This is a genomic window from Streptomyces sp. ICBB 8177 (assembly GCF_003144095.1).
Lineage (GTDB): Bacteria > Actinomycetota > Actinomycetes > Streptomycetales > Streptomycetaceae > Streptantibioticus_D.
In genome coordinates, this window is record NZ_NSKH01000003.1 from 249,429 (window position 1) to 305,022 (window position 55,594).

At 73.4% G+C, this 55,594-nt stretch carries 55 protein-coding genes and 1 tRNA gene (2 of these 56 only partly in view); 33 read left to right on the forward strand and 23 right to left on the reverse strand.

Annotation, left to right across the window (positions count from 1 at the left end):
• Positions 1-224, forward strand: the 3' portion of a protein-coding gene (locus CK485_RS04015) for a fumarylacetoacetate hydrolase family protein (RefSeq protein ID WP_109446975.1). 634 nt of this gene lie to the left of the window's left edge; 224 of the gene's 858 nt are visible here — the last part of the coding sequence; the start codon falls outside the window, past its left edge; it ends in the stop codon at positions 222-224.
• A 103-nt stretch (positions 225-327) separates the two neighbouring features.
• On the opposite strand, the gene CK485_RS04020 is transcribed toward CK485_RS04015, so the two are convergent.
• On the reverse strand, positions 328-507 hold the full coding sequence (locus CK485_RS04020; protein WP_109447565.1) for a hypothetical protein: 180 nt from the start codon (positions 505-507) through the stop codon (positions 328-330).
• A gap of 268 nt (positions 508-775) precedes the next feature.
• Positions 776-1,861: a Gfo/Idh/MocA family oxidoreductase gene (locus CK485_RS04025; protein ID WP_109447567.1), complete on the reverse strand. Its 1,086-nt coding sequence runs from the start codon at positions 1,859-1,861 to the stop codon at positions 776-778.
• Positions 1,862-1,917: 56 nt separating this feature from the next.
• On the opposite strand from CK485_RS04025, the gene CK485_RS04030 reads away from it, so the two are divergent.
• The 7 genes from CK485_RS04030 to CK485_RS04060 all read left to right on the forward strand — a co-directional run bounded on the left by CK485_RS04030 (position 1,918) and on the right by CK485_RS04060 (position 8,576).
• A complete protein-coding gene (locus tag CK485_RS04030; protein ID WP_109446977.1) occupies positions 1,918-3,027 on the forward strand; it encodes an ROK family protein in 1,110 nt (369 codons plus the stop codon).
• A gap of 266 nt (positions 3,028-3,293) precedes the next feature.
• The gene (locus CK485_RS04035; RefSeq protein WP_109446979.1) at positions 3,294-4,052 is read left to right on the forward strand and encodes a hypothetical protein; all 759 of its coding nucleotides are present in this window, start codon (positions 3,294-3,296) and stop codon (positions 4,050-4,052) included.
• A 218-nt stretch (positions 4,053-4,270) separates the two neighbouring features.
• On the forward strand, positions 4,271-5,044 hold the full coding sequence (locus tag CK485_RS04040) for a GntR family transcriptional regulator (protein ID WP_199239223.1): 774 nt from the start codon (positions 4,271-4,273) through the stop codon (positions 5,042-5,044).
• Between the two features lie 80 nt (positions 5,045-5,124).
• The gene (locus CK485_RS04045; RefSeq protein WP_241968114.1) at positions 5,125-5,583 is read left to right on the forward strand and encodes a PPOX class F420-dependent oxidoreductase; all 459 of its coding nucleotides are present in this window, start codon (positions 5,125-5,127) and stop codon (positions 5,581-5,583) included.
• A gap of 125 nt (positions 5,584-5,708) precedes the next feature.
• Positions 5,709-6,920 carry a TIGR03364 family FAD-dependent oxidoreductase gene (locus CK485_RS04050; RefSeq protein ID WP_109446983.1) on the forward strand — a complete coding sequence of 404 codons (1,212 nt, stop codon included), beginning with the start codon at positions 5,709-5,711 and terminating at the stop codon, positions 6,918-6,920.
• A gap of 12 nt (positions 6,921-6,932) precedes the next feature.
• Positions 6,933-7,646, forward strand: a complete 714-nt coding sequence (locus tag CK485_RS04055; protein ID WP_109446985.1) for a phosphonatase-like hydrolase — start codon at positions 6,933-6,935, stop codon at positions 7,644-7,646.
• Between the two features lie 129 nt (positions 7,647-7,775).
• Positions 7,776-8,576: an HAD-IIA family hydrolase gene (locus CK485_RS04060; RefSeq protein WP_109446987.1), complete on the forward strand. Its 801-nt coding sequence runs from the start codon at positions 7,776-7,778 to the stop codon at positions 8,574-8,576.
• Positions 8,577-8,610: 34 nt separating this feature from the next.
• On the opposite strand, the gene CK485_RS04065 is transcribed toward CK485_RS04060, so the two are convergent.
• Positions 8,611-9,774 (reverse strand): PP2C family protein-serine/threonine phosphatase, encoded by a 1,164-nt coding sequence (locus CK485_RS04065; RefSeq protein ID WP_109446989.1) that lies wholly within the window; start codon positions 9,772-9,774, stop codon positions 8,611-8,613.
• Between the two features lie 156 nt (positions 9,775-9,930).
• On the opposite strand from CK485_RS04065, the gene CK485_RS04070 reads away from it, so the two are divergent.
• The 3 genes from CK485_RS04070 to CK485_RS04080 all read left to right on the forward strand — a co-directional run bounded on the left by CK485_RS04070 (position 9,931) and on the right by CK485_RS04080 (position 14,415).
• Positions 9,931-11,382, forward strand: a complete 1,452-nt coding sequence (locus tag CK485_RS04070; RefSeq protein ID WP_109446991.1) for a penicillin-binding protein 2 — start codon at positions 9,931-9,933, stop codon at positions 11,380-11,382.
• A gap of 204 nt (positions 11,383-11,586) precedes the next feature.
• Complete coding sequence (locus tag CK485_RS04075; RefSeq protein ID WP_109446993.1) at positions 11,587-13,086, forward strand: M1 family metallopeptidase; 1,500 nt, start codon at positions 11,587-11,589, stop codon at positions 13,084-13,086.
• A 195-nt stretch (positions 13,087-13,281) separates the two neighbouring features.
• Complete coding sequence (locus CK485_RS04080) at positions 13,282-14,415, forward strand: PLP-dependent cysteine synthase family protein (protein WP_241968115.1); 1,134 nt, start codon at positions 13,282-13,284, stop codon at positions 14,413-14,415.
• Between the two features lie 16 nt (positions 14,416-14,431).
• On the opposite strand, the gene CK485_RS04085 is transcribed toward CK485_RS04080, so the two are convergent.
• Genes CK485_RS04085 through CK485_RS04095 form a run of 3 tightly spaced genes read right to left on the reverse strand, consistent with a single transcriptional unit; the run spans position 14,432 to position 16,331 of the window.
• Positions 14,432-15,196, reverse strand: coding sequence for a sulfite exporter TauE/SafE family protein (locus CK485_RS04085; RefSeq protein ID WP_109446995.1), 765 nt, complete (start codon positions 15,194-15,196; stop codon positions 14,432-14,434).
• Positions 15,193-15,555 carry a rhodanese-like domain-containing protein gene (locus CK485_RS04090; RefSeq protein ID WP_109446997.1) on the reverse strand — a complete coding sequence of 121 codons (363 nt, stop codon included), beginning with the start codon at positions 15,553-15,555 and terminating at the stop codon, positions 15,193-15,195. Before CK485_RS04090 ends, CK485_RS04085 begins: the two co-directional genes overlap by 4 nt.
• Complete coding sequence (locus tag CK485_RS04095) at positions 15,552-16,331, reverse strand: GntR family transcriptional regulator (RefSeq protein WP_241968116.1); 780 nt, start codon at positions 16,329-16,331, stop codon at positions 15,552-15,554. The genes CK485_RS04090 and CK485_RS04095 overlap by 4 nt, the downstream gene beginning before the upstream one ends.
• 176 nt (positions 16,332-16,507) lie before the next feature.
• Here CK485_RS04095 and CK485_RS04100 point away from each other — a divergent pair, with 176 nt between their 5' ends.
• The 5 genes from CK485_RS04100 (at position 16,508) to CK485_RS04120 (ending at position 21,862) form a co-directional block, all read left to right on the forward strand.
• Entirely contained in the window at positions 16,508-17,839 is a 1,332-nt protein-coding gene (locus CK485_RS04100; RefSeq protein ID WP_109447001.1) for an MBL fold metallo-hydrolase, read from the forward strand.
• A 56-nt stretch (positions 17,840-17,895) separates the two neighbouring features.
• On the forward strand, positions 17,896-19,098 hold the full coding sequence (locus CK485_RS04105) for an FAD/NAD(P)-binding oxidoreductase (protein ID WP_109447003.1): 1,203 nt from the start codon (positions 17,896-17,898) through the stop codon (positions 19,096-19,098).
• A gap of 113 nt (positions 19,099-19,211) precedes the next feature.
• Positions 19,212-20,387 (forward strand): low temperature requirement protein A, encoded by a 1,176-nt coding sequence (locus CK485_RS04110; protein WP_109447005.1) that lies wholly within the window; start codon positions 19,212-19,214, stop codon positions 20,385-20,387.
• Positions 20,388-20,472: 85 nt separating this feature from the next.
• On the forward strand, positions 20,473-21,069 hold the full coding sequence (locus tag CK485_RS04115; protein ID WP_109447007.1) for a GNAT family N-acetyltransferase: 597 nt from the start codon (positions 20,473-20,475) through the stop codon (positions 21,067-21,069).
• 10 nt (positions 21,070-21,079) lie between these two features.
• Positions 21,080-21,862 (forward strand): class I SAM-dependent methyltransferase, encoded by a 783-nt coding sequence (locus tag CK485_RS04120; protein WP_109447009.1) that lies wholly within the window; start codon positions 21,080-21,082, stop codon positions 21,860-21,862.
• A 481-nt stretch (positions 21,863-22,343) separates the two neighbouring features.
• On the opposite strand, the gene tgmA is transcribed toward CK485_RS04120, so the two are convergent.
• Positions 22,344-22,583 carry a putative ATP-grasp-modified RiPP gene (gene tgmA, locus CK485_RS04130; RefSeq protein WP_146214481.1) on the reverse strand — a complete coding sequence of 80 codons (240 nt, stop codon included), beginning with the start codon at positions 22,581-22,583 and terminating at the stop codon, positions 22,344-22,346.
• Between the two features lie 601 nt (positions 22,584-23,184).
• On the opposite strand from tgmA, the gene CK485_RS04135 reads away from it, so the two are divergent.
• Positions 23,185-23,868: a DUF5753 domain-containing protein gene (locus CK485_RS04135; protein WP_241968117.1), complete on the forward strand. Its 684-nt coding sequence runs from the start codon at positions 23,185-23,187 to the stop codon at positions 23,866-23,868.
• Positions 23,865-24,074, forward strand: a complete 210-nt coding sequence (locus CK485_RS04140) for a DUF397 domain-containing protein (RefSeq protein ID WP_109447015.1) — start codon at positions 23,865-23,867, stop codon at positions 24,072-24,074. The genes CK485_RS04135 and CK485_RS04140 overlap by 4 nt, the downstream gene beginning before the upstream one ends.
• 202 nt (positions 24,075-24,276) lie before the next feature.
• Here the strand turns inward: CK485_RS04140 and CK485_RS04145 are convergent, their stop codons facing one another.
• The 5 genes from CK485_RS04145 to CK485_RS04165 form a co-directional block, all read right to left on the reverse strand.
• Positions 24,277-25,146, reverse strand: a complete 870-nt coding sequence (locus CK485_RS04145; protein ID WP_109447017.1) for an ABC transporter permease — start codon at positions 25,144-25,146, stop codon at positions 24,277-24,279.
• The gene (locus CK485_RS04150; protein WP_109447573.1) at positions 25,106-25,942 is read right to left on the reverse strand and encodes an ATP-binding cassette domain-containing protein; all 837 of its coding nucleotides are present in this window, start codon (positions 25,940-25,942) and stop codon (positions 25,106-25,108) included. The genes CK485_RS04145 and CK485_RS04150 overlap by 41 nt, the downstream gene beginning before the upstream one ends.
• A 50-nt stretch (positions 25,943-25,992) precedes the next feature.
• Positions 25,993-26,451, reverse strand: a complete 459-nt coding sequence (locus CK485_RS04155) for a MarR family transcriptional regulator (protein WP_109447019.1) — start codon at positions 26,449-26,451, stop codon at positions 25,993-25,995.
• A 129-nt stretch (positions 26,452-26,580) separates the two neighbouring features.
• Complete coding sequence (locus CK485_RS04160) at positions 26,581-27,213, reverse strand: lytic polysaccharide monooxygenase auxiliary activity family 9 protein (protein WP_109447021.1); 633 nt, start codon at positions 27,211-27,213, stop codon at positions 26,581-26,583.
• Between the two features lie 213 nt (positions 27,214-27,426).
• Positions 27,427-29,082 carry an RICIN domain-containing protein gene (locus CK485_RS04165; protein WP_109447023.1) on the reverse strand — a complete coding sequence of 552 codons (1,656 nt, stop codon included), beginning with the start codon at positions 29,080-29,082 and terminating at the stop codon, positions 27,427-27,429.
• 457 nt (positions 29,083-29,539) lie between these two features.
• Here CK485_RS04165 and CK485_RS04170 point away from each other — a divergent pair, with 457 nt between their 5' ends.
• Together CK485_RS04170 and CK485_RS04175 are read left to right on the forward strand one after the other, a co-directional pair.
• Positions 29,540-30,043, forward strand: coding sequence for an FBP domain-containing protein (locus CK485_RS04170; RefSeq protein ID WP_109447025.1), 504 nt, complete (start codon positions 29,540-29,542; stop codon positions 30,041-30,043).
• A gap of 11 nt (positions 30,044-30,054) precedes the next feature.
• On the forward strand, positions 30,055-30,705 hold the full coding sequence (locus CK485_RS04175; RefSeq protein WP_109447027.1) for a class I SAM-dependent methyltransferase: 651 nt from the start codon (positions 30,055-30,057) through the stop codon (positions 30,703-30,705).
• Positions 30,706-30,715: 10 nt separating this feature from the next.
• Here the strand turns inward: CK485_RS04175 and CK485_RS04180 are convergent, their stop codons facing one another.
• The 4 genes from CK485_RS04180 to CK485_RS04195 form a co-directional block, all read right to left on the reverse strand.
• A complete protein-coding gene (locus CK485_RS04180; protein WP_109447029.1) occupies positions 30,716-31,435 on the reverse strand; it encodes a rhomboid family intramembrane serine protease in 720 nt (239 codons plus the stop codon).
• Between the two features lie 69 nt (positions 31,436-31,504).
• Positions 31,505-32,287: an arylamine N-acetyltransferase gene (locus CK485_RS04185; RefSeq protein ID WP_109447031.1), complete on the reverse strand. Its 783-nt coding sequence runs from the start codon at positions 32,285-32,287 to the stop codon at positions 31,505-31,507.
• Positions 32,288-32,478: 191 nt separating this feature from the next.
• Positions 32,479-32,551, reverse strand: a tRNA-Lys gene (locus CK485_RS04190).
• A gap of 17 nt (positions 32,552-32,568) precedes the next feature.
• The gene (locus CK485_RS04195; RefSeq protein WP_241968118.1) at positions 32,569-33,039 is read right to left on the reverse strand and encodes a hypothetical protein; all 471 of its coding nucleotides are present in this window, start codon (positions 33,037-33,039) and stop codon (positions 32,569-32,571) included.
• Positions 33,040-33,307: 268 nt separating this feature from the next.
• Here CK485_RS04195 and CK485_RS04200 point away from each other — a divergent pair, with 268 nt between their 5' ends.
• The 4 genes from CK485_RS04200 (at position 33,308) to CK485_RS04215 (ending at position 38,671) form a co-directional block, all read left to right on the forward strand.
• Positions 33,308-35,077: a fatty acyl-AMP ligase gene (locus CK485_RS04200; protein ID WP_109447033.1), complete on the forward strand. Its 1,770-nt coding sequence runs from the start codon at positions 33,308-33,310 to the stop codon at positions 35,075-35,077.
• Complete coding sequence (locus CK485_RS04205) at positions 35,074-36,999, forward strand: acyl-CoA dehydrogenase family protein (RefSeq protein WP_109447035.1); 1,926 nt, start codon at positions 35,074-35,076, stop codon at positions 36,997-36,999. The genes CK485_RS04200 and CK485_RS04205 overlap by 4 nt, the downstream gene beginning before the upstream one ends.
• Positions 36,996-37,877, forward strand: a complete 882-nt coding sequence (locus CK485_RS04210) for a 4'-phosphopantetheinyl transferase superfamily protein (protein ID WP_241968119.1) — start codon at positions 36,996-36,998, stop codon at positions 37,875-37,877. The genes CK485_RS04205 and CK485_RS04210 overlap by 4 nt, the downstream gene beginning before the upstream one ends.
• A gap of 188 nt (positions 37,878-38,065) precedes the next feature.
• Positions 38,066-38,671, forward strand: coding sequence for a response regulator transcription factor (locus CK485_RS04215; protein WP_109447037.1), 606 nt, complete (start codon positions 38,066-38,068; stop codon positions 38,669-38,671).
• Positions 38,672-38,712: 41 nt separating this feature from the next.
• On the opposite strand, the gene CK485_RS04220 is transcribed toward CK485_RS04215, so the two are convergent.
• From CK485_RS04220 to CK485_RS28665, 4 genes are all read right to left on the reverse strand, one after another.
• On the reverse strand, positions 38,713-39,837 hold the full coding sequence (locus CK485_RS04220; protein WP_146214482.1) for a histidine kinase: 1,125 nt from the start codon (positions 39,835-39,837) through the stop codon (positions 38,713-38,715).
• 159 nt (positions 39,838-39,996) lie between these two features.
• Positions 39,997-40,674: a hypothetical protein gene (locus CK485_RS04225; protein ID WP_109447041.1), complete on the reverse strand. Its 678-nt coding sequence runs from the start codon at positions 40,672-40,674 to the stop codon at positions 39,997-39,999.
• A gap of 50 nt (positions 40,675-40,724) precedes the next feature.
• Entirely contained in the window at positions 40,725-43,016 is a 2,292-nt protein-coding gene (locus CK485_RS04230; RefSeq protein WP_109447043.1) for a TOMM precursor leader peptide-binding protein, read from the reverse strand.
• 3 nt (positions 43,017-43,019) lie between these two features.
• The gene (locus tag CK485_RS28665; protein WP_158288152.1) at positions 43,020-43,178 is read right to left on the reverse strand and encodes a hypothetical protein; all 159 of its coding nucleotides are present in this window, start codon (positions 43,176-43,178) and stop codon (positions 43,020-43,022) included.
• 297 nt (positions 43,179-43,475) lie between these two features.
• On the opposite strand from CK485_RS28665, the gene CK485_RS04235 reads away from it, so the two are divergent.
• The 7 genes from CK485_RS04235 to CK485_RS04265 all read left to right on the forward strand — a co-directional run bounded on the left by CK485_RS04235 (position 43,476) and on the right by CK485_RS04265 (position 50,320).
• Positions 43,476-44,294 (forward strand): AfsR/SARP family transcriptional regulator, encoded by an 819-nt coding sequence (locus tag CK485_RS04235; RefSeq protein ID WP_109447045.1) that lies wholly within the window; start codon positions 43,476-43,478, stop codon positions 44,292-44,294.
• Between the two features lie 211 nt (positions 44,295-44,505).
• Positions 44,506-45,279 (forward strand): cyclase family protein, encoded by a 774-nt coding sequence (locus CK485_RS04240; RefSeq protein ID WP_109447047.1) that lies wholly within the window; start codon positions 44,506-44,508, stop codon positions 45,277-45,279.
• Complete coding sequence (locus CK485_RS04245; protein WP_158288153.1) at positions 45,276-46,100, forward strand: thioesterase domain-containing protein; 825 nt, start codon at positions 45,276-45,278, stop codon at positions 46,098-46,100. The genes CK485_RS04240 and CK485_RS04245 overlap by 4 nt, the downstream gene beginning before the upstream one ends.
• A gap of 58 nt (positions 46,101-46,158) precedes the next feature.
• Positions 46,159-47,427 (forward strand): beta-ketoacyl-[acyl-carrier-protein] synthase family protein, encoded by a 1,269-nt coding sequence (locus tag CK485_RS04250; protein WP_109447051.1) that lies wholly within the window; start codon positions 46,159-46,161, stop codon positions 47,425-47,427.
• On the forward strand, positions 47,427-48,680 hold the full coding sequence (locus CK485_RS04255; protein ID WP_109447053.1) for a ketosynthase chain-length factor: 1,254 nt from the start codon (positions 47,427-47,429) through the stop codon (positions 48,678-48,680). Before CK485_RS04250 ends, CK485_RS04255 begins: the two co-directional genes overlap by 1 nt.
• Before the next feature lie 69 nt (positions 48,681-48,749).
• Positions 48,750-49,007 carry an acyl carrier protein gene (locus CK485_RS04260; RefSeq protein WP_109447055.1) on the forward strand — a complete coding sequence of 86 codons (258 nt, stop codon included), beginning with the start codon at positions 48,750-48,752 and terminating at the stop codon, positions 49,005-49,007.
• Positions 49,008-49,147: 140 nt separating this feature from the next.
• Positions 49,148-50,320, forward strand: a complete 1,173-nt coding sequence (locus CK485_RS04265) for a nucleotide disphospho-sugar-binding domain-containing protein (RefSeq protein WP_158288154.1) — start codon at positions 49,148-49,150, stop codon at positions 50,318-50,320.
• A gap of 82 nt (positions 50,321-50,402) precedes the next feature.
• Here CK485_RS04265 and CK485_RS04270 read toward each other — a convergent pair whose 3' ends face one another.
• Positions 50,403-52,268, reverse strand: coding sequence for an AMP-binding protein (locus CK485_RS04270; RefSeq protein ID WP_109447059.1), 1,866 nt, complete (start codon positions 52,266-52,268; stop codon positions 50,403-50,405).
• A 357-nt stretch (positions 52,269-52,625) separates the two neighbouring features.
• Between CK485_RS04270 and CK485_RS04275 the strand changes: the two genes are divergently transcribed.
• A complete protein-coding gene (locus CK485_RS04275) occupies positions 52,626-52,832 on the forward strand; it encodes an MbtH family protein (RefSeq protein ID WP_109447061.1) in 207 nt (68 codons plus the stop codon).
• Positions 52,833-52,916: 84 nt separating this feature from the next.
• Here the strand turns inward: CK485_RS04275 and CK485_RS04280 are convergent, their stop codons facing one another.
• Both CK485_RS04280 and CK485_RS04285 read right to left on the reverse strand, forming a co-directional pair.
• Complete coding sequence (locus tag CK485_RS04280) at positions 52,917-54,158, reverse strand: nucleotide disphospho-sugar-binding domain-containing protein (RefSeq protein WP_109447063.1); 1,242 nt, start codon at positions 54,156-54,158, stop codon at positions 52,917-52,919.
• A gap of 249 nt (positions 54,159-54,407) precedes the next feature.
• Positions 54,408-54,851 carry a nuclear transport factor 2 family protein gene (locus CK485_RS04285; protein ID WP_109447065.1) on the reverse strand — a complete coding sequence of 148 codons (444 nt, stop codon included), beginning with the start codon at positions 54,849-54,851 and terminating at the stop codon, positions 54,408-54,410.
• A 241-nt stretch (positions 54,852-55,092) separates the two neighbouring features.
• Between CK485_RS04285 and CK485_RS04290 the strand changes: the two genes are divergently transcribed.
• Positions 55,093-55,594 carry the 5' portion of an SDR family NAD(P)-dependent oxidoreductase gene (locus CK485_RS04290; protein WP_109447067.1) on the forward strand. Its footprint extends 287 nt past the window's final position, so 502 of the gene's 789 nt are visible here — the first part of the coding sequence; the start codon lies at positions 55,093-55,095; the stop codon falls past the right edge of the window.

Here is a 55,594-nt window from a genome sequence, read left to right on the forward strand (position 1 = left end):
GGCAGGACGGTTCGACCGCCGACCAGATCTTCCCGGTGGCCCATGTCGTGCGTTACGTCAGCCAGTTCATGGTGCTGCGCCCCGGCGACGTGATCCTCACCGGCACCCCGGCGGGCGTCGCGATGGGGCAGCCGGAACCCAAACCGTACCTGCGGGCCGGGGACGTGGTGGAGCTGGAGATCGAGGGCCTGGGCCGGCAGCGCCAGGTGCTCGCCGACGCCTGATCGTGAGCCGGCGGCCTCGTGCGGCGAGGTCGCCGGACGCGGGACGGCCCCGCCGCACGTTGTTCGCGCGGGGCGGGGCCGTCATCGAGGGAGCAAGGTGGAGTCACGCTGCCGTGACGTAGTCCGCCTCTCGCCACGCGGCAAGCCATGCGCGCTGCCAGCGGGCCAGTTCAAGGCGCTGTTCCGGGGTCAGTCGACCACGCGTCGTCAGCGCACGGATGGCGGCCTGCGCCTGCGCTTGGCGCATGGCAGGCGTCGCCTGGGGCTGATTGATGGGGGCCATGTGAAGAAGCATAGGAGAAGGCACTGACAACCGCGCGGGAGAAAGTTCGCGGCCGCCCGCGCCATTTCCCCTGCTGACCTGGGCAATCATGTGCATTGCCGGGATTGCCCGAGTGTCGTACGCCATAGTTTGCGTCCGGGATGTGGGCGGGTTTGGCCTGAACTTGTGCGCTGTGCCACACCTGTTCCGGTGCCGTGTCGCGTTCGGCGCGCGCCTGCGGGCCCCGGGGTGACGGGCGTGCGGTGTGACGCATGACACCGCGTCAAGGTCACTGCTCCAGTGTGACGGTTCGGCGCTCCGCGGCCGAGCGGCGGGCCGCCTCCAGGACGCGCATGGTCGCCGCCGCCTGACGTGCGGTGACCGGTGGCGGGGTCCCGTCGCGCAGCGCCGCCGCGACGGCCGCGTAGTACGCGGGGTAGTCGCCGGGCAGCGTCCGTACGGTGCGCGTCTCGTCGCCCGCGCCCAGCGTGCCCCACGCCGCCTCCGGCTCCTCGCCCCACGGCGTGCCGTCGCCGGGCCGGGCGCCGGAGCGCAACGCGGCTTCCTGCGGGTCGAGTCCGTACTTCACGTAGCCCGCCTTCGCGCCCAGCACGCGCAGTCGTGGGCCCGGCAGCGGGGTGGTCGCGCTCATCCACAGGTGGGAGCGGACGCCGCTGACGTGCTCGACGGCGACGAACGCGTCGTCGTCCGCCTCGGCGCCCGGGCGGCGTACGTCGGTCTCGGCGTAGACGGCGCGAGCCGGGCCGAACAGGGTGAGCGCCTGGTCGGCCAGGTGGCTGCCGAGGTCGTACAGCAGCCCGCCGAACTCCGCCGGGTCGCCCGACTCCCGCCAGCCGCCCTTGGGCTTCGGCCGCCAGCGTTCGAAACGCGACTCGAAGCGGCGCACCTCGCCCAGTTCGCCCGCGTCCAGCAGGGAACGCAACGTCAGGAAGTCGTTGTCCCAGCGTCGGTTGTGGAAGACCGACAGCAACAGGCCGCGGCGTTCGGCCAGTTCGGCGAGCGCGTCGGCGTCGGCGGCCGTTCCGGCGACCGGCTTGTCGACCACCACCGCGAGCCCGGCCTCCAACGCGGCCGTGGCGAGGGGTGCGTGGGTGCGGTTGGGTGAGGCGATGACCAGGAGGTCGAGGTCGCGGGCGCGTTCCCACAGCGCGTCGGCGTCGGGGACGGCGCGGGCGCCGGGGTGTTCGGCCTCGGCACGCGCCTGCCGTTCGGGGTCGCCGGTGACGACCGCGCTGAGCGTCAGGCCCTCGGTGGCGGCGATGAGCGGGGCGTGGAAGGCCGAACCGGCCAGGCCGTAGCCGATGAGGCCGACCCTGAGGGGGCGGGCGGGGGTGCTGTCGGGACGGGCGTTCATGCCGCCCACTAAAACAACGCTGTTGCGAAAGTGCAAGCATCCGCCAGAATGGCCTGGTGAACAGCGGAAACCCCGGCGCCAACCTGCCCGCCCTGCGCGACCACAACGCGGCGCTCGTCCTGGATCTGCTGCGCACCGCGACCGTCGCGGGCGCAGGCCGCCGGGAAGGCGAGGGAGTCAGCCGCCAGGAGCTGGCCGCCCGCACCGGGCTGACCCCGCAGGCGGTGAGCAAGATCGTCGCCAGACTGACCGGGCAGGGCCTGGTGGCGGAGGCGGGCCGGAGCGCGTCCACCGGGGGCAAGCCCCGCACGCTGCTGCGGCTGGTCCGGCAGGCCCGGTACGCGGTCGGGCTGCACCTGGACCGGGACGAGCTGACCGTGGTGCTGGCGGACCTCGCGGGGGAGGCGGTGGCGGAACGCGTCACGCCGTTCGACCTGGGCGCCGGGCCCGGTGCGGTGCTGGAGGCGGTGGCGGCGCGGGTGCGCGAGGTGACCTGCGACGTGCCGGGCGCGGAACGGGCGCTGCTCGGCGCGGGCGTGGCCGCCCCCGGCCCGCTCGACCACGCCGCCGGGGTGCTCGGCCGCGTCACCGGCTTCCCCGGGTGGGACGGGTTCGCGCTGGCCGACGCGCTGGCCGGGCGGCTCGGGCTGCCGGTCGCGGTGGACAAGGACACCAACGCGGCGGCGCTGCGGGTGCCCGCCGCCGGGGCCGGGCCCCAGTCCTTCGCGTACCTCCACGTGGGCAGCGGCCTCGGCGCCGGACTGGTGCTGGACGGCGCGCTCTACCGGGGGCCGCGCACCGGTGCGGGGGAGTTCGGCCACCAGACGCTGGAACTCGACGGGCCGCGCTGCGCCTGCGGGCGGCGGGGCTGCCTGGAGGCGCTGTGCCTGGCCGCGCTGGCGGACGGCGACACCGCGCGGGCGGCGCGGCTGCTGGCGGTCGGCGCGGCCAACCTGGTGGCGCTCCTCGACATCGACCGGGTGGTGCTGGGCGGCCGGGCGGTGACGCCCGCGTTCCGCGACGAGGTGGCGGCGGCGCTGGCGCGCGAAACCGCACCGGGTGCGGTGCGGGTGGCTCGGGAGTGCGCCGGGGCGCGCACGATCGCGGAGGGGGCGGCCTGGCTCGTGTTGGCGCCGGTGTTCGGGCGGCGGCGCTTCGGCTTCTAGGGGCGCGGTGCGCCGGCGTTCGTCGGCGTGGGGCGCGGGCGTTCGGACGTCGGGCGCGGGCGTTCGGCGGCGCGGGTGGCTGAGGTTCGGCCGTTGGGATGGGGCCGAGGTGCGAGAGCGGGGTGGCTGCGCGAAGGAGCGGTCGGCTTATGTGATCGTCCGATATGTCCGCGCGGGTGGGTCCCCCTCCGTGCGACGAGCCCGCCGCCGTAGGAGGTCCGCCCGCCTTCCGTCCGCCGCCGTCGTCGTAGAGCCGAAGGTGTCCCATGCGTCCCAAGCGTTCGCGCCGCGTCCTCGCCCTCGGGGCCGTCGCCGCCCTGCCGTTCCTCACCGCCGTCGGACCCGCCGCCGTCGCCGTCGCCGCCGCGCCCCGGCCCGGGCACGCGGCGGCGCCTCCCGCGGACGGGGCACCGCTGTGCGGAGACTCCGCCGCCACCGGCTTCCCGATCGCCTCGCGGCTGTACGGCGGGCCCGACGCGTACACGGCGGGCGACGACGCGTCCACGTTCTCGCTGGAACTGCGCAACACCACGGACGCGGCCTGCCGGGACGTGCACCCGCTGGTCCTCCTGGTGGACCAGTACCGCACGCTGACGCCGGACGGGTTCCGGCTGGAGTACGCGCGGGCGGGGACGTGGAGCGCGGTGCCGTTCGAGACCACCGACCACGCGGAGAACATCGGCATCCCCGGTGGCGAGAACGGCCCCGGCTACACGCTGCCCGCCGGGGCCTCGGTCACCGTGCCGCTGCGGCTGCGCTTCCTCGGCGACGCGCCCGCCGACCGGGTCGTGGTCTCCGCGACCGCCATGCAGCGCAGGGGGGCGGACGGCGCCTGGGTCGGCGAGTCCAACCACTACACCCTCGACGTGCTGCGGCCCGCGCCCGAGCTGGCGGCCACCGGCGGCCGGGACCGGCGTCCCCCGGCAACGGCGCTGTGGGCGGCGGGCGGGCTGGCCGCCGCGCTGGTCGTGATCGGCGCGGGCCTGATGGTGGCGTCCCGCAGGAACCCGCTGCGGCGCTGGTAGCCCACCGGCGCCTAGGCCGTCCGCGCACCGGCCCGCCTGCCCGGTCGGGGAACCGCAGCCGCCTGGCCTGCGCCCGGGCCGTCCGCGCCCCGGCCCGCCCGCCGCGTCCGCGTCCGGCCGGTCCACGCCTGGCTTCTTAGGCGCGCTTCGTCCGCGCCTGATCCGTCCGGGCCGGGCGTGGTCGTGGGCGCGGGCCGGGCTCTGCGAGGATCGCTTCCGTGGACCAGCGTCGTGAACCCCGTGACAGCGCCCCCGGCACCCCGGTCAGAGCAGGTGTCCCCGAGCACGGGCGGGTGCCCAAGTACTACGCCGTGAAGGGCCGGTTGGAGGCCCTCCTCGACGAACTGGGCGAAGGCGGCGCGCTGCCCACCGAACGGGACCTCGCCGCGCGCTTCGGGGTGGCCCGCGAGACGCTGCGCCAGGCGCTGCGGGACCTGCTGATCGAGGGCCGGGTACGCCGCAGAGGGCGCAGCACGGTCGTCGCCGGGCCCAAGCTGGAGCAGCCGCTGTCCCTGGTCTCGTACACCGAGGGCGTGCGGCGCCAGGGCCGCACGCCGGGGCGCAGCCTGATCGGCCTGGACCGGATCGCGGCGGGAGAGGAACTCGGCGAGCAGTTGGGCATCGGCCCGAACGGGCTGGTCTGGCACCTGGAGCGCGTGCTGCTCGCCGACGACGAACGGGTCGGCCTTGAGAGCACGTACGTCCCGGTCGACCGTTTCCCGCACCTGGAGCGGGACTTCGACCCCGACTCGTCGTTCTACGCGTTCCTGCGCGAGGTGGCCCGGGTCCGCTTCGCCGCCGCCGAAGAACGCATCGAGACGGTCCTGGCCACCCCGCGCGAGGCACTCCTGGTCGGCACCCCGCCCGCGCTGCCGATGCTGCTGCTGCACCGCCTCTCCCGCGACGAGACCGGCACCCCGATCGAACGCGTCCGCTCCCTCTACCGGGGCGACCGCTTCAGCTTCACCACCCAGCTGTCCCCGCAGGGCTGACGCCGAGGGCTCCGACCCCGAGTCGGGAACACGCCTGACCGCCAAGGGAGTTGGGTGAGGGTGCGCGGGGGGCCCGTGCCATGGCGAAGGAAGGCGGATTCGTGCGGGAGATGAGCGACCGGGAGTGGAAGGACTTCGTGGGGGAGGGGACGCGGACGGGGAAGCTCGCGGTGACCCGGGCCTCGGGGGAGCCGCACGTGACGCCCGTGTGGTTCCTGCTCGACGAGACGGCGGACGGGCCCGAGGTCGTCTTCACGGTGTGGGGCGACTCGCTCAAGGCGCGTGCGCTGCGCCGTACTTCACGCTTCAGCCTGTGCGTGGACGACCAGGCGCCGCCCTACTCCAACGTGCAACTCAACGGCACCGTACGGCTCGACGACTCCCCGGAGGAACTGCTGGCGTGGGCGACCCGGCTCGGCCGCCGCTACATGGGGGAGGCCGAGGCGCAGGCGCACGGGCGCCGCAACGCCGTACCCGGTGAGTTCCTGGTCCGCGCCCGCGTCGAGCGGGTGATCGCCCGCGCCGGCATCGCGGAGTAGCGGCCGCCCGCCCAGCGGCGTCGGACGGCCGCGCGGGCCCCGTCGCGCGGGCCAGGTCGGGGGTCACGCGGGCCGTACGGAAAGCCCCCTCCCCGGCGGTCCGCGCGGCGGGTATCATAGCCGCCATGTCACGAGAAAATAACGGGTCTAGTCCAAACGGAGACGCGGGTGACCGCCCGCCCACCCCGGCCGCAACGACCGCCCCGCGCGGCGGCCGCGCCAAGGTCGTGATCGTCGGCGCCGGAGCGCTCGGCACCCTGCACGCCTGGCACGCCGTCGCCCGCGGGCACGAGGTCGTCCACATCGAGCGCGAGGCCGACGCGCGCGGCGCGTCCGTGCGCAACTTCGGTCTGGTCTGGGTCGGCGGCCGGGCCGGCGGCGCCGAGCTGGAGACCGCGCTGCGCGCCCGCGCGCTGTGGCAGGAGATCGGCGAGCGGGTGCCGGGCACCGGGTTCCGGGCCAACGGATCGCTCACCCCGGTCACCACAGAGGCCGAGCGCGCCGTGGCACACGAGACGCTGGCCCGGCCCGACGCCGCCGCACGCGGCCTGAAGTGGCTGGAGCCCGGCGAGGTGCGGCAGCTCAACCCGGCGCTGCGCGGCGCCATGCTGGGGGCGCTGTGGTGCGAACGGGACGCGGCGGTCGAGCCCCGGCTCACCCAGCGCGCCCTGCGCGACCACCTCACCGCGTCCGGCCGCTACACCTTCCTGGGCGGTCGCGAGGTGCGCCGCGTCGGCCCCGGCCGGGTCACCGACGACCGCGGCGAGACGCACGAGGGCGACGCGGTCGTGCTGTGCACCGGCGCCTGGCTGTCCGGCCTGGTGCGCGAGCTGGCGCCCGAACTGCCGGTGCGCCGCGTGCGGTTGCAGATGGCGCAGACCGAACCGCTGGGCGAGCCGCTGACCACCACGGTCGCCGACGCCGACAGCTTCCGCTACTACCCCGCCTACGCGGGCGACGCGCTGGAGGCGCTGCGGGCCGGGCAGCCGCAGATCCCGGTCGCCGAGGCGCACCGCATGCAACTGCTGATGGTCCAGCGGCTCGACGGGAGCCTGACCATCGGCGACACCCACGAGTACGACGAGCCGTTCGGCTTCGACACGGTCGAGGAGCCGTACGAGCACCTCTCGTCGGTGGTCGAAGGGCTGCTCGGACGGCCGCTGCCGCGCATCCGCCGCCGCTGGGCCGGGGTGTACGCGCAGTGCGTGGACGGCACCCGGGTGGTGCACCGCCAGCAGGTGGCCGACGGGGTGTGGCTGGTGACCGGGCCCGGCGGGCGCGGCATGACCTGCTCGCCCGCGATAGCCGAGGACACCGCCGACCAACTCGGCTGGTAGGAAAGGAAAATGATGACCAGTCAGGAAATTCGGGAAAGCCGGGACCACGCGCCGGCCATCGGCCTCGTCGTGCTGGACATGGCCGGCACCACCGTGCGCGACGACGGGCTGGTCGAGCAGGCCTTCTCCGCCGCCGCCGAGGCGCTCGGCGTGGAGCCCGGCGGCGAGGAGCACGCCAGGATGCTGGAGCACGTGCGGGCCACCATGGGCGAGTCGAAGATCACCGTCTTCCGCGCCCTGTTCGGCGCCGAGGACCGGGCGCGCAAGGCCAACGCGGTCTTCGAGGAGTCGTACGCCTCCCTGGTGGACGGCGGCCGGATCTCCCCGGTGCCGGGCGCCCGCGAGGCGATCGAGGGCTGGCGCGCCGAGGGCCGGAAGGTGGCGCTGACCACCGGGTTCGCCCGGGTCACCCAGGACGCGATCCTCGACGCCCTCGGCTGGCGGGAGCTGGCCGACCTCACCCTGTGCCCGGCCGACGCGGGCCGCGGCCGCCCCTACCCCGACATGGTCCTCACCGCCCTCCTGCGCACCGGCACCGACGACGTGCGCGCGGTCGCGGTGGCCGGCGACACGGCGTACGACATGCTCAGCGGCGTCCGCTCCGGCGCCGCGATCGTGGCGGGCGTGCTCACCGGGGCGCACGGCCGCGCCGCGCTCACCGGCGCGGGCGCCACCCACGTCCTCGACTCCGTCGCCGCGCTGCCCGCGATCGTCGGCCGGGCGTGAGCCGCGCTGCCACGGCGGCCACCCCGCCCCGGGCGGCGCCCGTCCCACCTCGCGGAACGGGTGCCGCCCCGGCCGGGCACCGCCGTTAGGCTGGAGGCCCGAAGTCGTGTTCGGTAAGGAGTTCCGTCCGTGGCAGAGCGCAAGCCGATCGAGTCCTGGCTCACCGACATGGACGGGGTGCTGATCCACGAGGGCATCCCGATCCCGGGCGCGCAGGAGTTCATCAAGCGGCTGCGCGACAGCGGCAAGCCGTTTCTCGTGCTCACCAACAACTCCATCTACACCCCGCGCGACCTGCACGCCCGGCTCGGGCGGATGGGCCTGGACGTGCCGCAGGAGAACATCTGGACCTCGGCGCTGGCCACCGCGCAGTTCCTCGACGACCAGCGCCCCGGCGGCACCGCGTACGTCATCGGCGAGGCGGGCCTGACCACCGCGCTGCACGACATCGGCTACGTGCTGACCGACGCCGAGCCGGACTACGTGGTGCTCGGCGAGACCCGCACCTACAGCTTCGAGGCGCTCACCAAGGCCATCCGGCTGATCAACGGGGGCGCCCGGTTCATCGCCACCAACCCCGACGAGACCGGCCCCTCGGCGGAGGGCGCGCTGCCCGCCACCGGCTCGGTCGCCGCGCTGATCACCAAGGCGACCGGCAAGGACCCGTACTTCGTCGGCAAGCCCAACCCGCTGATGATGCGCGCAGGACTCAACGCGATCGGCGCGCACTCCGAGTCCTCCGCCATGATCGGCGACCGCATGGACACCGACGTGCTGGCGGGCCTGGAGGCCGGCATGGAGACGTTCCTGGTCCTCACCGGCGTGACCGCGCCGGACGCGGTGGACCGGCACCCGTTCCGTCCGTCCCGGATCGTCGACTCGATCGCCGACCTGGTCGACCTGGTGGACAAGCCGGACATCGCGGTCTGAGGCGGCCCCGCCCCGGCGGTGGCGCCGAGGCCGGTCAGACGCCGGGGCGGGCGAGCAGCAGCAGGACCGAGTCGTCGCCCAGGGTGCCGCCGGTGTGCGCCAGCAGGTCCGCGTAGAGGCGCTCGACCGCGGCCTCCAGGTCGTCCGCCGCGTTCACCAGCAGCGGGCCCGCGCGCTCGGCGAGCGGATAGAAGCCGCCGTCCTTCGCCGCCCGTGCCTCGATCACGCCGTCGGTGCACAGCACCAGCACCTCGTCCGCGCCCAGCGGCACCCGCCATGGCGTCGGCGCTCCCGGCACGAACGACGTCAGGCCGAGCGGCACCCACGGGTCCGGCGGATCGAGCGACCGCACGGTGCCGTCAGCCGAGACGCGCAGCGGCGGAACGTGCCCGTAGTGCAGCAGCACGACGTCGCTGTCGAGCGCGGCGTCGGCGACCGCCTCAACCTCGACGGCCGCCCCCGCCTCCCGTCCCGCCGGGAACTCCAGGAACAGCGCCGTGGTGAACTCGCCGTCCGTCACGTGCCGCCGCACGCTCGCGTCGACCCGCTCGGCGACCTTCGCCAGGCCGCCCTCGTCGTAGGCCGCCTCGCGGAACGCGCCCATCACCACGGCCGAGGTCTGCACCGCCTCCAGGCCCTTGCCGCGCACGTCGCCGACGAGCGCCCGCACCCCGTGCGGGGTGTCCAGGACCGCGTACAGGTCGCCGCCGATCTGCGCGGCGTCGGCGGCCGAGGCGTAGCGCACCGCCAGCCGCACCCCGCCGACCCGCGGTCCCGGCGGGCGCAGCAGCGCGCGCTGCGCCGCCTCGGCCACCGAGACCACGGCGCGGAACTGCGCGGTGCGCTCCTCGCGCCACCACGCCCCGTAGGCGCTGAAGAGCACCACGATCAGATAGCTGATGGTGATCCCGCCCAGGATGCGCCGGTCGTGGTTGCTCCACGAGCCGTCGTACGGGATCAGCGCGGCCTGCGCCACCGCCCCGATCAGGCCGACCAGCAGGGTGCGCCGCCAGGTGGTGGTGGCCACGGCCAGCGCGGGGACCATCACCATCATCGGCGCGAGGAAGTGGTTCCGGCCCACCAGCAGGTCCGCGGCGACCACCGCGAAGACCGCCGTCAGCGGGATCGCCATCCCCTGGTGCGTGGAGACGGCGTGGCCCAGCGCGTCGAGCGCCCGCCGGAATCCTGAGGTCCTCACAATCAGAACATAACGGGTCGGCGCCCCGCGGCGACCCTGAGGTGCGCCCAGGGGGTGCCCGGGAGCTTGGCGGAGAAGCTGGGAGACACGCCGGTGAACCTGTGAGATCTCCGCGTCCTGGAACCGCACGTTCACTCGAACGCGTTGTTGACAGGGATGAACAAGACGATCAGACGCACATCGGTCTTCTGCCTTCTGCTGGTCCTCGCCGTCGTGGCGCGGGTCAGCTGGGTGCAGGTGGCCGACGGACCGAAACTCGCCTCCGACTCGTACAACCGGCGCACCATGATCGCCCAGTGGGCCAATCCGCTGGGTGACATCGTCGTGGCGGGCAAGCCCGTCACCGGTTCCGCGGCGACCTCGGGCAGCGACTTCAAGTACAAGCGCACCTACACCGACGGCCCGATGTACGCCGCCGTCACCGGTCGCAGCTCGCAGGTCTTCGGCGCCACCCAGCTCGAAGGCATCTACCAGAACGTCCTGAACGGGACCGACGACCGCACCAAGGGCATCCTGGACACGCTCACCGGTTCCAGCGGCAAGCCCGGCGACGTGCTCACCACGATCGACCCGGCGGTGCAGAAGGCCGCGTACGACGGCCTGGGCTCCAAGAACGGCGCCGCCGTCGCCATCGACCCCTCCACCGGCCAGATCCTCGCCATGGTCAGCACGCCCAGCTACGACCCGGGCAAGATCGCCGGCGGCTCGCAGGCCGACGCGACCGCCTGGCAGCAGCTGAACGCCGACAAGAACCAGCCGATGCTCAACCGCGCGCTGCGCCAGACCTATCCGCCCGGCTCCACCTTCAAGCTGGTGGTCGCCTCCGCCGCGCTCCAGGACGGCCTGTACTCCTCGGTCGACCAGCCCACCGACAGCCCCAACCCCTACACCCTGCCCGGCACGACCGACACGCTCACCAACGAGGAGGCGTCGGCGCCGTGCAAGGACGCCTCCATCCGCGTCGCGCTGGAGTACTCCTGCAACACCGTCTTCGCCAAGATGGCCGTGGACCTCGGACAGGCCAAGGTCAAGGCGATGGCCGACGCCTACGGTTTCGACGACAGCCACCTGGAGATCCCGGTGAGCGCGGCGACCAGCGTCTACCCGACGGACATGCCGAAGTCCTCCACCGCGCAGACCGGTATCGGTCAGTTCGACGTGCGGGCCACACCGCTGCAGATGGCGATGGTCGTCTCCGCGATCGCCAACGGCGGCAAGCTCATGGCGCCGCACATGGTCTCCAAGGTCACCGACGGCGACGGCAACGCCCTCCAGTCCTTCGGGCCGAGCGTGAAGTCCACCCCGATCAGCTCGCACACCGCCGACGAGCTGCGCTCCGCGATGGTCAGCGTCATCCAGCAGGGCACCGGCACCAACGCCCGCATCCCCGGCGTCGAGGTCGGCGGCAAGACCGGCACCGCGCAGCACGGCGTCGACAACAGCGGCAATCCGTACGCGTGGTTCGTGTCGTACGCGAAGAACAGCGCGGGCAAGGAGGTCGCGGTGGCCGTCATGGTGGACGACCCGAACGCGGAACGCGCCGAGATCAGCGGCAACGGCTTCGCCGGACCGATCGCCAAGTCGATGATGGAGGCGGCACTGAAGTAGCGCACAGGGAGCGTACGGGGAAGGGGAGTCCGGCGGTGTCGGGATCGCGCCGGAACGACGTGGCCCGCTCGCGCCGGGACGGCGTGGCGCGATCGCATCGGCCAACGTGAAGCTCTTGCGACAGCGGGGGCGGAAGCGCTGACAGCGATCACAGGGTCTGCAAAGGTTCAGGCGATCCTTCTCCCCGACCAGTTGGAGGACCCCGTGCGCTTCAGAACGATCGCGTCCGCCGCCGGCGCGCTGACGCTGCTGCTGGCGATCCCGGCCGCCGCGGCCACCCCGACCCCCGGTGCCCCCGGCATCGGCGACCCGTACTACCCGACGTACGGCAACGGCGGATACGACGTCGGCCACTACGACCTGCGGCTGAAGTACCAGCCGACGACCGACGCGTTGCAGGGCACCGCCACCATCCTGGCGAGGACCACCCAGGACCTGTCCCGCTTCGACCTCGACTTCGCGCTCGGCGTGGACGGCGTGCTGGTGGACGGCCACCCGGCGAAGTTCACCGAGTCCCCGGCCGCCCACAAGCTCCAGGTCACCCCGGACGCACCGCTGGCCAAGGGCAGCGACGTCACCGTGGTCGTCCGCTACCACGGCGTGCCCTCCAAGGTCGTGGTGGACGGCTTCACCTCCTGGCAGCGCACCCCCGACGGCGCCGTGGCCGCCAACGAGCCGGAGTCGGCGTGGTGGTGGTTCCCCAGCAACGACCACCCGCTGGACAAGGCCACCTACGACATCTCCGTCGAGGTCCCCACCGGCGACCAGGTGATCAGCAACGGCCTGCCCACCGGCCGGACCACGGACGTCGAGGGCTGGACCCGCTACAACTGGCGGCAGGACAAGCCGCAGGCGACCTACCTCGCCACCATGGCGATCGGGAAGTTCGACGTCACCAAGGGCACGACGGCCGACGGCATCCCGGTCATCAACGCCTACAGCACCGCGCTCGGCGACTCCGCGGGCGCCGCCAGGGCCAGCGTCGAGCGCACCGGTGAGGTGATCGACTGGGAGAGCAGGTACTTCGGGCCCTACCCGTTCGCCTCGGTCGGCGGCTACGTGCCGGACGCCACCTCGGACTTCGCGCTGGAGACCGAGACCCGGCCGTTCTACAGCCCGACGATGTTCTCCTCCGGCGCGGACGTCTCCGTGGTCGTGCACGAACTGGCCCACCAGTGGTTCGGCGACTCCGTCTCGCTCGAACGCTGGCAGGACATCTGGCTGAACGAGGGCTTCGCGACGTACGCGCAGTGGCTGTGGTCGCAGTACCAGGGCGAGGGCACCGCGCAGCAGCTCGCCGACTACGTCTACGCCTCGCACCCGGCCGGCGACGCGTTCTGGAAGATCGAGCCCGGCAACCCGGGCGCCGCCAACCAGTTCGCCGACCCCGTCTACGACCGGGGCGCCGCCGCCCTCCAGACGCTGCGCGACACCGTGGGCGACAAGGCGTTCTTCACGATCCTCAAGGACTGGACCGCGCAGCACGCCTACGGCAACGCCGACTTCGCGCAGTTCCAGGCGCTGGCCGAGAAGGTCTCGGGCAAGAAGCTCGGCCCGCTGTTCACCACCTGGCTGTTCACCCCTGCCCGCCCGGCGACCGGCCCGGTGGCACAGGGCACGAAGGCCCCCGCCGCCGCGCGCGGTGCCGTGCCGCAGCCGAAGTCGTGGCGCGAGATCCACACCGCGTACGCACTGGCGCGCTGACCGGCGGAAGGCCGCCGCACCGCGCGGAAGCGGTCCGCCCGGTCACGCGACCGGGCGGACCCTTCCTGACCGGGAACGCGTGATCAACAGCCGAGATCAACAGCGTGATCAACAATGGACCGGCGATCAATAAGCGGGGATGTGCGCTCACCCCAAGTGACCGTTTGAGGACACCCCGGCGCTATACAGGCGGGCATGACGAACACCATGCCCGCGCAGCGGGACCCCCTGGAGCCGCTGGAACTGGACGTCGACCGGCACGACCCCGCGTACCGCCGCTGGCTGCGCGAGGCGGTCGGCAAGGTGCAGGCCGACGCCAACCGCTCCGCCGACACCCACCTGCTGGCGGTGCCGCTGCCCGAGGCGTGGGGGATCGACCTGTACCTCAAGGACGAGTCCACCCACCCGACCGGATCGCTCAAGCACCGGCTGGCCAGGTCCCTGTTCCTGTACGCGCTGTGCAACGGCTGGATCCGGCCGGGGCGTCCGGTGATCGAGGCGTCCAGTGGTTCCACGGCCGTCTCCGAGGCGTACTTCGCCAAGCTCATCGGGGTGCCGTTCGTCGCGGTGATGGCGCGCACCACCAGCCGGGCCAAGATCGCGCTGATCGAGTTCCACGGCGGGCGGTGCCACCTGGTCGACAACCCCTGCGAGGTCTACGAGGCCGCCACGGCGCTGGCCGCCGAGACCGGCGGGCACTACATGGACCAGTTCACCTACGCCGAGCGCGCCACCGACTGGCGAGGCAACAACAACATCGCCGAGTCCGTCTTCCGCCAGATGGCCGCGGAACGCCACCCCGAACCCACGTGGATCGTCGCCACCGCGGGCACCGGTGGCACCTCGGCGACCATCGCCCGCTACGTGCACTACACCCAGCGCGCGACCGGGGTGTGCGTCGCCGACCCGGAGAACTCCGCGTTCTTCGACGGCTGGCGCACCGGCGATCCGGGCGTCACCACCGCATGCGGCTCGCGCATCGAGGGCATCGGGCGGCAGCGCGTGGAGCCCAGCTTCGTGCCCGGCGCGGTCGACCGCATGATGCGCGTGCCAGACGCGGCGTCCATCGCCACCATCCGCGTGCTGGAACGGCTGCTGGGCCGCCGCACCGGCGCGTCCACCGGGACCGGCACGTGGGCCGCGTTCCGGATCATCGCCGAGATGCTGGCACGCGGCCAACAGGGGTCCGTGGTCACGCTGTTGTGCGACCCGGGCGAGCGCTACCTCGACACCTACTACTCCGACGAGTGGCTGGCCGAACGCGGCATCGACATCACGCCGTACGCCGCCCGGCTGGAGCGGTTCTGGGCGACGGGCTCGCTGGACTGAGCGGGCTCGGTGGCGGTCACGCCGCGCCCGCCGCGCAGCGCACCACGAGATAGCCCGCCACCGCCACGGTCAGCGTGGCGAAGGCGCGGCCCAGCACGGGGGCCGGGACGCGGGCGCACACCGCGCGGCCCGCGAGCGACCCGGCGACGGCTGCCGCGGTCAGCGGGACGACTACGTGCCACGGGAAGCGCTCGGCCCCGGCCCTGGCGGCCAGCGCGACGCCCGAGTTGATCGCGATGACCAGCAGCGAGGTGCCGACCGCCACCGGCATCTCGTAGCCCAGCGCGGCCACCAGCGCGGGCACGATGACGAACCCGCCGCCCACCCCGAGGAAGCCGGTGAGGAAGCCCACGACGGAACCGGAGACCAGGACGCGCGCTACCGGGTGGGCGGGCGCGCGCACCGGGGCCGCGGCCGTCCGGCCGCCACGGTGGCGGCGCAGCATGCCGGCCGCCGAGACGACCATCAGCGCGGCGAAGCACAGCAGCAACGCGGTCGGGTCCACGCTGCGGTCGAGCGCGGTGCCCGCGCAGCTCGCGGCGGTACCGGCGGCCCCGAAGGCCAGGCCGGCCCGCCACCGCACGTGGCCCGCGCGGGCGTGGCCGGCGGCGCCGGTCAGCGCGGTCACGCCGACCACGACGAGGCCCGCGGTGGTGGCCTCGCGGGGCGGCTGACCGAGCGCGTAGACCAGCACCGGCACGGTGAGGATCGACCCGCCTCCGCCGAGCGCGCCCAGGCTGAGACCGATCAGGGCGCCCAGGACGACGCCCAGGGCCGTCACGCCACGATCCCCGGGCGCCCGTCAGGCCGCCGCACGGGCAGCCCGGCGTCCGCCCAGGCGCTCATCCCGCCGCGCAGGTTGCGCACCGGCGTGCCGGACGCCCTGAGCCGCTCGGCCACCAGCGCGGACCTGCGGCCCGACCGGCACACCGCGATCAACAGTTGATCAGGCGTCAACTCCGGTGCCCGGCACGGCTCGGAGAGCGGTGAGAGCACGGCACCGGGGGCGTGCCCGGCCCGCCACTCGTCCTCCTCCCGCACGTCCAGCAGCACCGCGCGGCCGGCGCGTATCAGCGCCTCCGCCTCCTGGGCGCCGATGTCGTCGCCGTCATCGTCCCCGCCGTGCGCCGTCCGCGTCATCGGGCCAACTCCCTTCCCGCGCCCGCCAGGTCCAGCCGGTAGCCCTCCCGGGCGGAGAACTCGGCACGCGCGGTGAAGCGGTCGCCGCGCACCAGCGTGTGCCGCCACTCCACCGGGCGGTCCCCGGCCATTCCCAGGCGGTCGACCGCGAACGCGGCCACGTCCGCGCCGATGCCCAGCAGCCGCCGTTCCGCGGCCGTGGGCACCACCGCCCGCAGCACCTCGCGCCCGCCGGTCAGCCGCACGCCGGTGCGCAGCGCCAGCTCGTCGTAGAGCGAGGTGTGCGTGAAGTCCGCGTGCAGCAGCGGCGCCGCGAGCCCGGCGGGCAGCCACACGCGGTCCACCGCGAGCGGTTCGTCGTCCGCGAGCCGCAGCCGCTCCAAATGCAGCAGCGGCGCCGACTCCTCGAGTCCCAGGCGGGCGGCGAACACCCCGTCCGCCCGCACGTCCAGCACCCGCACCACGCTGCGCTGCGTCCGCCCGGCCGCCTCGACGGAGGCGAACAGGCTGTAGAGCGCGCCGAGCGGCTGCTCTATCTCGGCGGGCACCGCGAGCCGCGGCGGCCTGCCGCGTTCGGCCACGACCAGCCCCTCGGCGCGCAGGCTGCGCAGCGCCTCGCGCACGGTGTGGCGGCTCACGCCGTACTGCTCGACGAGCGCCAGCTCGCCGGGGAAGGGCGCGCCGTCGGCACCGAACTCGCCGTCCGTCAGCCGCCCGCGCAGGTCGTCGCGGACCTGCGCCCACAGCGGCAGCGGACTGGACCGGTCGGGCCGCACGGCGCCGCGCGGCCCGCGTGCCGGTGGATTCCCGTTCCCCGCAGGGGAGTTTGCTCTGCTCGATCGCACGGGAGTTAATGTACGTACATTCGTGCATTGACGGAAGCGCGACGGCCAAAGCGCCTTGAGTACAGGCGCGTTGGGCGGCGGGCGCATCGACGAAAGGGACGTGTGCGGTGCTTGAGGTCGAGGTGATCCCCACACGGGAGCTGGGCAACCGCAGCTATGTCGTGCACGACGGCCGCACGGCGGTCGTGGTCGACCCGCAGCGGGACCTGGACCGGGTGGAGCAGGTGCTGGAGAAGGCCGCGGTCGGCTGCGGACTCGTGGTGGAGACGCACGTGCACAACGACTACGTGACCGGCGGCTGGGAACTGGCCCGGCGGCACGGCGTGCCGTACGCGCTCTCGGCCGAGGAGACCGTCTCGTTCACCTGCCGCCCGGTGCGGGACGGCGAGCGGCTGGCGGTCAACTCGCTCACCGTCGAGGTCGTCGCCACCCCCGGCCACACCGACGGGCACCTGGCCTACGTCGTCACCGACGGCGAGGCACCGCCCGCCGTCTTCACCGGTGGCTCGCTGCTGTACGGCACCGTCGGGCGCACCGACCTGGTGGACCCGGAACGCACCGAGGAGCTGGCCCGGGCGCAGTACCGCTCCGCGCGGCGGCTCGCCGCACGGCTGCCGGACGACGCGGCGGTCTATCCCACGCACGGCTTCGGCAGCTTCTGCTCGGTCGGCCCGAGTGCCCGGGACGCCGGTCCGGTCACCCTCGCCGACGAGCGCCGCCGCAACGACGCGCTGACCGAGCCGGACGAGGACGCCTTCGCCGCCCGCCTGGTCGCCGGGCTGACCGCGTATCCCGCCTTCTACGCCCAGCCGTTGAACCGCAAGGGGCCGGGCCCGGCCGACCTCGCCCCGCCCGAGCCGGTGGACGCCGCCGAGTTGCGGCGCAGGATCGCCGACGGCCAGTGGGTGCTGGATCTGCGCGACCGCACCGCGTACGCGGCCGGGCACCTCGCCGGGAGCGTCGGCATCGAGCTGGGCGACCAGTTCTCCACGTACGTCAGCTGGCTGCTGCCGTGGGGCGAACCGCTGACCCTCGTCGGCGAGAGCGGCGATCAAGTCGCTGCCGCACAGCGGCAGTTGGCGCGCATCGGGGTGGACCGGCCGGCCGGCGCCGCGATCGGTGACGTCCCCGGGGAACGCGCCTATCCGCGTGCCACGTTCGCGGAGGCGGCCGCCCGTCCCGACGGCGACCTGCTGGTCGACGTGCGCCGCGACGACGAGCGCGCGAGCGGCCACATCCCGGGCTCGCACCACCTGCCCGTTCACCAACTGCTGCCCAGGATTGAGGAGTTGCCGCGTGACCGGCGGCTGTGGCTGCACTGCGCGGGCGGCTTCCGCGCGAGCGTCGCGGCGAGCCTGCTGGAGCGCGCCGGCCACGACGTGGTGCTGGTCGACGACGACTACGCGAAGGCGGTGGAGGCGGGGATCGCCACGGGGTGAGTCCGTGCCCGAGATCCGCTGCCCCCACGACCGCTCACCACTCAGGAGGCCTTCCCATGCCCCGTCAGCACGCCCGCGTCCTCGTCGTCGGCGGCGGCACCGCCGGGATCACCGTCGCGGCCCGGCTGCGCCGCGCGGGCACCACCGGCGTCACGCTGCTCGAACCCTCCGCCACGCACTACTACCAGCCCCTGTGGACCCTGGTCGGCGGAGGCCGGGCCCCGATGGCCGCCAGCGCCAGGCCCGAGGCGTCCGTGCTGCCGAAGGGCGTGCGCTGGGTGCGCGACCGCGCGGTCGGCGTGGACCCCGTCGCACACACCGTCGCCACCGCCGACAGCGGTGAGATCGGCTACGACCGCCTCGTGGTGTGCCCCGGCATCCGGCTGGACTGGGACGCGGTGCCCGGCATGGAGCACGCGGTGCGCTCCACCCCGTACGCCTCCACCAACTACGAACCCCGACTGGCCCCGAAAACCTGGCAGTTGATACGCGGCATGCGCGCGGGCACCGCCGTCTTCACGATGCCGTCGGGCCCGGTCAAGTGCGGTGGCGCGCCGCAGAAGATCGCCTACCTCGCCGCGGACCACTGGCGCCGCCAGGGCGTGCTGCGGGACATCAGGGTGGTGCTGGTGCTGCCCACGCCCGCGATGTTCGGGCTGCCGGTCTTCGCCGCAGAACTGGAACGCGTCGCCGCCCGCTACGGCATCGAGGTCCGGCTCGGCAGCGAGCTGACGCGGGTCGACCCGGACGCGCGCGAGGCGGTCGTCACCGACCACGCGAACGGCACCGCCGAGACGATCGGCTACGACCTGCTGCACGCCGTACCGCCGCAGACCGCGCCGCGCTGGCTGGCCGGCGGACCGCTGGCGGACGCCGCCGACCCGCGCGGCTGGGTGGAGGTCGACCGGCACACGATGCGGCACACGCGCTTCCCCGAGGTGTTCGCGCTCGGCGACGCGGGCTCCACGCCCAACTCCAAGACCGGCGCCGCGGTGCGCAAGCAGGCCCCCGTGGTGGTGCGCAACCTGCTGGACTCGCTGGCCGGACGGGAACCGACCGCCTCGTACGACGGCTACTCCTCCTGCCCGATCACCACCGCGCGCGACCGGATGCTGCTGGCCGAGTTCGACTACTCGATGACCCACACGCCGACGATCCCGCTGCTCGACACCACCCGCGAGCGGCGCGACATGTGGTACCTCAAGCGGTACGGCCTGCCGCTGCTGTACTGGCGGTTCATGCTGCGCGGGCTGGCCTGAGCGGCGCGGAGCGCGGGGCACGGGCGTCGGCGTGCCGGGCGGGCCCGGCGAGCCGAGGCGCACCGGGGTGTCAGGCGCGGCGATCTCGGCGGTCGTGGTCGAGAGTATCCGGCATGAACGCCTCGACTACCCGCCGGATGACCGCCCGCAGCCGCACCGAGGCGCACAGGGTGGCCACCCCGCTGGAACTCTTCTTCGACCTGTGCTTCGTGGTCGCGGTCGCCCAGGCGGGCACCCGGCTGGTGCACTCGACGGCCGAGGGCCACCCGGGACACGCGGTCACCGGCTACCTCTTCGTCTTCTTCGGCATCTGGTGGGCGTGGATGAACTTCTCCTGGTTCGCCTCCGCCTACGACACCGACGACGTGCCGTACCGGATCGCCACGCTGGTCCAGATCGCGGGCGTCCTCATCTACGCCGCCGGGGTGCCGCGCGCGTTCGACGACAGCGACTGGGCGATCGCGGTGCTGGGGTATGTGGTGATGCGGCTCGCGCTCACCTTCCAGTGGCTGCGCGCGGCGCACGCCGAGCGGGGCCCGGCGCGGCGCACCGCGCTGCTGTACGCGGGCGGGGTCGTGTTCTGCCAGGTGTGCTGGGTGTTGCTGCTGCTGGTACCCGCGGGGGCTGGGCGGGCCGCCGTGTTCCTGTGCGTGATCGTGGCCGAGATGCTGGTCCCGGTGATCGCCGAGCGCCGCCACCAGACGGCCTGGCACCCGCACCACATCTCCGAGCGCTACGGCCTGTTCACCCTGATCGTGCTCGGCGAGACGGTCTCCGCGGCGACCGTCGCCGTCCAGTCGGCCATCGACGAGCACGACGCGCTGGGGGAGTTGCTGCCGATCGCGGCGGGCGGCCTGCTGATCGTCTTCGCCGCGTGGTGGATCTACTTCGCGGTCCCCATCCACGGCCATCTGCGCGGCAACCGCCAGGCGTTCCTGTGGGGTTACGGGCACTACGTGGTCTTCTCGTCGGCGGCCGCGATCGGCGCGGGCATCGAGGTGGCGGTGGAACAGGCGGTCGGCAAGACCCACCTGACGACCACCGGCGCGTCGTTCGCCGTCACCGGTCCCAGCGCGGTCTTCCTGTTCACCCTGTGGCTCCTGCACGCCCGCCACTCCAAGCGCGGCCCGGCCCAGCAGGCCATCCTCCCGGTCACCGCGGTCCTGGTGGCCCTGTGCGCCTTCGCCGGCCACGCGGCGGTCCTGCTGGCCGGCATCATCTCGGCCCTGGCGGTGGCGGCAGGCGTGACCCTGGCGGCCCGCAACCCGGAGAGCCACGAGGCCGAGTGAGACGACGGCGCGGCGCGCCGGGCGGCGGGCGGATTGCGTGCCCGCCGCGGCGCGGGCGTGGTGAGCGGATGGCACGATGCGGCGTATGGCATCCCTCATACCCCCCGTCGTCCCGCCCGGACGCATGAGTGCCGTCCCGCAGCCCACGTTCGAGCTGAACGGCACCGTGCGACTGCGGCCCTGGCGCGAGCGGGACGCGCCCGCCCTCGTGGAGGCCGCGCGGCAGGACGACATCCGGCACTGGAACCGGCCCTCCTACGTCACACTGGACGACGCCCGGGACCGCGTCGAGGCGTATCGGCAGGCGTGGACGGCCGAGCGGTCGGCGATCTGGGCGATCGTGCGCGGGTCCGGCGACGAGGAGCGGGCCGTCGGACTCGTCGGGCTCGGCGACTTCGACCTCAAGGGCGGCAGCGCCGAGATCCTCTACTGGCTGCTGCCCGAGGGGCGGGGCGGTGGTCTCGCGGTGAAGGCGACGGTACGCGTGAGCCGTTGGGCGCTCGACGACCTCGGGCTGCACCGCCTGCGCATCACCCACTCCACCGCCAACCCCGCGTCCTGCCAGGTCGCGACGCGGGCCGGGGTCGCGCTGGAAGGCACCATGCGCAGCGCCCTGCTGCACGCCGACGGCTGGCACGACGAGCACCTGCACGCCCGCGTGCGGGGTGATCGCTGGCCGTAGGCTTCGGTGCATGACGAGTGGACGTACGAGCGACGGCAGCGCCGGGGACGCCGACTACGGGGCGATAGGCGGGGGTTACGCCGACTTCCGGCGGCCTGATCCGCGGATCGCGCAGGTGATCGCGCGGGCGCTGGGCGAGGCACGCACGGTGGTCAACGTCGGCGCGGGCGCCGGGTCCTACGAGGCGGCGGCGCCCGAGGTCACCCCCGTCGAGCCGTCCGCGTCGATGCGCGCGCAGCGCCCGGCCCACCTGGCACCGGCGATCGACGCCGTCGCGGAGGACCTTCCGTTCGCCGACGGCGCGTTCGACGCGGCGATGACCACGTTCAGCGTGCACCAGTGGAGCGACGTGACGGCGGGGCTGCGGGAGATGCGGCGGGTGGCGCGCGGTCCGGTGACCGTGCTGACCTGCGACCCGGCCCGCGTGAGGGACTTCTGGCTGTACGCGTACGCCCCCGGCGTCCTCGACACCGAGGCCCGGCGCTACCCGTCGGTCGCCACGATCGCGGCGGCGCTCGGCGGCGAGGTGAGCGTGGAGCCGGTACCGATCCCGGTGGACTGCACGGACGGCTTCAACGAGGCGTACTACGCCCGCCCTGAACGCCTCCTGGACCCGGCGGCCCGGCAGGCGTGTTCGGCGTGGAGCTTCGTGGACGCCGCGACCGCCGACGCGTACACCGACCACCTGCGCCGCGACCTCGCCGACGGCACGTGGGACGCCCGGTACGGCTCCCTGCGCGAACAGCCCTCCTACGAAGGCTCGTTGGTCCTGGTCCGCGCGGTGCCGGCGTAGCCGTCGGCTGCCCCAACGGGCCCCCGGCGACGCCTTCGAGCGCACCGGACCGGGGCCGCGAGGTGCCCGCCCGCCTCTCGGCCCCGGCCCGCCACGGAAAGGACGGCGCGGCAGGGCGGAACGGGGTGGCGCGCCGGTCAGACGGAGAACGACCAGGAGTCCCCGGGAGCTTGCAACGTGCCCCCCTCGGCGTTGAGTTCGGCCCCCATGGCGTGAAGGGGGAAGCGGTCGAGTTCGTCCCACTTCCGGGCCACCCGGTCCAGCGCGTCCCAGAGTCGGTGGGGGGCCGCCCTGGTGCACGAGACGACGGTGGCCGTCCTCGGCGCGCGCCCACGAGCCGTCAGCGGCGAGCAGCCAGGTAACGGGGCGGTTGCCGTCTGGGTAGGGGGCGGAGCGTCCACCCCGGCTTGCCAGTTCCTCGACCACTGCATCGGGCGTCAGATCGGCCCGGTCTGTCAGGATGGGGATGGGGTTCGGCATGTCACCACAGGTCGGTTCCGCTGCCGGAGCCGGAGCCGGAGCCGGAGCGGTCGCTGTCGCCGTTGCTCGTCTCGGTCTGTGTCTCCGGCCTGGCCGCGGACTCCGCGTGCCAGGGGTTGCCGGATGCCGACACGTTGAGCTGAAGCGCGTCGCTGTAGGTGATCATCGGTGCGTCGCTGGTGCTCGCCGGCGGGGACACCAGGTGCCGCACCCCGAAGGGGAGGGCGGTCACAGTGCTCATCTCTTCCTCGTTTCCGCTATTGCAGGTCTCTCCGCTCCCGGACGGGTGCGGGGGCCCCGCCCCGGTCCGTGGTGGGGAACACACGGCCGGGGACGAGGTTGGCCGTTCCGGCGGGATGCTGACACCCGCCGAGGAGGAACCGGGGGCGGGCTGCGTGAACACGCGCTGGTTGAGCGACAACGATGGCGACTCGCCATCGCGTTGGATGGCGAGCACTGTATGGCCAGGGCGTTACGGCTCCCCGCACGGTGGATGCGGTACTCGGGACGGGGCACCGTTTTCAGTTGGGCAACGCTGGTGGTCGGCGCGCTCGACATGACTTCGGGCATGGGGTACCTCGGATTCGGGCTGGTACGTCTGAACAAACAGTAGGAGACCCAGAGTGAACCCCCCAGGTACGCTCGACAGGTCCGGCGCCGTTCCAACGGGACAGGAATAGAGGCGAGTTGGATGACCGAGCGAGCAAGCTGAGCGGATGAACAAACCCCAGAACGCCGCCGCGTACTTCGGCAAGGAAGCCAAAGCGTTGCGTGAGCACCTGCGCTTGTCGCAAGACGCTTTCGCGGATCGGTTGCACTAAACGCAAGCGCAGGTCAGCAAGGTGGAAAGCGGCGCGGTGCTCGCCTCGTCCGCGTTCGCGGAAGCGATGGACCGGGTTGCCGACACCGCTGGCGTGTACGTCCGTCTGCGGGAGAAGCTCAGCAAGCAGGGGCACCCCGAATGGTTCGTACCGTACGTCTCGTTGGAAGAGTCGGCGAGCGGCATCACGGACTACTCGTGCACGTTCCTGATGGGGCTGTTGCAGACTCCCGAGTACGCCGAAGCCGTCATGAGAGCTGCTTTCCCCCGCGAGAGCACGGACCAGATCAAGGCACGGGTAGAGCTACGCATGAGGCGGCAGGCCGTCATAGAGCGGGCGGAACCGCCTCTGTTGTGGGTTGTCGTCCATGAGGCCGTCCTGCGAACATGCGTCGGGGGAAAGGCCGTCATGGCAGCGCAGCTCGAACACCTCGCGGTGCTCATGCAGTCGCCTCACGTGACGATCCAGGTTCTTCCCTACAAGGCGGGTGCCGCCCCCTCCCATCTGCCCTTTACGCTGCTCTCGATGGATGGAAAACCTCACGCTGTCTACACCGAGACGCCGACACACGGCGGGCAGGTCGACGAGACGGCAAGCGTGGTGAGTTCCGCCGTCGTCATGTTCGACCGCCTGCGCATGGCAGCGCAGTCCGAGACCGACTCGCTGGCCCTGGTTCGCACGATCATGGAGGATCACGCCCGATGAGCAACACCCCCGACCCCCGACTCCCGCGGTGGGTCAAGAGCACGTACAGCGGCGGCGAGGGTCAGTGCGTCGAGTGGGCTCCGGAGCACGCCCGCGCCACGGGCGAGTTCCTGGTGCGGGACAGCAAGGACCCCCAGGGCCCTCACCTCACCCTGACAGCCGACCAGTGGGCCGGTCTGGTCGCTTTCGCCAAAGAACACGGCTGAGGCGCAACCCGGAGCGCGCGACCGACCCGAGCCCTGCCACTTCATCCCCGTGGAGTGGCAGGGCTCACTTGCTGTATCGCCGAGTTGCACAACGTCCCCGCCGAACTCGCCGCCTGCGCACGGCTCGGCGCGTAGCCGAAGGCCGAAGCGCGGACGGCCTGACCCGCGCGCACAGTTCAGGCCGCCGTACCGGAGGAACGCGTCAGCGGGCCAGCCGCCCCAGCAGTGACGACGCCACCGTGACGCCGAGTGCCGCGGCCACGATCAGGACCAGGTAGTCCATGCCCAGGTGGGAATGCGTGCCGAGCAGCAGGCCGCGCAGGGCGTCGACCTGGTAGCTCAAGGGGTTGATCTTGCTGAGCGTCTGGAGCCAGCCGGGCATGACCGCGACCGGGTAGAGCGCGTTGGAGGCGAAGAACAGCGGCATGGTGATCGCCTGCCCGATACCCATCAGGCGGTCGCGGGTCAGCACGATGCCCGCGATGGACATCGACAGGCAGGAGAAGAACGCCGACCCGAGGATGACCGCCACCGCGACCCCGAGCAGCCGCAACGGGTTCCAGGTCAGGGAGACGCCCAGCACGGCCGCGATCACGATCACCACGATCGCCTGGATCAGCGCCTTCACCCCGGCCGCGAACGCCTTGCCGGTGATCAGCGCGAACCGGGGCGTCGGGGTGACCAGCAGCTTGGTCAGGATGCCCGCGTCCCGCTCCCAGATGATCATGATGCCGTAGAAGATCGCGATGAACATCGCGGACTGCGCGATGATGCCCGGCGCCAGGTAGTCCAGGTACGGGATGCCGCCGGTCGGGATGGCGTGGATGTGGGTGAACGTCTCACCGAAGATCAGCAGCCACAACGCGGGCTGGATCGCGCGGGTGTACAGCTCGGTGCGGTCGTGGCGCAGCTTCTGCAACTCGACCGCGCACATCGCGCCGACCCGGGCGGGCAGCATGCGCCAGCCGGTGCGGGCGGGCGGCGGGGCGAGCAGCAGGTCGAGTCGGCGGACGGCCTGCGTCGCCGCGTCCTCAGCCGACGCGGGACGCGGTGCGGCGGGTGCTGCGGACATCGCGGAAATCTCCTCCCTCATCGAGACCACTGCCGGCGACGTCACGGAAGACGTCCTCCAGGGTCGGCGCCGAGCCGTCCGCCCGCCGCTCGCGCAGTTCGGTACGCAGCTGCTCGGGGGTGCCCAGGGCGCGGATGCTGCCCTTGTGCATCAGGGCGACGCGGTCGCAGTACTGGTCCGCCTCGTCCATGTAGTGCGTGGTGACCAGCACGGTCATCCCGGTCGCCTTGCGCACCGCGTTGATGTGCTCCCACACGCTGGTGCGGGCGATCGGGTCCAGGCCGATGGTCGGCTCGTCGAGCATCAGCAGCCTCGGCGCGCTGACCAGGGCCTGTGCCAGCTCCAGGCGGCGCACCATGCCTCCGGAGTAGGTCTTGGCGAGCCGGTCGGCGGCGTCGGTCAGGTCGACCGCCTCCAGCGCCTGGGCGACCCGGGCGGCGCGCTCGCGGCGGGAGACGTCGAAGACCCGGGCGAACAGCGAGACGTTCTCCCGCCCGGTCAGTCCGCCGTCGGCGGACAACTGCTGCGGCACGTAGCCCAGCAGCCGCCGCACCGCCATCTTCTCCTTCGCCGGGTCGTGGCCGAAGACGGTGACCATGCCGGGCGGCACCGGCAGCAGGGTGGTGACGCAGCGGATCGCGGTGGTCTTGCCCGCGCCGTTCGGGCCGAGCAGGCCGAAGCACTCGCCGGCCGCCACCGACAGGTCGAGGCCGTCGACCGCCTTGGTCTCGCCGAACGCGTAGTTCAGGCCGCTGCACACGACGGCCTCGGCAGTCGCCTCCCGCTCGGCGTTCACGCGTTCGGCGTCGGCGGAACGCGCTCGGGCGGCGGCACCAGCGTCGTCAGTCACTGCTCCTCCACTTCCTCGCGCAGGCTCTCGGCGAGCCTGCGCAGTGCCGGTAGCGCGGCGGCGAGCGCCGCCTGATCGTCCGTTGACAGTGCTTCCACGTGGCGGTGGACCAGTGCGGAACGCCGTTCCTGCCAGTCGCGCAGCCGGGCCTCCGCCTCGGGGGTGGGCAGCAGCAGCGCGGAGCGGCGGTCGCCGGGATCGGTCTCCCGGCGCAACAGACCCGCCGCGGTGAGCTGGTTGACCAGCGTGGAGACCGAATTGCCCGCGAGGTAGAGCTCCTTGGCGGCGGCCGACACGCGCAGCCCCGGATTGGCGGCGACCAGCCGCATCAGCTCGATCTGGGCGCCGCGCAGCCGGGGGACGGGGGTGTCGCGGCGCAGCCTGCGCCGGATCAGCCGCTGGACGCCGCCCAGGGCGTCGGCGAGCGCGTCGGATATGTCGGCTGGCGCTGTCACTCCATAATTTTAGCTCTTAGTACGAGGTATCTGCCAAGGGGTGCGGAGCAGTGTGCGGGGCGTACGCGACAGGGCCCCGCGCGCGCCGTCGCGCGGGGCCCTGTGGGTGGCGGGAGCGCCCGGAGGCGGTCAGAACTGCACGTCGGCGCAGGAGTAGAAGGCGTTGCCGGTGTCGGCGATGTTCCAGACGCCGAGGATCAGGTGCTTGCCGGTCAGGCCGGACGGGATGACGCCCTGCTGGGTGACGGTGTTGCTCGCGGGGGGCTTGCCGCCGTACGGGACGGTGAGGAACGGCGCCGGTTGCAGCTCCGCCCTGGTCAGCGGCTTGGCGGGGTCGTAGCCGTTCTTGGTGATGAAGTACTCGAAGTCGGTGGTGGCGTGCCGGGCGGTGAACGTCCAGGTGAAGGCGTAGGTCTGGCCGCCGGTGAGCCGCGTGGCCGGCCACTGGCCGTTCCTGGGGTCGTCCAGCTGGGCGAAGCGCGCGTTGCCGCCGCTGCAGATGGACCCGTCGGCGGGTCCGGCGGCCGGGAAGCCCTTGGGTCCCTCGACGCTCTGCGGCTCGTACTGGATGTCGCCGCAGTCGGTCACCGTGCCGTTGGCGCACAGGTCCTGGCGGCTGGGTGGAGTGCTGACGTAGCCGTGGCTGCTGGCGCTTCCGGTCGCTAACGCGGAGGCGCCGACGACCCCCGCCACCACGACGGCCACCGCGAGCCTGTGGCGCCGGACGCGGGCGGGACTGGTACGACTGCTCGTCTTGCGCATGGGTCACCTCGGGAGAACGTGGGGGTGTTCAACGGGTGTGCGCGCGCACGCACGGGGCTGCTGCGGTCTAGACCAAGTCGTCACGGTAGCGCCACAGGAAGGTCATGTCCATATCAACTCCCGCGCCGGGATGGAGACGGCACCGAACGGCGAGGACCGCTGCCGCGACGTTCCGGCAGCGGTCCTCGTGCGGATCGGGTTCGGGAAGGTGCCCTACGGCAGGTACACGATGCCCAGCTTCGTGAGTTGCCACAGCTGGGTGGACGCGCCCGTGTCGGGTTGCAGGACCGTGACCGGGTTGCCGGCCGAGTCGGTCTTCGCGCTCGTGCCCAGCGTGGCGACCATCGAGGTGTCCTGGGAGTCGGCCAGCTCGTACAAGCCGCTCCCCGCGGACTCGAACACCCAGTGCTGGTTGGCGCCGCCGTCGCAACCCCACTGCTGCAACGCCGTTCCGGCGGCCGTCGAGGCGCCGTTCGCGTCCAGGCACATGTCACGGTTGCCGCTGAAGTCCAGCTCGTAGGAGCCGCCGGACTTCGCCTCGAAGACGAAGGACTGGTTGAGGCCGCCGTCCGCCGGATACGTGATCGCCGGACGGCCGTCGGTGTCGTCGCCGTAGCTGCCGCCGCCGGAGAAGTCCAGCACCTGACCGGTGGCGTGGTTGGTCAGCTGGTACCAGGAGCCGTCCTCCGGCTTGTCCTGGAACGGCTGCCCGGGCGTGAGCGGTTCGATGGTGGTGCCGTCCGCGTCGTCCAGCGTGCAGTACGCCTCCTGCTGGGCGGGCTCGCCGTAGAACTCGCCCAGGCACGCGCCCTCGCCCTCGTAGCCCGCCACCCGCAGGTGGTACGACTGGCGGATCTCGTCCTCGCACAGGCCGAGGATGCCGATGGAGTAGTCGCAGCCGTTGCGGGTCAGCTCGCTGGTGTCGATGACGTCGCCGTTGGTGTACTCGTACGGCGAGGTCGTCATCTCGGCGCAGACCTCATGGCCGTAGGAGACCCGGCGCTGGTCGAGGAAGCGCACCCCGGGCACCGCCTCGGCGGCCGTGCGCAGCGCGTCGTCCAGCTGCGGCACGACCCAGTCGTGGCCCCACGCCAGGTCCTCGGGGAACGCCGGGCAGCCGTCGGCGACCTTGCCCGCGTAGGTGTTGGTGCGGATGTCGGGGGTGATGGGCGTGAAGTACGACTGCATCACCAACTGGTAGCTGCCGTCGGCGTATCCGGCGGTGCGCATGGTCTGCCGGACGTCGGTGAGCGCCGCCTCGATCTTGGGGACGACCGCCTTCGCCCGGGCGGTGATGGTCGCGCTGCCGATGGTGTCGCGGCAGCCCTGCGACTGGGGGATCGGGAAGTACTGCCCGAGACAGCTCTCCATGATCCCGCTGAAGTCGAAGTCGTCGTTGGCGCCGATGGTGACGACGACCATCTTCACGTCGTACTGGGCCGCCGTTCCGGCGAGTTGGGCGTCCTGCTTGGGCTCGCCGAAGTCGCCGCTGCCGCCGCCGGTCGTCTTGGCCAGCGTGGGATCGCTGACCAGGTCGCCGGTCTGCGCGCCGGAGCACGCGAGGTCGACGGCGGTGAGGCCGGACAGCCCGGTGTCGAAGATCTCCGACTTCGTGCTGCGGTGGCAGTAGTCGCTGGGGCCGTCCGTCCCCGGGACGTAGCCGTCGCCGGTGTCGGTGCCCGCACCCTCACCGGAGATGGCGCTGTCGCCCATGGAGACGATGGCGGGGGAGCGGTCGGCGTGCGGTGTCGTGGCGGCCGTGGCCGGTGTGGTGGTGGGCGATGCCACGGCGGTGGTGCCCGCGCCGAGGACGCCGAGGAGGGCGGCCGCGGTGAGGGCGGCGGCCTTCGCCAGTGCTGGTCTGGTCACGCGTGCTCCTGTGAACGCAGGGATGACCGCCCGGGGATGCCCGGGTGGCGAGGAGCGGTGGTGCGACGAGCGGGTTGTACGACGAGCCGTCGTGCGGGAAGTGCGGGAAGTGCGGTGAGTGCGCCGAGTGCGGTGTGCTGTCGCGCGGTGCCGTACGGCGCGCTGTCGTGCGGCGAGTGTGCTGCGGTGAGGGCCTTGCGCGCGGGGCGTGGGTGAGCGGGCCGGGGGTGCGTCCCGTCACCCGGAACAGTGGCTGTCGGCCACAGAGGCTAGATACCTGCGGGTAGCAAAACAAGAGTGATGCTCATGTTTTCTGCCTGGCACCCCTGAGCGCCCGGCGTCGGCGCCCCGAACGCCTCCGCCCGGCGCCCTCGGACGCCTCCGCCCGGCGGCCCCGGACGCCCCGCGCCGATATTCGGGCGACAGCCACGCCAGGCCGCTGTTAGCTTCGCGTCACATGGACCCCCTCGACGACCACGACCTGCGCTCGGCCTTCGTCAACTGCTCCAAGGGCGAGGCCCGCCGGATCAGCCTGCCGCGAGGGCTCGCCGAACTGCCCTGGGCCGACCTCGACTTCCTCGGCTGGCGCGACCCGGGCGCCCCGGACCGCGGCTACCTGGTCGCCCCGCGCGGCGGCGAGGTGGTCGGCGTGACGCTGCGGGTGCCGCAGGGCGGGCCGCGCAGCTTCGTCAAGACGACGATCTGCTCGCTGTGCCTGACCGGTCACCCCGGCTCCGGTGTCTCGCTGCTCGCCGCCCGCCGGGTGGGCGCGCGCGGGCGCGACGGCGACACGGTGGGCGCCTACATGTGCGCCGACCTCGCCTGCCCGCTGTACGTGCGCGGCAAGAAGGCCTCGGCCCTGGTCAGCCGCTACCGCGAGTCGCTGACCGTGCAGGAACGCGTCGACCGGATGCTGGCCAATCTCGACGAGTTCCTGGGCAAAGTCGTCGACGGGGGCTGAGGAGCCAGGGCATGCCCTTCGACCACAACGACCACTACCACCGGCTCGTGCTGCGGCAGGTGCCCGCGGGATGCCGACGCGCGCTCGACGTGGGGTGCGGTACGGGACGCCTCGCCCGGCGGATGGCGGCGCGGGGCATCGAGGTGGACGCGGTCGATCCGTCGCCGGAGGTGATCGCCCAGGCACGCCGAGCGGGCGGCGGGCCCGAATACCGGGTCGCGGACGTCACCGGCGAGGCGCTGCCGCGGGGGCACTACGACGCCGTCACCTGCCTGGCGAGCCTGCACCACATGCCGTTCGGCACGGTCACCGCGCTGCGCGAGGCACTGGCTCCCGGCGGGGTCCTGGTGGTGCTGGGCTGCTATCCGGAGCGCTCGCCCCTGGACCACGTCTGGAGCCTGGCCGCCGTCCCGGTCAACGCCGCGGCCCGTCTCGCGGTCGCGGCGAGTGAGCTGCGGCGTCCGGCCGCCGAGCGGACCCCGGGGGTGCGCGCGCCGGTGCGGACGCCCACGATGTCGTACGCCCAGACCCGCCGCGAGGCCGCCCGCCTGCTGCCCGGAGCACGCCTGCGCAGACTGCTGTTCTGGCGCTACCTGCTGGTCTACCGCGCGCCGCGCCCGGCCCCGCCCTCCGCCCCACGGCTCCCGGAGCGAGCGGGCTGACCGCAGACGACTACAGCAGTCCCAGGTCGCCCAGTTCCTTGTGCAGGTCCGCCCGGTCGCCGGACGGGGGCGTGCCTCGGGGCGGGACGATCGCGGCGCCCGTGCCGGTGCCGCCGGTCGCCGCGGGCACGGTGCGGCGGTCGCGGAAGAGCCACGCGCCGACCACGCCGCCGACCAGGCCGCCGAGGTGGGCCAGCCAGCTCACCCCGGGCGTCCCCGGCACCGCGATCGTGACCAGGTACGCGAAGGACGCCGCCATGACGACCCCGATCAGCGTGTCGATCAGGTGCCGGTCGAACAGCCCGCGCACCACCACGTAGCCGAAGTACCCGAAGATCAGGCCGCTCGCGCCCACCGTGTCGGTGCCGCCGCCCTGGAAGATCCACACCGCGAGCCCGCTGACCACCGCGACCAGCAGGCTCAGGCCCAGGAAGCGGACCACGCCCCGGTACGCGGCGAGGAAGCCGAAGACGAACAGCGGTCCCGAGTTGCTCTCGATGTGCGCCCAGCTCCAGTGCAGGAACGGCGCGGTCAGGATGTCCGGCAGCCGGCCCGCCTGCCCGGAGACGATGCCGTACTGCCGCGACAGCGCGTAGCCGTCGCCCCAGTTGGCGAGCTGGATCAGCCAGACGAGCGCCAGGAAGCCGAACATCGTGAAGAACGCCTTGCGCGCCTCCGCGACCATCAGCTCCGCGTCGACGACTCCGCCGCCCTCGGCGCCCGCACCCATTCCCCGCTCCTTCACCACGACACGTCCGGGAGATCCCCCGGTGCGAACTCTACGGACCAAAACGCAAGCTCACGCGGGCTGCCGCGGGACGCGGTCCAGATCGATGCCGAACCGGTCCCGGTACGCGGCCAGCAGCACGGCCTCGTCGCCGGGCAGTTCCTCCTCGCGGCGGCGGCCGTCCGCGTCCGTGGCCACGAGCCTGCGCCCGCTCAGCGTGATCCGGCCGCCGGACCCGGTGAGCCGGGTGCACACCGGGGAGCGGGTGAAGTGCGACGCCGGGGAGGTGCACTGCCACCAGCACGTCGGACCGAAGTCGCGCAGCTCGCGCGGGCGCGTCTCCAGGCGGTACTGCGGCACGCCGTCGCGCAGCACGTCCAGGTCGCCGTCCGGCGCCCGCGCGATCCGGAAGGTGCCGCGCGGGTCGGACTGCTCACCGCGTTCGTCCAGGCGCAGCGGGTACGCGCTGTGGTCGCCGAAGCCGACGTCCGCCAGCCACACCGTGCCGCCCGCGGCCTCCTCGACCCGCAGCGCGAGGTGGTCGAACGGCGGCCCGAAGCGGTCGTCCGCGCCCCGCACCCGCGCCGACAGCAGGCTGACCCGGTACCCGAGCGCGGCAAGCAGCAGGGCGAACGCCCCGTTCAGCTCGTAGCAGAAGCCGCCCCGGCGAGCACCGACGATCTTGTCGTACAGGGCGCCGGGTTCGAGGACGACGTCCTGCCCGAGGTGGATCGAGAGGTTCTCGAAGGGCACGGCGACCTGGTGCAGCCGGTGCAGCGCGGACAGCGACTCCCGGCGGGACGCTCCGACGCGCCGCAGGTAGCCGTCGGTCTGCTCGGGTGTGAGGGAGCGCATACCCCCAGTGTGGCCCGAGCGCGCCCGCGCCCGACGCGGAGCCGGTGCTCTGACGCGGAGCCGGTGCTCTGACGCGGAGCCGGTGCTCTGACGCGAAGCCGGTGCTCCGGCACCAGAGCCCACGCCCGGCGCCGGCGCGAAAGCCCGCGCCCTGACGTAAGAAGGCCACCCCCGAGGGGGTGGCCGTGACGTGCGCCGCCAGGGACTTGAACCCCGAACCCGCTGATTAAGAGTCAGCTGCTCTGCCAGTTGAGCTAGCGGCGCCCACCGATGCCGGAATCCTACCCGATGCCCTGGGCCGCCCGCGCCGCGTCCTCGCGGGCCAGCGCCCGCAGCGCGGTGCGCTGCACGAACCACAGCATCCACACGGTCAGCACCGCCATGCCCACCGCGAACGAGATGTGCTCGGCCGGAGTGTTCACCTGCGTGCCCAGCGCGCCCATCACGAAGTGGCTGCCGACCCGCAGCACGACCAGCGCGATGGCGACCTTCCGGGTGCCCTTGCTGCGCCACAGGCGGCGGGCGAGCTTGACCCTGCTGCTGAGCACCGTCGCGGTGAGGATCAGGTTGAGCAGCACGAGCGCGCCGAGGACGTACATCGCCTTCGGGTACGCCTTGACGATGTCGTAGGCCGACGCCAGGATCGCCTCGAAGCCGAAGAACCACACCGGAAGCGGCTTGATCTCCTCGGCGGAAGCGGTGCCGGCCGCCCCTGCGGGCGAGCCCGCTCGCGTGCTCTGGTCGATGGTCATGCGATCCGTGTCCCCTCGGAAGGTCCCGCGGCTGTTCCCCGTCCGGTGCCAGCACAACAACGCGGGCCGGAGCGCCGGTCGAGCGCCGCTCGAGCGGCCCGGCGCGCGAGGCGGACCCCGTCGCGACCAGCATCGATGTTCGAGCCCCTGTCGAGCCCCGGCGCGCAGCATGGACCCCGCACGCCGCCGCCACGACGAGAGCCCCTGACCGGGATCCCCACGGCGGCCGCCGCGTGCGACGGGAACGCAGAAACGGGGAGTTGAGGGGATGCCAACACCCACGAGCCTCACGCAAGCCCTGGTGACGCGCTTCGCCGACCGCCGGGACGCGCCGGCGCTGGTGCCGCTCGACACCGCGGGCGAGTCCGGCACCGCCGTCACCTACGGCGAACTCGACCTGCGCGCCAGGGCGCTGGCCGTACGGCTGGCCGGGCACGGGGCGGCGGGACGGCAGGTCATGCTCGCGCTGGACACCGGTGTGTCCTTCGCCGTGGCGCTGCTCGGCTGCCTGTACGCGGGCGCCGTCGCCGTGCCGGTGCCGCCGCCCGCGGTCTCCCGCGCGGCGTCCGAGCGCACGGCCGCGATCGTCGCGGAGGCCGCGGTGCACCTGGTGCTCACCGAGTCCGCCCACGCGCCGGACGTCTCACGGCAGTTGGCGCAGGCCGGACGGGGCGGCGTGGCCTGCCTCGCGGTGGACGGCGGCGCGCTCGCCGCCGACCGCGAGCTGATCGAGCGCACCGCGGCCGAGTGGCGGATGCCCGCGCTGGGCGGCGACGACCTCGCGATCATCCAGTACACCTCCGGCAGCACCGCCGCGCCCCGCGGCGTCATGGTCAGCCACGCCAACCTGCTGGCCACCATGGCCGCACTGCGTGACGCGCTCGGCACCGACGCCGGATCGCGGATCGGCGGCTGGCTGCCGTTCCACCACGACCTGGGCCTGGTGGGGGAGTTGCTGCACCCGCTGTGGCTGGGCGCCACCGTGGTGCTGATGCCGCCGCGGCTGTTCCTGGCCCGGCCCGGCCGCTGGCTGAAGGCGATCGACCGGTACGACGTCACGCATGTCGCCGCGCCGGACTCCGCGTACGCCCGCTGCGTGCGGGAGGTCACCGACGAGGAACTGGCCGCGCTCGACCTCTCGCGCCTGAAGCGGGCCGTCGACGCGGCGGAGCCGGTCGGCGCGGACAACCTGCGCGCGTTCACCGAGCGCTTCGCCGCCGCCGGACTGCGCCCCGGCACACTCACCCCCGGCTACGGACTCGCGGAGGCGACGCTGCTGGTCAGCGTGGGGCGCGGTGAGAGCCCCGCCGCGCTGCGCGGGGTGGAGGACGCGGAGCTGCGCCCGCCCGGCACGACCCGGCAGACGGTGGTCGCCTGCGGTCCGGCCGGCGGCGCCGAGGTCCGCGTCGTCGACCCGCGCACCTCGGCCGAGCTGCCGGACGGCGCCGTAGGGGAGCTGTGGGTGCGCGGCCCGGCGGTGGCCAGGGGCTACTGGGCGCGTCCCCTGGAGACCGCCGAGGCCTTCGGCAACGCGACCGCCTCCGGTGAGGGCGGCTTCCTGCGCACCGGTGACCTGGGCGCGGTCCACGACGGCGAGGTCTACGTCACCGGACGCATCAAGGACGTGCTGCTGGTCGCCGGGCGCTCCCTGCACCCGCAGGAGATCGAACGCCAACTGCCGCACTGCGGGACGCAGTTCGCGTCGGCGGCGGTGTTCGGGGTGGGCGAGGCGAACCGGCTGCTGGTCGTCGTGCAGGAGGTGCGGGCGATCGGCCGGGGCCGCGACGAGCTGGCGGACCTCGCGACGCGGGTGCGCGGGGTGCTGGCGCAGGAGTTCGGGGCGATCCCGGACGCGGTGCTGCTGGTGCGGCCCGGCACGGTCAGACGCACGACCAGCGGGAAGGTGCGCAGATCGGAGATGCGCGAGCTGTTCCTGCGCGGCGAACTGCGGCCGCTGTACGAGGAGTTGCAGGACCCGGTACGGGCGCTGAGCGCCGGCGGGGTGCCACGGCAGACGAGGGAGAGGGTGCCGGCGTGAACACGGGGACGACGGCGGTCGCGGACACCGGTGCGCCGGTCGGGTCGGACACCGGCGTCCGATCCGGCGCGCGGGTCGGGTCGGACGCCGGTACGACGACCGGCGCCGAGGCCGCGACGGACGTCGGCAAGGGCGTCGCGACAAACGTCATGGCGCGCGTCGCGCACCTGGAGCGGCGTTTCGGCGACCCCCGCGACCCCGGCAACCCGCTCGGCTTCCGCGCCCTGCTCGCCGCCGAGGAGCGGCAGGAACTGCCGGCCGAGGCCGAGGGACTGCTGACCGACGAGGGCTTCGGCGCCGAACTGGTGCCCGCGGCCCTCGGCGGGCGGCTGGTCCGCGCCGACACCCTCGCGCGCGTGCTGCGGCCGGTCTTCCGGCGGGACGTGGCGCTCGGCTTCGGCCACGGCATCACCTCGCTGTTCGCCGCCTCCGCGGTCTGGGTGGCCGGCTCGCCCGAGCAACAGCGGTCACTGGCACGGTTGTTGTGCGGCGGTGGGCGGGCCACCATCGTGCACCACTCCCTCGCGCACGGCAGCGGACTGCTGCGCGGCGAGGTGGGCGCCGAGCGGACGCGAGGAGGCTTCTCGCTCACCGGCCGCAAGGACATGGTGATCAACGCCCACCGCGCCGAGGCGCTGGTGGCCTACGCCCGCAATCTGCCCTCCACGCCCGGCGCGGGCAGCCACTCGGTGCTGCTGGTCGACCCCGACCGGCTGCCGCCCGGCGGCATGGAGACGCTGCCGCGCAAGCTGACGACCGGCATGCGCGGCTGCCACTTCGGCGGATACGCCTTCCACGACTGCGAGGTCGGACCCGAGGCGCTGGTCGGGTCCTACGGCGAGGGCGTGCGGCTGGCGCTGCGCACCTTCCAGCTCAACCGGTCGCTGATCCCCGCCGCCGTGATCGCCTCCGTCGACACCGTGCTGCGCACCGCCGTCGCCGCCGCGCTGGCCGGACGGCCCGGCGGACCCGAGGGGCGGCACCGGCCGCTGCTCGCCGGGGTCTTCGCCGACCTGCTGGCCGCCGACGCGATGGCGACGACCGCGTTGCGGGCCCTGCACCTGGTGCCGGACGGGGCGCATCTGGCGGCGGCCGAGGTCAAGTACCTCGTGCCCGACCTGCTCCGCGACGACCTGGAGGAACTGGCCACCGTGCTGGGCGCCTCCGGCTACCAGGGCGGGGACGGCGACGGGGATCGCGGCGCGCTGTCGAAACTGCTGCGCGACCTGCCGGCCGCGGGCCTCGGCCACGCCGGCACCGCCGCCTGCCAGGCCGTGGTCATCCCCCAACTCCCGCTGCTGGCACGGCGTTCCTGGTTCCGCGCCGCCGAACCGCCGGACGCGGTCTTCCGCCCCGGCGCCGGCCTGCCCGAGCTGGACCTGGCGGCGCTCGGCCTCGCGGGCGGGGACGACCTGCTGGCCGCCGGGCTCACCGCCACCGCCGCCCGGCTCCGCGACAGCGCCGTGCCGGGCGACGCGCCGGCCACGCTGAAGCGTTACGCGGACGCGTTCGTGCGCGAGTTGTGGGCGCTGCACGACCGCTGCCGGGAGCTGGAGGTGGGCGACCGCGCGGCGCTGTCGAACCCCGAGATGTGCGCGCTGGCCGACCGGCACGCGCTGATCTCCGCCGCCGGCGCGGTGCTGGCGACGTGGGAACGGCTCGCCACGGGGAACGCGGCAGGTGCGGACGGCGCAGGCGACGCGCGTGGCGAGGGAGGCGCGGCGGACGCGGGCGGCTTCCTCGCCGACCCCTCCTGGGCCGTGCTGGCGCTGCAACGACTCGGCGGCAGGCTGGGCCTGGCCCTGCCCGCGCCGCCCACCGGTTGTGTGGACCGGGTGCTGCACGAGGTGGTGGGACGTTTCCGTGCGGGGACCGCCTACGACCTCTACGCGGCTCCCCTTGCGGAAGGTGGTGGAACGTGAACGGCCGTCTGGCGCGGGACACGGGGCGTACGGCGTGGGCCGCGGACCGTACGACACTGGCCGAGCCGATCTCGATGCCCGGCATCGAGGGGCCGTGGAGCAAGGTGCGGCAGTCGGTCAGCTGGACCGGGCACGCCGTCGTGCACGCCTACTGGCAGGAGTGGCTGCCCGCGGCGCTCGCCGACCCCGAACTGCGCAACCTGCTCGGCAGCCGCGACTGGCAGCGCTTCAGCGGCCTGTCCGACCCCGAGGCGCGCTCCCGGTTCGCCGCCTCCCGGCTGATGGTGCGCTACGCGGCCGGGGCCGCGCTGCACGTGCCGCCGGACAGCGTGGAGCTGGCGTACAAGCCGGGCGGGCGGCCTTACCTGCGCGGCTGCGACCAGGTGGACGTCAGCCTCAGCCACACCAAGGACCTGATGGTCGTCGGCCTCAACCGGCGCGGCCGGATCGGCGTCGACACCGAACTCGCCGACCGCCGCATCCAGTACACGTCCGTGGAACGGCAGTTGTGCACCCCGGCCGAACGCGAGCTGCTTGCCGACCTGCCGGAACCGGCGCGCGAACGGGAACTGCTGCGGATCTGGACGCTGAAGGAGGCGTACACCAAGGCGCTCGGGCAGGGCATGCGGCTGGGCTTCAACCAGTTCGGCTTCGGCGCCGACGGCACCTCGCTGCTGACCCCCGACGGCCGCCAGGCGTCCCGGGGGGAGTGGTCGTTCGGCACGTTCTGGCTGCCGGACCGCTACCTGGTCAGCGTGGCCTGCCAGGACTCCGGCGCGGAGAGCGACGGGGACACCTCGGTGGACACCATGCTGGACGAGGGGTTCCTCGGCGAGGTCGTCGACCTGCTCAGCCGGTCGGAGCACAAGGGACAATGAGCGGGCCGGGACCAGGCCGACCCCGGCGGCCGGACCCCGGCACCACGCGCACCGCCACGCACAGCGCCTCGCACACCGCGGGAAAGCTTTGAGTTGGGTGCGTTGTCGCTCGTACGTCCATTCGTGAGGGTGATAATCGGGATCACGGCAACCGGCCAGACGGTAGGAACCTGCAATACGGGGGAAGCGTGATCCGGATCCTCATAGCCGAAGACATGCACATGCTGCGCAGAGCCCTGGTCGCGCTGCTGGACCTGGAGGACGACATCGAGATCGTGGCGGAGCTGTCCTCCGGCGCCGAGATCGTCCCCACCGCCCAGGCGCTGCGGCCCGACGTCGCCGTGCTCGACATCGACCTGCCCGGCACCGACGGCATCACCGCCGCGCAGGCCCTGCACTCCGCGCTGCCCGAGTGCCGCACCCTGATCCTCACCAGCCTCGGCCGCCCGGGCAACCTGCGCCGGGCCCTGGCCGCGCACGCCTCCGGCTTCCTGCTCAAGGACGCGGAACCCGACGCGCTCGCCGCCGCGATCCGCAAGGTGGCGGCCGGGGAACGGGTCATCGACCCGCAGCTGGCGCTGGCCGCGCTGGACACCGGGGGCTCGCCGCTGACCGAACGCGAACTGGAGGTGCTGCGGCTGGCGGCGGACGGCGAGGAGCCCTCCCAGATCGCCTCGCGCCTCTTCCTGTCCGCCGGGACCGTGCGCAACTACCTGACCACGGTGGTCACCAAGCTGAACGCGCGTAACCGGGTGGACGCGATCCGTATCGCGCGTGAGGCGGGCTGGCTCTAGCATCCCGGCCCCCGCACGCCGGCGTCTGCGCGCGGACACCGTCAGGCGCCCGCGGAGGCCGGTTCGGGCAGGGGTATTCGGGCGGTGAGGTGGAACCAGCCGTCCTCGTGGCGGGCGGTGAGGGTGCCGCCCAGGCGGCTGACGCGGGTGGTGAGGTTGCCGATGCCGCTGCCCTGGTCGGCGGGCGAGGGGGCGGCGGTCGCCGTTGACGCGCCGTCGTTGGCCAGCCGCAGCACGACCGCGTGGCCGGTGTGCGCGGTGCTGATGGCGCAGTGCTCGGCCTTGCTGTGCCGCAGGACGTTGGTGAGCCCCTCGCGCAGGACGGTGGCCAGGACGGTGTCGGTGTCCGCGGGCAGCGGGGTGTCGGTGACCTCGACGGTGGTGTGGATACCGGTGGCGGTGAGCATGCTGTGCGCGGCCTTGGCCTCGTCGGCCAGGCTCATCTGGCGGTAGCCGCGGGCGACGGTGCGCACGTCGGCGAGGGCCTGGCGGCTGGTGTGCAGGATCTCGGCCAGTTCGTGCTGGGCGCGGGTGGTGTCGCGGGGGACGAGGCGGTTGGCGAGTTCGCACTTGAGGGTGATGGTGGACAGGCTGTAGCCGAGCAGGTCGTGCAGGTCGCGGGCGAACCGCAGGCGTTCGGTGGTCACCGCGAGCCGCGTCAGCTCGGCGCGCGAGCGGTGCACCGTCTCCACCAGGTCGGTGAGGCGGGAAAGGCCGAAGACGATGAGGGAGTTGAGCAGGAACTCGACGGTCAGGTACACGATGTTCCAGCTGTCGCCGACCCGCAGCACGACCGCCAGATCGCCCGCGAACACGGCCGCGAACACCGGCCAGGCCACCCGTTGCGGCAGCACCAGCAGCGCCGACGCCGCGAGCAGCGGGATCATGCCGATCAGGTCCTGGCCGACCACGAGGACCGGCACGAACGCCAGCAGCGCCTGGGCCGCGAGCGTCGCGTACCGGGAACGGTCCGGCAGCCGCACGTGACGAGGGAAGGAGTGGCACAGCTGGAGGGCGAAGTTGGCGGCCAGCACCAGACAGCCGACGGCCAGCCGCCACGCGGAGTGCGCGTCCTTGACGAGGTAGGCGCAGTCGATCAGGCAGAAGCCGGTGACCAGAGCCGTGGTGGCTCCCACGGCCAGGCGTGAGGGCAGGTCGCCCGCCACCGCTCTCAGCGAATCGGACGCGCGCGTGCCGAACCGTACGACCTTCAATGCTCCCCCAGCGGTTGCAGGTCTGTTGGGCTGCCAGGCAGCCCACCGGAAATCTACCGGAGCGCCGGAATAAGGGAAGAGGCGGCCGATCGGCCGGTTGTCCGTGTTCCGTCAGCTCCGGAGGTGACGGGTCTCCTCGCCGGCCTCGACGCCCTCGACCAGGCCGACTCCCGCGAGGTAGGCCGTGACGGCGTCCACCGCGCGTTCCGGGACGCGGGCGCGCGGCAGCGTCAGCAGACCGGCCGGGTCGTGCACCGCCCGGGTGTCCAGCCGCCCCAGCAGGCGGAACGCCTCGGGCCGGTGGAACTCCACCCGGTACGGCACACCGGGTGCCTCAAGCGCCGCCCAGCCGTCCTCGTAGCGCACGACCGCGGACTCGATCAGCCGGGCGCGCCCCGGATCAGGACACGGCTGGGGTGCGAAGCGGGCGCCGGGCAGCAACGGCACGACCGACAACAGGGGTTCGGCGCCCAGCGCGAGGGTGCGCACCGTGACCGAACTCAACTGCGCGAGCTCCGCCAGCAGGGCGCGGGCGTCGTCGCCGACCGCGTCCGACGGCGTGTCGTACCGGGGGAAGTCGTCGACGACGTTGCGCAGCGAGACCGACCCGAGGAGCATCCTGCGGACCGCCTCGCGCAGCAGACCGCTCGGACGGGGAACGCGCAGTTCCCCGTCCGGGGTCCTGACCACGAGCGGGCCCTCGGGGCCCGCGCCGGACTCCGTGTGGGTGTCCTCGCGCAGCGACCAGTACTCCGACAGCTCGGGGGCCGCCAGGCTGTTGATCGTCATGGAAACCGTCCTCGGGGGGAGTGGTCGGTCGCATGGGCGCGTGGGCGCGGTCACAGGAAGAGCGGAACCGGGTTGAGGTCCTCGTAGCGGGTGGGGCGGGTGAGCCTGCCGAGCGCCACGGGGACGTCGAACAGCCGGCCCGGCGCGAAGCGCGGCCAGTGCGGGCGCAGGCCCGGCACGACGACCTTCACGACCGGCAGACCCACGTCGGGCCGGGTCTGGTCCAGCACCAGCAGTTCCAAGCCCCGTTCGGTCAGCAGCCGTTGTGCGGCGCTGATGTCGTCCCGCAGATCGGCCCCGGGGGTGTAGGGGTGATCGTCGGGCCGGGTCGCCGGCAGTGCGGGATCCGGCACGGCGTACGGCTGGTTGTTGATGGTCGCCTCCCGCATCCACTCCAGGACCCTCGGGTCCCGCACGCCGTAGCCGGTGCCGTCGGCCTGCGCCTGGAGCACGTTCGGCAGCAGCTGGTTCAGCTCGGTCAGCGCCCGGCGCAGCGCGATCCTCGGGTCGAAGTGCGCGCCGAAGCCGAACATGATGTCCTGCGCGGGCTTGTCGACCCGGCGGGAGACCGCGGCGAAGACCGGGATGCCGAAGTCCGAGGTCAGGTCGAGGGCCCACACCTCACGCAGCAACGAGGCGTGCACCCGGCGCAGTTCGGTGTTCCACTCGTCGGCGAAGGCGTCGAGGTCCACCCCCGGCTGCCGGGTGCGGTTGTACCACCACAGCGCCACCGCGTCCCGCTCCACCAGCTCCAGGAAGCCCTGGAGCACCGCGTCCTCCAGGCTCCCGCCGGCCGCGTTGCCGTTGGAGTGGCCCATGCAGTACGCGGCGCCGCGCGGCTGCGGCACGTTGTAGTAGAGGAACGCGGTCGGCAGCAGCTTGTGCCTGCCCTCGGTGAGCGACCAGACCGGCGTCCAGTCGATCGCCGCCTCCTCGTCGAACGGGTCGCACACCTGCGAGGCGGGCGCGTGCTCGGCGTTCCACCGCTCGCGGCCCGCGAACTGCCGCTCGTCGTACAGCTGCACGGCGTCCGGGTGGATCGCCCGGTCGGCCAGCGCGCGGTAACTGCCGCGCACGACCGGCTCGTCGCCCTGGAAGTAGCCCGAGTGCCGCTCCAGCGCCTCGGCCAGCGCGCCGGTGCGGGCCTGCTCCGGTGTGGTGCCCTTGCCGCCGCTGGTGCTGCGCAGGCAGGCGCGCACCGCGCCGATGCCCCGCGGGTCGGCGACCGGGTTCAGGCCCGCGTGGAAGGAGTTGAGGAACTCCGGCCCCCGCTGGTCCCGCCGGATCTCCTTGACCAGGCCGGTGACCGGGTCGAGCAGATGGCCGTAGGCCTCCGTCAACTGCGCCGGGGTGAGCGCCCGGTGACCGCCCCCGGCCGTGTCGTTCTTCAGCCGCGAGCCGAGCACCACCGGCGCCGTGACCCGGGCGGCGACCAGACCGGGATCGCCGCACACCTCGCACTGCGGGCGGCGCTGCACCGGGTGGTGGCCGCCCTGGAGGGTCAGGCTGTCCAGACACCACAGCTGGTGCTGACCGGGGTGGCGGTGCCCCGCCAGCCACTTGGCCGCCTCCAGCGCGGCCAGTTGCAGCCCCGCCTGCCGGGTAGCCGGCAGCCCGAAGGCCGTACGCGGCAGGGGGCCGTCGCGGTCAAGGCAGCGCTGCACGTGTGCCTCGACCTGCCGGCCACGCCACAACCGGTCCGCCAGGCAGGCCCAGCAGGCGCGTTCTGCGAGGCCGAAGAACGGCCCGACCCACAGGTGGGTGCCGTCGATCGTCACCGGCAGCCAGGGCCGGCCCGCCGCGCGGTGCGCGGCGTCGATCTCCTTCAGCTCGGGGTTGAGGTAGTCGTCGCAGAGCACCACCGTCAGGTCGGCGTTGTCCGCGAGGCGGGGCGGTGGCGTGCGCAGCCCGGCCGCGGCCAGGGACTGCTGGAGCGAGGTGAGAGCGGTTCCCCCCACCGACATCGCGTGCACGGAACTCGTGGCGCGTGCCGTGGTGGCGTCGGTGCCGTCCAGACCGGCGGCCTCCCAGTAGGCGTGCTCGGCGGCTGCCTCGCATGCCAGAGAAGCGTTCGGGCGGGCGGAGACCAGTCCGGCCTCGGTGAGCCGGGCTATGAGCCGGGCGATCTGTTGTGCGGACAAGACGCCGGACGCGTCCGCGATGACCTCTTGCAGGCATCGGGTGCCGTCCAGCAGCGGGGCGAGCCGTGCGATCTGCTCGCCGTGAAGCGCGGTGACGCGTTGGTCGGAGAGCACGTACACGGCTTCGCCGGGTACCTGCTCCACGCGCAGATGCGGTCGAAATCCCAGCAGCGCGCTGCTGCTGTCCCCCGGGACCGCCATGGGTCAGGCGGCTGTTCTGCCGTCGGCAACCTGGTCGGTCACCAGGTAAGTGGTTCCGCACGTGGCGCAGATGGTGGCGCAGTCGCGATCCAGGTCGATCGTCAGTTCCTCGATGAACAGTTCGTCGTAACGGACCGTGGTGCCCGTGGGCGTGGCGTTCATGTCGTCTCCCGTGTGAACCGTGTTGGGTGGATCACCAACTCGCTCGCGAGGCGGCTGACTTGCGGTGGCGCCGCCCTTGAGGTGACACCGAGTCTGCTGAAACCGGCCCGGTGGTCACCAGTGCCGCGCTCATGAGGCGCACGTGAAAATCTCATGCCTCGGACCAGTGGAAACGCACGCCCGCTTCAGGAGTACGGCACTGTCGGCGCGGGGCAGCCGGATGGGACCTTCGTAACGCTCGAAAAGCCCGTACCGAACCGATCGGAGCATCGGGCAGACCATGCCACGGAGGAAGCAATGGACATCAAGGTCCTGGGGCCCCTGAGCGCGGAAACGGGCGGCGTGTCGATCGTCCCGACCGCGGGGAAGCCCCGTCAGATCCTTGCGCTGCTGGCCGTCTACGCCAACCAGGTGCTGCCGGTACCGACGCTGATGGAGGAGATCTGGGGCTCCCAGATGCCCCGCAGCGCGCTCACCACGTTGCAGACCTACATCCTTCAGCTGCGCCGCCGCCTCACCACCGCGCTGGGGCCCGACGCGCTCTACGGGAGCAAGGACGTGCTGGTCACCCGGCACGGCGGCTACCTGCTCCAGGTCCAGCCCGGCGCCGTCGACGTGCACGAGTACGACCGGCTGGTGGCCGAGGGCCGCAAGGCCGGCGACGAGGGCGACGCCGCGACCGCCGCCCGGCTCTACCGCGAGGCGCTGGGCCTGTGGCGCGGTCCCGCGCTGGTGGACGTCAAGGTGGGGCCGATGCTGGAGATCGAGCTGGTCCGGCTGGAGGAGAGCCGGCTCGGTGTACTGGAACGCCGCATCGACGCGGAACTGATGCTCGGTCAGCACACCGAACTCGTCAGTGAGTTGACGTCCCTGACGAAGCGGCACCCGCTGCACGAGGGGCTGCACGCGCAGTGCATGGCCGCGCTCTACCGCTCCGGCCGCCAGTGGCAGGCGCTCGAGGTCTACCAGGCGCTGCGGGGGCGCCTGGTGGACGAACTCGGGCTCGAGCCCTCCCCGCGGCTGCAACGCCTGCACCAGGCCGTGCTGTCCGGCGATCCGGCCCTGGAGTTCGCCCAGGAGCAGCGGCGTCCCGTGCTCGACCTGTTCGCCGCCTGACCCCGCGCCCGGTGCCCCCCACCCGGACGCCTCCCCGGCCCCCCGACCGTCCCGACTCCCCCCACCCTCTCCAACCCGCGCCGCCACTGGCCCCGCTCAGCCCGTTTGAGCGGGGCCTCGGCTTGACTCCATCCGGTCTCCACCGCCGGCCCGCACAGTGTGCGACGCGAAACGCTCACCAGCCCGTGCAGTCGATTCAGGGGGTTTCACCGTGCCCGTCATAGACCTGTCGTCTCCGGTCGACGCGTCCGGCTGGGAGCCGGATCCGATCGTCCACGAGATCATGACGCCCGCCGAGGGCGCCCGTCACATGGCCGAGGAGATGAAGACCCACTTCGGTCTCGACTTCGACCCGGCCGACCTGCCGGGCGGTGAACTGCTCTCCCTGGACACCCTCACGCTCACCAGCCACACCGGCACCCACGTCGACGCGCCCTCGCACTACGGCTCCAAGGGCGACTACGGCACACCCCGGCACATCGACCAGATGCCGCTGGACTGGTTCTGGCGGCCGGGCGTGGTGCTGGACGTGCGGGACGTCGGGATCGGCGTCATCACCCGGGCTCGGGTGGAGAAGGCGCTCGCCGACATCGGCTACCAGCCGAATCCGCTGGACATCGTCATCCTGCACACCGGGGCCTCCCAGCACGTCGGCACCCCCCGGTACTTCACCGACTTCGCCGGGCTCGACGGGCCCGCCACCGACTTCCTGCTGGACCTCGGCGTGCGGGTGATCGGCACCGACGCGTGGAGCCTGGACGCGCCGTTCACCGACATGATCCGCCGCTACCAGGAGACCGGCGACCGCTCGGTGCTGTGGCCCGCGCACTTCGCCGGCCGCCGTCGCGAGTACTGCCAGGTGGAGCGGCTGGCCAACCTCGACGCCCTGCCGGAGCCGTTCGGCTTCCAGGTGGCGTGCTTCCCGGTGAAGATCGCGGGCGCGGGCGCGGGCTGGACCCGGGCCGTGGCCCTGGTGAACGAGTGACCGGCGGCGCGGGGGAGGGCGTCAGACCCTGGCTGTTCTGCTTCCACCACGCGGGCGCGGGCGTGTCCTGCTTCGCGCCCTGGCAGAACGTCTTGGGGGACGCCGCCGAGGTGGTGCCCGTGCTGCTGCCCGGCCGGGAGACGAGGGTGCGCGAGGCCCGCATCACCGACCCCGAGCAACTCCTCGTAGAACTGGACGAGTTGATCGGACCGCTGCTGGACCGCCCGTACCTGCTGTACGGGCACAGCCTCGGCGGCCTGGTCGCCTACACCTTCGCCCGGCACCGCGAACGGCTGGGCGAGCGCGGCCCGTCGCTGGTGTCGGTCGGCGCCGTGCAGCCGCCGCACCTGCGCTCGCCGGTGCTGCGCGGGGTGGACCTGCCCGACCTGGAGCTGCTGCGGCTGCTGGTGTCGTACGACACCCTGCCGCCGGAGGCCGCGGACGGCGGGCACGTGTGGGAGCGCAGGGTGCTGCCGGCGCTGCGGGACGACCTGCGGCTCGCCGAGGCGCTGTGCGAGATCGAGCACTCGCCGCTGAGCGCGCCGCTGCTGGCGCTGGCCTCGCGGGAGGACCCGATCGCGCCCCTGGCCGGGATGGCCGAGTGGGCGGACTACGCGCCGGGCGGCTTCGAACTGCGCACGGTGACCGGTTCGCACTTCTTCGTACGGGGCAAGGCGGCGCCGCTGGCGCTGCGGGACGCCGCCCTTGACCTGCGGTGCGAGCAACCCGGTGGCCTCTGGCCCGAGTTGAGCGCACTTCGAGAGGGGGGAGTGACAGTCGTGAGCACGAGATCGACGAGCAGAGAGGTGATGTGGCCGTGAAGACAACCAATACCCGGGCCCTGGCGGCGCGGGCGGCACGGCCCTCGGGGAGGCAGCGATGAGCCGGCGGGTGGTCATCACCGGCATCGGCGTGGTGGCTCCCGGCGGGGTGGGGACCAAGGACTTCTGGTCGCTGCTCACCGAGGGACGCACCGCGACCCGGGCCATCTCGCTCTTCGACGCCTCCTCGTTCCGGTCCAGGATCGCCGCCGAGGCGGACTTCGACCCGGCCAAGGAGGGCCTGACCCCGCAGGAGATCCGGCGCCTGGACCGCGCGGCGCAGTTCGCCGTGGTCAGTGCGCGCGAAGCGGTCGCCGACAGCGGTCTGGACACCTCCGCCCTCGACCCGTTCCGCACCGGTGTCACCATCGGCAGCGCGGTCGGCGCCACCATGGGCCTGGACAGCGAGTACGCGGTGGTCAGCAACGGCGGCCAGGACTGGGTGGTGGACCACCACTACGCGGTGCCGCAGCTGTTCGACTACTTCGTGCCCGCCTCGTTCGCCAAGGAGGTCGCCTGGACGGTCGGCGCCCAGGGCCCGACCGCGGTGGTCTCCACCGGCTGCACCTCCGGCCTGGACTCGGTCGGCCACGCGGTCGAGCTGATCCGCGAGGGCAGCGCCGACACCATGATCGCCGGAGCGACCGAGGCGCCGATCTCGCCGGTGTCGGTGGCCTGCTTCGACGCCATCAAGGCCACCTCGCCGCGCAACGACGACCCGGAGCACGCCTCCCGGCCGTTCGACAAGACCCGCAACGGCTTCGTGCTCGGCGAGGGCTCCGCCGTCTTCGTGCTGGAGGAACTGGAGCAGGCCCGCCGCCGCGGCGCGCACATCTACGCGGAGATCGGCGGCTTCGCCTCCCGCAGCAACGCCTACCACATGACGGGCCTGCGCCCCGACGGCGCCGAGATGGCCGAGGCCATCCGGGTCGCGCTGGACGAGGCACGTCTCGACGCCACCGCCGTGGACTACATCAACGCGCACGGCTCCGGCACCAAGCAGAACGACCGCCACGAGACGGCCGCGTTCAAGCGCAGCCTCGGCGACCACGCGTACGCCACCCCGGTCAGCTCCATCAAGTCGATGATCGGGCACTCACTGGGCGCCATCGGCTCCCTGGAGGTGGCGGCCTGCGCGCTGGCCATCGAGCACGGTGTCGTGCCGCCGACCGCCAACCTGCACGAGCCGGACCCGGAGTGCGACTTGGACTACACGCCGCTGACCGCCCGCGAGAAGACCATCGACACCGTGCTCACCGTGGGCAGCGGCTTCGGCGGCTTCCAGAGCGCGATGGTGCTCAACCGGCCGGAACGGAGGGCCGCCTGATGACCACCCCCGTGCTGGAACGTTCCGCCGGGTCCCCGCAGCGGTCCAGGACCGCGCTGTTCACCGGTATCGGCGTCGCCGCCCCCAACGGGCTGGGCACCGAGGCATGGTGGGCCGCGACCCTGGCCGGCACCAACGGCATCGACCGCGTCACCCGCTTCGACCCCAGCAGCTACCCGGCGCAACTCGCCGGTGAGGTGCCCGGGTTCGCCGCCGAGGAGCACATCCCCAGCCGCCTGCTGCCGCAGACCGACCACATGACGCGGCTCGCGCTGTACGCGGCGAAGGAGGCCATCGACGACGCGGGCGTCGACCCGGCGCAGCTGCCGGAGTTCGCCGCGGGCGTGGTCACCGCCAGCTCGGCCGGCGGCTTCGAGTTCGGCCAGCGCGAGCTGGAGGCGCTGTGGAGCAAGGGCGGGCAGTACGTCAGCGCCTACCAGTCCTTCGCCTGGTTCTACGCCGTCAACTCCGGCCAGATCTCCATCCGGCACGGCATGCGCGGCCCCTCCGGCGTCCTGGTCACCGAGCAGGCCGGCGGCCTCGACGCGGTCGCCCAGGCCCGCCGCCAGCTGCGCAAGGGCTCCCGCCTGATCGTCACCGGCGGCGTGGACGGCGCGATCTGCCCCTGGGGCTGGACCGCGCAGCTCGCCGGCGCCCGGCTCAGCCCGGTCAACGAACCGGACAGCGCCTTCGTGCCGTTCGACGTGCGCGCCAGCGGCTACGTGCCCGGCGAGGGCGGCGCGATCCTCATCCTGGAGGACGCCGACGAGGCCCGCGAACGCGGCGCCCGCGTCTACGGACGCCTCGCCGGATACGCCGCGACCTTCGACCCGAAGCCCGGCACCGGCGGCGAGCCCGGCCTGCGCCGCGCCGCGGAACTCGCCCTGGCCGAGGCCGGAGTGGGCGCGGCGGACGTGGACGTGGTGTTCGCCGACGGCTCCGGCGTGGAGGAGCTGGACCGCCAGGAGGCCAACGCCATCAGCGGCCTGTTCGGCCCGCGCGGTGTGCCGGTCACCGTGCCGAAGACGATGACGGGACGCCTCTACGCGGGAGGCGCGGCGCTCGACCTGGCCGCGGCCCTGCTGTCCATCCGCGACGGGCTGATCCCGCCCACCGTCAACGTCGAGCGGCAGGCCGAGGGCGTCGACCTCGACCTGGTCACCGCCGTGCGGCCGCACCCGGTGCGCACCGCGCTGGTGCTGGCCCGCGGCAACGGCGGCTTCAACGCCGCGGCCGTCGTCACCGCCGGCTGACCCACCCCCGCTCCCCCCTGTCACACCACTGTGTTCCGCCCTGCCGAACGTATACGAAAGGTGTTTGCCATGACCCTGTCCGAACTGACCAACCTGCTGCGTGAGTGCGCCGGTGAGGCCGAAGGCGTGGACCTGGACGGCGACGTCCTGGACACCCCGCTGGCCGACCTCGGCTACGACTCCCTCGCGGTGCTCCAGACCACCGGCCGCATCGAGCGGGACTACGACATCCGGCTGTCGGACGACACGGTGGCCGAGGCGACCACGCCGCGGCTGCTGCTGGACTTCATCAACGAGAGCCTGGCGCAGTCCCAGCAGGCCGCCTGATCCACCGGGCGGATCGCGGTGCGACGGCCGCCGGTACCGGGAGACCGGTGCCGGCGGCCGTCGCATGTCCCGGCTCCCCGTGACCGATGACCCCAACGCCTGCACACCCTCAACGCCTCTACGAGAGAGGGGAGTCGACCATGCGCGTACTGCTCGTGGTGGCCCCGGTACGAACCCACCTGCTCCCCATCGTCCCGCTCGCCTGGGCCCTCCAGGCCGCCGGGCACCAGGTCCTGCTGTGCGGGGAGCCGTCGACCGTGGAGACCGCGCGCGGCGCCGGGCTGCACACCGCCGAGGTGGCGGTACGTCCCGGTCCCGCCGGACCTCCCAAGCCGTCCGGCAAGCCGGCGAACGGTGCGTCCCCGTCGAACGGCTCGCCCGGATGGCAGCCGGACTGGGACGCGCTCGCGGCGCGCTGGCAGGCCCGCGTCGGGCGGGTGCTCGACGGCTACCTGGCGCTGGCCCGCGAGTGGCGGCCGGACCTGATCATCTCGGACCCGGTGGAGTTCTCCGGGCCCATCGTCGCGGGCGCGCTCGGCATCCCGGCCGTCGTCCACCGCTGGGGGCCCGACGTGCTGACCACGCAGGCCCGCGAACCGGCCCGCCGGGCGCTCAAGTCGCTGGCACAGCAGGCGGGTTCGGACGAGGGGCTGCCCGACCCGGCGCTGCTGCTCGACCCCTGTCCGCCCAGTATGCGGCCCGAGGGCGCCGCGCCCGGCGAGCCGGTGCGCTTCGTGCCGTACAACGGGCCGGGCGGCTACCCCGACTGGCGGCCGAGCGGCGACGGCGAGCGCGTCGTCTGCGTCTCCTACAGCCCGCGTACCGTCGACGAGCTGGGCGTGGGCGGACTGGCGGCGCTGGCCGAGGCCTTCGGTCGCATGGACGGGGTCCGCGCGCTGTTCACCCTCAGCGAGGCGCACGCCGAACTGCTCGGGCCGGTGCCGGGCAACGTCGAGGTGGTCGCGCCCGCGCCGCTGTCGCTGCTGCTGGACCGCTGCGCGGCCGTCGTCCACCACGGCGGCTCGGGCACCGGGCTGACCGCGCTGGCGATGGGCCTGCCGCAGCTGGTGCTTCCGCAGGCACTGCCCGCGCTGGACGTCTACGCCGAGCGCGTCACCGCCAGCGGATCGGGCTTCGCGGTGGACCACGGCGACCAGGACGACCCGGCGCGGCTGCGCACCGCGCTGGACACCCTGCTCGGCGACCCGCGCTACGCGAAGGACGCGCTGCGCTGCGCCGACGAGGTACGGGCCATGCCGCTGCCGTCCCAGCTGGTGCCGCGCCTTGAGGAGGTGGCGGGCGCCCGCTCCTGAAGCGGGAACGACACAGCGGTGCCGCCGTCCCCTCCTCGCGGCGGAGGGCCGGCGGCACCGTCGTGTCGCGGGCGGCCGTGGGTCAGATCCGCCCGACCGCCTCCAGGTTGCCGTCCTCGCGCCAGCGCACCAGCTCCCCGGTGCGCACCATCCGGGTGCCCGGGGCGCCGTACGGGTCGGCGACGAAGCGCTCGGCGGTCAGCGAGGGGTCGCCCAGGTAGCCGCGGGCCAGTCCGGCGCCCGCCACGTACAACTCGCCCACCACGCCCACCGGGACGGGCTGCAACGCGCCGTCGAGCACGTAGACGCGGGTGCGGGGGAAGGGCCGGCCGATCGGCAGCACGCCCTCGGGGGTCGGCTCGCCGGGGTCGAGCCGGTAGCCCAGGCAGTCCACCGTGCCCTCGGTCAGCCGGTGCGAGTAGACCACCGCCACGCCCGGGTGCCGCTCCCGCCACCGGGCCAGCGCCGCGCCGTCCACCGGGCCGCCGCCCAGCATCAGCAGCCCGCTCGGCGCTGCGGCCGGCGAGCCGAGGGCGTCCGGGGTGGTCTTGAGGAAGGTCAGCGGCGCGCTGCCGAGGGCGCGCGGTGCGTCCGGCTCCAGCGGTCCGACGCGCACCTGGCCGCCGCAGACCAGCGGGCCGAGCAGCGCGGTGACCGACAGGTCGTCGGCGACCGGCAGGTGCAGCAGGGTCGCGCCCCGCAGCTGCGGGTAGCGCACCTGGCACCACGCGAGGTGGTCGACGAGCGAGCGGTGCTCGACCACCACGCCCTTTGCGCCCTCCGCGTCCCGGTACAGCACGTACGCCGCGTCCCGGGGCCCCGGGGCGGTCAACTGGCCGCGGTTGTTGCGTGGTTCGCGCGCGCCGACCTGGCCCCTGCCGTCCAGCACGAGCCGCGCCGGCCCGGGCAGCGCCGCCACCGCGTCCTCGTGCGCCGCCGTGGTGACCGTCAGCGCGGCGCGGCTGTCGGCCAGCCGGAACGCCAGCCGGTCGGCGGTCAGCCCGAGGTCCAGCGGCAGGAAGGCGGCGCCCGTCTTGAGCACCGCCAGCACCGTCACCGCCAGCTCCGCCGAGGCGGGCAGAGCCACCGCCACCACCTGCCCCGGCCTGACCCCGCGCGCCGCGAGCACACCGGCCAACCGGTCGGAGCGCACGTCGAGTTGGCGGTACGTCAGGACGGCGTCGGCGGCGCAGACCGCGACGGCGTCCGGGGTGCGGCGCTCCTGGGCCGCGATCATGCCGGGCACGGTGTGGCGGGGGGCAGGGCGGGCCGCGCCCGCGAACTCGACCAGGACCCGGCGGCGTTCGTCCGCGCTCAGCAGGTCCAGCCGCCCGATCGCGGTGTCCGGCGCGGCCAGCACCATGGTGTCGAGGAAGTCGACGAAACGCCGCTGGTGCGCGGCGAGTTGCTCGGCGTCGTAGAGCGGGTTGGCCTGGAAGTCGATGCGCACGCCCGCGCCGTCCGGGTCCTCGTACGCGACGACCGCGAGGTCGGGCACCGGACCCGCCCCGGTCAGGTTGTGGGCGACGGTCACCACCGGGCCGAACAGCCTGCGGTCCACCGACACCTGGCGCACCAGCTCCGCGACGGTCGTCTCCGGGCCGAGGTCGAGCCGCAGCGGCAGCACGTCGCCGGTCAGCGCGTGCGGGCCGCGCCCCGGTGCCGCGCGCCGGGTGGCCGGATCACGCCGGGTGGCCACCGCCAGGCCGAGCGTCAGCGCCCGTTCCCCGGTGAGCCGGTGCAGGTACGCGGCGACGGCGGCCATCGCGAGCGCGGGCCAGTCCACCGTCAGGTCGCGGGCCGCCGCGCGCAGTCGCTCGGTGCGGCGCACGACGAGCGCGTCGGCCGCCGCGTCGTCGTCCGCCACCGTGTGCCGGCCGAACCGGGCGCGGATCACCCCGGTCGGCGCGGCCGTCAACGGGCGCAGGGCACCCTGGACATCGGTCATGCCGGTCAACTCCCCCTTACGGGCGCTGCGACGTGTTCGGATGCGTTGGCGCCAGCGTCACGTATCCGGCTGGAAGGGCTTCGGAGGCGGGCTGGAGCCGTCGGTTTCACGCCAGGACCGGGCGCCCGGTCGGCTGCGGGGGGCTCGTGCGTGTCGGCGCCCGGTCGGTCCTGCCGCGAGAGCGCTTCGCGAGTCCGCCGGGGGCCTGGCGTGCGGGGGGCCTCCGCGAGGCCTCGTGCGCGGGGGTGTGCGCCGGTCCAACGCCGCGAGAGCGCCACTCGACCGGGCCCCGACACGCTGGAGGTCCACGCTGGCGCCCCTGCGCCCGATCGCCCCCCGACCACCCGGAGGCACCCGATGACCAATCCCTTCGCCAACCCGTCCGGCTTCTACCTGGTGCTCGCCAACGCCGAGCAGGAGCACTGCCTGTGGCCCGCCTTCGCCGCCGTGCCGGCCGGCTGGACCGTGAAGCTTCAGGCCTCCTCCCGGCAGCAGTGCCTGGACTACGTGGAAGCGCACTGGGCGGCGATGCGCGCGCCGCAGAACGGGCCGCTCGCCGCCTGACCACTCGTACGCCCCCCGCCCGCACACGTCAGGGCCGCCCGGCAGTGCCTCGCCGGGCGGCCCTGGTGCGCGCGGGCGGTGACGTCACGCCGCCACGCGCACCGCCTCGGGACCGCCCAGCGCGATCCGCTCCAGCAGGCCCACGGTCGCGGCGGGCGACGGCTGCGCCGCGATCTCGGCGCGTAGCGCGGCGGCGGCCTCGGCGAAGGCGGGCTCGGTCACCAGCCGGTCGACGCAGGCGCCGATGACCTCGGGGTCGTCCTGGTCCGCGAAGTCGGGGATCAGGCCCGCGCCGAAGTCCGCGACGCGTTCACCGATCTCGGCGGTCACCGGTATCCGCGGCAGCACCAGCTGCGGCGTCCCGACCGCGGCGGCCGTGAGACCCGTGCCCGAGCCGCCGTGGTGGACGACGGCCGCGCAGGTGGGCAGCAGGGCGTTCATGGGCACCGACTCGGCCACCCGCACCCCGGACGGCAGCCCGCCGAGGTTCCCTGCCTGCCCGGGGCCGACCGCGAGCACCACCTCGACGTCCCGCGCGACCAGCGCGCGCAGTGTACGGCCGACCATCTCCGGCAGCTCACCGGGACGCACCTTGGTGCTGGAGATCCCGGAGGTCACGCACACCCGCGCCGAGCGCCCCCGCTCATGCACCCAACCGGGCACCAGACCGGGCCCGTTGAACGGCGTGTAGCGCATCGCGAAGCGCTTCGTCGGCAGCGGGTCAGGCAGCCGCATCGACGGCGGGCTCGGGTCCAGCCAGCCCACCGGACCGGCCTGCGGATCGGCGCCGAAGCGCTCGAAGAGCCGCGTGTAACTCTCCAGCGGCGCGCCTCGCAGCCCGGTCAGCTCCACCCGCATCACCGTGGCGCTGCCCCAGGTGTGCCCCAGCGCCGGCACCCCGGTCGCGGCGGCGGCCACCGGACCGGCGAAGGTCAGGTTGTCGTGCACCACGACGTCCGGCCGCCAGAAGCGGGCGAACGCCACCAGGTCGTCCGACATCGCCTCGGCCACGGTGACCTGCTTGTCGCCGAGGGCGGCGAGCACGGCGCGCTGCCCGTCGTCCAGGTTCTCCGGGTGCGCCGCCCAGTGCCTCGGCCAGCGGCCCGGCTCCCGCCAGGGGGCGAGGTCGGCACGCTGCTTGATCTGCTGGACGGCCACGTCGTGGCCCACGGCGACGCCGACGAGACCGGCCCGCGAGACCGCGGGGACGATGGACGGCGGCGCCGCGATCCGCACCTCGTGCCCGGCCGTGCGGGCGGCCCAGGCGAGCGGGATCAGGCTGTAGAGGTGGGCGGGTTCCGCCCAGGTCGTGAACAACACACGCATGGGATGCCTCCGTAGGATCTCGTACGGGCCCGCCGGCGGCCCCGCGGGGCCGCCGAACGCAACACGGCAGCGCCTCGGGCGGGGGAGTCCCGGGGCACTGCCGTGGTCCTTGGGGCCCGGCCGCGGCGCCGGATCAGGTCGTCGCGCGTGACGCGGCGCCGGATCAGGCGGTCGCGGGCGATGTGCGGCGCCGGATCAGGGGCCGCGAGCGATGCGGTGCCGGATCAGGCGGTCGCGGGTGCCGTGGCGTCAGATCAGGTCGTCGCGGGTGATGAGGCGGTGCTTGACCAGCCACTCGCCACCCTCGTACACCAGCTCGTCCTCACACGTGGTGCTGGCCTTCACGTACGCCTGGCCGCCGTGCGGGGTCTCGAAGACCAGCGCGTAGCAGCGGGCGAACACCGAACCGCCCTCCTGGCGCTCGACGTTGACCATGCCGAGCCAGTGGCGGCGCTGGATGCGGCGCTCGTTGTAGTCGGCGACGACCTGCCCGGCGACCTTCGCTATCGCCTCACGGCCGACGGTGGGCTCCGGGTGGGCGTTGGCGGCGAAGACGCCGTCGGCGGTGAAGGTCTGCGCCCACTCCTCGACCCGGCCGCTGTCGAGCAGCTGCATCTGGCGCGCGTAGTACTGCTGCACCTGCTGGTACAGCTCCGCCGAGCCGATGGCCGGTGCTTCCTGCGTCACGGTCATGGTGGTCCTCTCCTGCCTCACGGGTGGTCCGGGAATGTCGGAACCTGACGACTGACGGAGCGTTGGGAACGCGAGCGTGCCGTCCGACGGGTTGTGACGTGGCGTCGGCCGGAAGCCTCGCCACGCCCCCTCGCGGAACGCTGGACGGCGGACGGAGCCGCGCTGTCCAGCTGTGCTCGATCCCGTCACGAGGCCGCGTCGGCACCTTGTTCCCCGTCGACAGCCGGAAGGAGCGCACAGCATGAGCAACGAACAGCAGCGCCGCGTGGCCCTGATCACGGGATCCACCAGCGGAATCGGCCTCGCGGTGGCGAGGACCCTGGGGAATGCGGGCCTGGCGGTGTTCATCTGCTCCCGCAGCGCCGACAGCGTGGAGTCCACCGTCAAGGAACTGCGAAACGAGGGCATCGAGGCCGCCGGCACCGCCGCCGACGTCCGCCGCCCCGAGTCGGTCAAGGAGCTGCTCGCCGCCGCCGTGGAGACGTACGGCCGCGTCGACGTCCTGGTGAACAACGCCGGCCGCAGCGGCGGTGGCGTGACCGCCGGGATCGCCGACGAGCTGTGGTACGACGTCATCGACACCAACCTCAACAGCGTCTTCCTGACCACCCGCGAGTTCCTCAACGCGGGCGGCGCGCAGGACCGCGGCTGGGGCCGGGTCATCAACATCGCCTCCACCGGCGGCAAGCAGGGCGTCGTGCTCGGCGCGCCGTACTCCGCCTCCAAGCACGCCGTCGTCGGCT

Coding starts and splice junctions, on each gene's coding strand:
- CK485_RS04020 (WP_109447565.1), bottom strand. CDS start 507: ATGGCCCCCATCAATCAGCCCCAGGCGACGCCTGCCATGCGCCAAGCG.
- CK485_RS04025 (WP_109447567.1), bottom strand. CDS start 1,861: ATGAACGCCCGTCCCGACAGCACCCCCGCCCGCCCCCTCAGGGTCGGC.
- CK485_RS04035 (WP_109446979.1), top strand. CDS start 3,294: ATGCGTCCCAAGCGTTCGCGCCGCGTCCTCGCCCTCGGGGCCGTCGCC.
- CK485_RS04045 (WP_241968114.1), top strand. CDS start 5,125: ATGGCGAAGGAAGGCGGATTCGTGCGGGAGATGAGCGACCGGGAGTGG.
- CK485_RS04050 (WP_109446983.1), top strand. CDS start 5,709: ATGTCACGAGAAAATAACGGGTCTAGTCCAAACGGAGACGCGGGTGAC.
- CK485_RS04055 (WP_109446985.1), top strand. CDS start 6,933: ATGACCAGTCAGGAAATTCGGGAAAGCCGGGACCACGCGCCGGCCATC.
- CK485_RS04070 (WP_109446991.1), top strand. CDS start 9,931: ATGAACAAGACGATCAGACGCACATCGGTCTTCTGCCTTCTGCTGGTC.
- CK485_RS04080 (WP_241968115.1), top strand. CDS start 13,282: ATGACGAACACCATGCCCGCGCAGCGGGACCCCCTGGAGCCGCTGGAA.
- CK485_RS04090 (WP_109446997.1), bottom strand. CDS start 15,555: ATGACGCGGACGGCGCACGGCGGGGACGATGACGGCGACGACATCGGC.
- CK485_RS04105 (WP_109447003.1), top strand. CDS start 17,896: ATGCCCCGTCAGCACGCCCGCGTCCTCGTCGTCGGCGGCGGCACCGCC.
- CK485_RS04110 (WP_109447005.1), top strand. CDS start 19,212: ATGAACGCCTCGACTACCCGCCGGATGACCGCCCGCAGCCGCACCGAG.
- CK485_RS04115 (WP_109447007.1), top strand. CDS start 20,473: ATGGCATCCCTCATACCCCCCGTCGTCCCGCCCGGACGCATGAGTGCC.
- CK485_RS04120 (WP_109447009.1), top strand. CDS start 21,080: ATGACGAGTGGACGTACGAGCGACGGCAGCGCCGGGGACGCCGACTAC.
- tgmA (WP_146214481.1), bottom strand. CDS start 22,583: ATGAGCACTGTGACCGCCCTCCCCTTCGGGGTGCGGCACCTGGTGTCC.
- CK485_RS04140 (WP_109447015.1), top strand. CDS start 23,865: ATGAGCAACACCCCCGACCCCCGACTCCCGCGGTGGGTCAAGAGCACG.
- CK485_RS04145 (WP_109447017.1), bottom strand. CDS start 25,146: ATGTCCGCAGCACCCGCCGCACCGCGTCCCGCGTCGGCTGAGGACGCG.
- CK485_RS04160 (WP_109447021.1), bottom strand. CDS start 27,213: ATGCGCAAGACGAGCAGTCGTACCAGTCCCGCCCGCGTCCGGCGCCAC.
- CK485_RS04170 (WP_109447025.1), top strand. CDS start 29,540: ATGGACCCCCTCGACGACCACGACCTGCGCTCGGCCTTCGTCAACTGC.
- CK485_RS04175 (WP_109447027.1), top strand. CDS start 30,055: ATGCCCTTCGACCACAACGACCACTACCACCGGCTCGTGCTGCGGCAG.
- CK485_RS04180 (WP_109447029.1), bottom strand. CDS start 31,435: ATGGGTGCGGGCGCCGAGGGCGGCGGAGTCGTCGACGCGGAGCTGATG.
- CK485_RS04185 (WP_109447031.1), bottom strand. CDS start 32,287: ATGCGCTCCCTCACACCCGAGCAGACCGACGGCTACCTGCGGCGCGTC.
- CK485_RS04195 (WP_241968118.1), bottom strand. CDS start 33,039: ATGACCATCGACCAGAGCACGCGAGCGGGCTCGCCCGCAGGGGCGGCC.
- CK485_RS04200 (WP_109447033.1), top strand. CDS start 33,308: ATGCCAACACCCACGAGCCTCACGCAAGCCCTGGTGACGCGCTTCGCC.
- CK485_RS04225 (WP_109447041.1), bottom strand. CDS start 40,674: ATGACGATCAACAGCCTGGCGGCCCCCGAGCTGTCGGAGTACTGGTCG.
- CK485_RS04230 (WP_109447043.1), bottom strand. CDS start 43,016: ATGGCGGTCCCGGGGGACAGCAGCAGCGCGCTGCTGGGATTTCGACCG.
- CK485_RS28665 (WP_158288152.1), bottom strand. CDS start 43,178: ATGAACGCCACGCCCACGGGCACCACGGTCCGTTACGACGAACTGTTC.
- CK485_RS04235 (WP_109447045.1), top strand. CDS start 43,476: ATGGACATCAAGGTCCTGGGGCCCCTGAGCGCGGAAACGGGCGGCGTG.
- CK485_RS04250 (WP_109447051.1), top strand. CDS start 46,159: ATGAGCCGGCGGGTGGTCATCACCGGCATCGGCGTGGTGGCTCCCGGC.
- CK485_RS04255 (WP_109447053.1), top strand. CDS start 47,427: ATGACCACCCCCGTGCTGGAACGTTCCGCCGGGTCCCCGCAGCGGTCC.
- CK485_RS04260 (WP_109447055.1), top strand. CDS start 48,750: ATGACCCTGTCCGAACTGACCAACCTGCTGCGTGAGTGCGCCGGTGAG.
- CK485_RS04265 (WP_158288154.1), top strand. CDS start 49,148: ATGCGCGTACTGCTCGTGGTGGCCCCGGTACGAACCCACCTGCTCCCC.
- CK485_RS04270 (WP_109447059.1), bottom strand. CDS start 52,268: ATGACCGATGTCCAGGGTGCCCTGCGCCCGTTGACGGCCGCGCCGACC.
- CK485_RS04275 (WP_109447061.1), top strand. CDS start 52,626: ATGACCAATCCCTTCGCCAACCCGTCCGGCTTCTACCTGGTGCTCGCC.
- CK485_RS04280 (WP_109447063.1), bottom strand. CDS start 54,158: ATGCGTGTGTTGTTCACGACCTGGGCGGAACCCGCCCACCTCTACAGC.
- CK485_RS04285 (WP_109447065.1), bottom strand. CDS start 54,851: ATGACCGTGACGCAGGAAGCACCGGCCATCGGCTCGGCGGAGCTGTAC.